This window comes from Marinobacterium lutimaris, from assembly GCF_900108065.1.
In the GTDB taxonomy this organism is placed as follows: domain Bacteria; phylum Pseudomonadota; class Gammaproteobacteria; order Pseudomonadales; family Balneatricaceae; genus Marinobacterium_D; species Marinobacterium_D lutimaris.
This window is the reverse complement of record NZ_FNVQ01000007.1, coordinates 57,672-112,381: the sequence shown is the minus strand read 5'-3', so window position 1 is coordinate 112,381 and position 54,710 is coordinate 57,672. Positions and strand designations below refer to the sequence as shown.

Genomic DNA, 54,710 nt, shown 5'->3' with positions numbered 1-54,710 from the left:
ATTACGACGGAGATGGCAGCGGCCAGCACGCTGTCGCCGCCCTCATCCAGGTTGAATACGAGCACGCCAAGCGTCTCGTTACCGGCACTCCACAGCAGCGCCGATACAGTGAGTTCGTTCACTGCGGTGAGAAACACCAGCAGACCTCCGGCAAACAGCGCCGGTGCGACCAAGGGCAGCACGATCTGCACCAGTCGGCGCAAAGGCCCGGCCCCGGCGAGCTGTGCCGCCTCTTCCAGCGAGCCATCGAGCTGCCCGGCGCTGGCCTGCACCGGCTTAAGCGCGATGCTCATAAAGCGGGCCAGATAGGCGACGAAGATGATCGCCAGCGAACCGTACAGGCTTACCTCGATCAGCGGCAGCGGCTGCGCAAACAGCAGGATGCAGGCGATCGCCAGCACCACACCCGGCAGCGCGTAGGGAATCTCGATCAGGCTGTTAAGGCTGGTGCGGGCCCGCACCGACATGCGCGACATCATCCAGCCCAGCGGCAGGCTCAGGCACATCAGGAACAGCGCAGCACCGCTGGCCAGCAGCAGGCTGTTGCCGAAGGCACGGGCGGTGGAGCCCTGACGCGTCAGCATCTCCACGTAGGCACTCAGGGTGAAGGTATCGCTATTCAGTGCGACGCCCAGCGCCGGCACCAGGGAGCTGATGATCAGGGCGATCAGCGGCGCCACCAGGATCAGCGCCAGCACCGTCCAGAGCAGCAGTTGCAACAGCAGACGATGACGGCTATCCAGCACAAAAGCCTGGGCGCGGCCGGTGTGGCCTAGCAGCTCGTACTGGGCACGGCGCACAAAACGCTGCTGCACCAGCACGCCGATCAGCGCCAGCACACCGATCAGCATGGAAAGCACCGCCACATCGCTGAGCATGCTCTGGCCGAAACCCGCCATATGCTGGTAGATCAGCGTTGGTAGCACGTAGTAGGAGGCGGGAATCCCCAGCATGGCGGGGATACCAAAGTTGCCCAGCGCCGAGACAAAGGCGATGGCCGCCGCCGCCGCCAGACCACTGCGGCAGAGCGGAAATATCACATCGAGCCAGACCCGGCGCTGAATGGCGCCGTTGATCCGTGCCGCCTCGATCAGCTCCGCCGGCATATTGATCAGGCTGGATCTCAGCGTCAGAAACACCAGCGGCGCATGCTGAATCCCCATCAGCAGGGCGATGCCCTCGGCGGAATAAAGCGGCTGGGGTGAACCCAGCGCCGGAGCGATTCCTAACGAATTCAGCAACGGGCTGCTCGGTCCGAACAGCTGCAACCAGCTCAGCGCCGTCACCTGCGGTGGAATCATCATCGGCAGCATGAAGCAGAACACCAGCCATTGACGACCGGAGACATTGGTCAGCGACAAGGCACAGGCGAACAGCGCGCCCAGCACCAGCGCAATCAGCGTGGCCAGGCCGGAGGTATAGAGACTGTGATAGGCCGCCTGCCAGGTGGCGCCATCACGCAGCACCCGCGCCAGTGGCGACTCACTGCCAAGCTCCAGCTGGCTCAGCGCTTCGACCATCAGGCGCAGGCTCGGCGTCAGGCTGAGCAGAACGATCAGGGAAAGGATCAGGGCGACCAGCCAGCGGGGCTGGTCACCGGAGAGTGCACGCAACATCGGATCAGCCGCCGAAGATTTCGCTGAAACGAGCCTTGTTGGCCTCGGCATTTTCAAGCGCATCGGCTGCATCGAACGGCATCAGTTTGATCTCGCTGCGGGCCGGGAAGCCTTCTGGTGGTTCCACCTGATCGCTGGCCGGCAGATAACCCTGGCTACGCACCAGTTGCTGGCCCTTTTCAGAGAGCACGAAGTCGACAAACTTCTGCGCCGCATCCAGGTTCTTGGCGTCTTTCATGATCGCCACCGGTTCGGTCACCATGCTGCCGCCCTCGGTGGGGAAGGCAAACTCGATCGGTGAGCCTTTGGCCGCCTCGCGGATGGCAAGGAAATCAACGATCACGCCGTAGGGCTTGTTGCCGGACGCAACGGCCTTAAGCACGCCGCCGTTACCTCCCTGAGCCTGGGTTTCGTTGTCAGCCAGTGACTGGTAGTAATCCCAGCCCAGATCCGGATTGGAAGTGAGCGTGGCCAGGTGAATCAGCGCTGCGCCGGAGTATAGGGGACTCGGCATTGCCACCTGCCCCTTGTATTCGGTACCGGCCAGATCGGCCCAGCTCTGCGGCGCTTCGGCCGCACGCTGGTGGCGCACTATCCCGGTGGTGATCAGCTTGGTGCCGTAGTAGTACCCCTGGGGCTCATAGAGGGATACATCGTAGTGTTCGCGCTGGCCACTGAGGTAAGGCTGAAGGTAGCCATCCTGCTTCAGCGATTCCATGGTGACGCTATCTGCGATCAACAGCAGGTCTGCGCGGGAGGCGCCGCTTTGCAGCTCGGCACGCAGGCGCGCCATCAGTTTGGTGGTGCCGTCGCGCACCCACTCCACCTCGATCTCCGGATAGGCTGCGTTAAACGCGTCTACCGTTGCCTGGGCGTCGGTGTTGGGCTGGCTGGTGTAGAGCACCAGTTTGTCATCGGCCTGGGCCAGCAGCGGCAGGGACAGTCCGGCGGTAATCGCAGCAATCAGCAGGTTTCTCTTCAGCATCTCTTCACCTCCTTAAACTCGATGGTGAAAAGGTAATGTCATGTTCTTACACGAAAATGACAGCCAACTTTCGTTTCAACGCTTATTGCTTTCGTTTTATCGCCATTGCCGCTTTCGCTGGTAAAAAGGACAGATTTAATGCACAAACGAAGACTGGCCATTACCGAACTGGTCAACACTCGCGGCCGCACCGAGCTGCAGCAGCTGGCGGATACTTTTGATGTCTCGGTGCAGACGATCCGCACCGATGTGCGCATCCTTGCGCAGCAGGGGCTGGTGTTGCGCAACCACGGCGAGGTGATGCCCTTTCCGCACCGGGAAAACATCAGCTACGACCAGCGCCGCATAAGGAATGCAGCGGGCAAACGCAAAATCGGCGAACTCTGCGCCACCTGGCTGAACGGTTTTCAGAGTGTTTTTCTCGGCACCGGCTCCACCCTTGCGGAACTGGCGGCGCAGTTGGGTCCACTGCGGGGATTGCAGGTGTACACCAATAACCTGCACGCCGCGCGACTGCTCTGCGAACACCAGGACTGCGCGCTGACGGTGGCCGGCGGCCGGGTCCGTTTGCGGGATCAGGATGTGATCGGCGGCGATGCGCTGCGCTTTTTCCAGCGCTATCACGCCGATATCGCCATCACCTCAGTGGGCGCTATGGACAGTAGCGGCAGGCTATTCGATTACAACGATGACGAGGTGATGGCGCGGGAAGCGATGCTGGAACAGAGCCGTTTCCATATTCTGCTGATCGACAGCAGCAAGTTCGACAACAGCGCCCCCTGTAGCGCCGGCCAGCTGGAACAGTATGACCTGGTGGTCACCGACGCGCCCCTGTCGAGCCGGCTCCAGGGCCAGTTGCTGGCCGGTGGTGGTGAACTGCTGCAGCAGAAGCCCTGAGTGGCTCGATCAGAAATCCTTCACCCGGCCTCGCATCGACTTGGTTTTACCGTGTTTGGTTTTCTTATCCATCCGCTTGCGTTGAGAGCTGCGCGTGGGTTTAGTGGGCCTACGCGCCTTCTGTACCTTGGTCACGCTCTGGATCAGTTCACGCAGCCGGTCCAGCGCATCCAGGCGGTTCTTTTCCTGGGTGCGGAACTGCTGCGCCTTGATCACCACCACGCCCTCCTGGCTGACGCGGTTATCGCTCAGGGCCAGCAGGCGCTCCTTGTAGAATTCGGGCAGCGACGAGGCGCGGATATCGAAACGCAGATGGATAGCGCTGGAGACCTTGTTGACGTTCTGACCGCCAGCGCCCTGGGCGCGGATGGCGGTCAGTTCTATCTCATCGTCCGGAATATGGACGCTACGTGAAACCTCCAGCATCAGAACCGTTTCTGGTAGCTGTGGCAGTATGGGGCTTTGCCGGTGCGCACGTAGTAGTCCTGGTGAAACTCTTCGGCGCGCCAGAAGGTCTGCATCGGCAGCACGCGGGTGACCACGTTCAGCCCCTTGTTCTCCAGCAGCGCGATCAGCTTGTCGCTGATACCGCGCTCCTCATCATCGTTAACGAAGATGGCAGAAGCGTACTGCGGCCCAATATCCGGCCCCTGGCCGTTATCCTGGGTAGGATCGTGGATCTCGAAGAACAGCTTGGCCAGGGTCTCGAAGTCGGTCTGGCCGGCGTCGTACAGCACTTCAACCGTTTCCAGATGGCCGGTCGTCTTGGTGCACACCAGCTCATAGCTGGGGTTTTCCACATGACCGCCCATGTAGCCGGAGACCACGGACACCACGCCCGGCACCTGCTGCAGCAGATGTTCAACGCCCCAAAAACAGCCCCCAGCGAAGTAGGCTTTCTTCAGCGTACCGCCCACTTTCTCGGCCAGCTCTTCGGCGCTGACAAAGTCCATGGAGATGGAGTTGACGCAGTGGCGCACGTTCTTGCGGGTCAGCATCTCGCCTTCGAACACATGGCCAAGGTGACCGTCGCAGTTGGCGCAGAGGATCTCGGTGCGGCGGCCATCGGCATCCACTTCACGACGGATGGCGCCCTCGATCTCATCATCGAAGCTGGGCCAGCCACAGTGGGAGGGAAACTTGTCTTCCGAGCGGTACAGCGGTGCTCCACACTGCTTGCAGGTGTACACGCCGGTTGCAAAGAAGTCGTCGTATTTTCCGGTGAAGGGACGCTCGGTGCCTTTGTGCAGAATCACGTACTGCTCTTGCGGCGTCAGTTGTTTGTAGCTCATGTTCACCCTCTGTCTCTGTCTCTTTCTTAATAAGAGCCTGAGCCTGTGCCTGCGGCCGGAACTGTCGGCGGCCGCTCGGTGTATCTAAATCAGGCTATCTCTAATCTATGGGTACGCACGGCAGCGAAAAAAAGATGTCTCTGCCAAGAAGGTTCTGCCGATCAGCGCTCTTTATTTGCTTCCAGACTACAGGGCCTGCGCCCGGTATCAAGTCTGCACGCTTCGCTACGCTCGGCCAGCTCGATGGTTTCCCTGATACTGGGCTCCTCATAGAACAGCTCCAGCTTGGCCGCTATTTCAGTGCCGACAAAGCGCTGCGGTCGGGATGGGGTAAAACCATCCTTTTGCTCACGTTCGGTAACCCAGTCGCGAGCCAAATCAAAGGCCTCGATAAAACGCGGCTCCCGCGGCAGCGCCTGACGGAAGTAGGCATCGCCGAAGTAGGTAAAGTCGCTTTGCGAGCCACAGCCGAAGGAGCTGCGATCTTCAGCGGCGGCGGTGATGACCAGGGTCTGCGGAGACTTCAGCGCCTCGACGAAACCTCCCGAATAGCAGCTGGACACCAGCAGTACCCGCCATTGGATACCAGCCCTGTCCAGCGCCTGGCGCAGCTGCTCAGGTGTCAGGTCGTTCAGTCCAAGATTACCCAATTGCAGTGAAAAGTAATGATCCGGGCTGCCGTGGGAAGTCATGAACAGGAACAGCAGGTCCTCATCCGGGTTCATCTTCGCCGCGATGCCGTCCAGAGCCGTCTGCAGGTTAGGCGCGTTGGCCAGCGGATAGCGCTCCGTAGTCGCCGGGTTATTGGCCAGTACCACGGAGTGCGAACCGGTGCCGAAGTCGCGGTCGAACTGCTCGCGAACATGCTCCACTTCCTTGAGGAAAACGTTCTCCTCACCGTAGCCACCCAGCGCCAGCAGATAGAGTTCGGTCTTGCCCGCTTCACCCGGCTCAAGCCGTGACAGGCCAGCAGCCAGTAGTTCCGGCTGGGCGTAGTAGATCTTTTCCACATCCAGCTCCGGCGCCGGTTCGCTGTACTCCTGTGGATAGTCGGTGTACCAGAGCGGAATCTGCGGGAACAGCCAGAAGCTGCCCAGCAAACCCAGCGGAAACAGCACCGCAGTCGACGCCACCCTCGGCCAGCGCAGGCCGGGATTAAGCTTCAGGGCCCGGCTCAACACCAGCCACTGCCAGCCGAAGAACGCGACCAGCCCGGCCCAGTAATAGGTGTAGGGCAGCTCAAGCCGCAGCAACAGTTCACTGGCCGGCTGTGTCAGCAGCAGGATAGGCAACTGCGCCGCTGCTACGGCCAACAGGGTGCGGCCGAATACTCGGACGCCGCCACCGGCCATGCGCGCGACCACCAGCAACAGCAGAATAACCAGCAGATTCACCGCCGCCAGATAGTTGGCGCCGTACGGGCTGAACACCCGCGGTGGATCAACCGTGAAGAAGGCAAGCGCCACCTGTAGAAGAGCTAGCAACGCAAAAAGCGCGATCAGCTGTCCCAGCGAATAATGAAAACGAAGACCGCGCAGAGGAAAGCCGAACGCCAGCCTGCAGCCCGCCTTCAGGTTGGTCATCAGATTAGCAACCGGATTTTCCGCTCCTTGCTGCACCCGCATGGTTTCGCTTCCTCTGAATAAAACCGGGATTAACGGCCACGTCGACACCCGAGAATAGATAGCCAACCATCAATAGAAGGCTTTCGATAGTCAACGCGGCACTTGATTCTGCCAGTGTACCGGAATGTAACCGAGGCCGTATTTCCACGCTGATATGTGAGGGTCAATCTCGGTACAAAAATTTCGCCTGTAGGCCTATTCCCTGGTCAGAAAAACTCTGGAATACTCCAACACATGACTAACACTTCCGCGCTCCGACGACAGGCTCACTCCACAAGGTTCACCTTGGGATTACGCCTGCCTGCCCGATAAGCGCTGATCACCTGAGTCACTCAGGCTGATTCTTTCGACAAAGGCCGCCGGTATCCCCGGCGGCCTTTGTCGTTTCTGGCGTTTAGCAACCAAACGCCCTGCGCTCTTGCTTTGAGCATTAACCAGATCCAACCACTCAATTTTATTAACGGATACCGTCGGCACGGACAGAGCAATGCCGTGTCGACGATACAGAGGAACTCCCATGACAAGCTCCAAGAACAGCGATTACAACGCCCTGATGCAGATAGCACCCAGGCCGGAAATCACCTTTACACGGGGTGCCGGCAGCTACCTGTTCGATGAGCAGGGCAACGCCTGGCTCGACTTCGTTCAGGGCTGGGCCGTGAATACCCTGGGCCACAGCCCTCAAGCCATAAGCGATGCGCTGATCGCGCAGAGCCAGACACTGCTCAATCCTGGCCCCGCGTTTTATAACGGCCCGGCGGTGAAGCTGGCCAACCGGCTGACGACACTCAGCGGAATGGACCAGGTGTTCTTTGCCAACAGCGGCGCCGAAGCCAACGAAGGCGCTATCAAATTGGCGCGGAAATGGGGCAGTAAATATAAGAACGGCGCCTGGAAGATCATCACCTTTGAAAACGGCTTTCATGGCCGGACCCTGGCCACCATGTCCGCCACTGGAAAACCAGCGTTCGAGCCGCTGTTCAACCCCAAGGTGCCCGGATTTACCAAGGTACCCTATGGCGACCTGGACGCGGTTGCTGCTGCTATCGACGCGGAGACCTGCGCCATCATGCTGGAGCCGATCCAGGGCGAAGCGGGAGTCGTTCCGGCCAGCACCGAGTTTCTGCAAGGCCTGCGAGCGCTGGCCGATCAACATAACCTGCTGCTGATGCTGGACGAGGTGCAAACCGGCATCGGCCGGACCGGCTCGCTGTTTAGGTACCAGGCGCTGGGGATCGAACCAGATGTACTGACCCTGGCCAAGGGCCTCGGCGGTGGCGTGCCGATCTCCGCCCTGCTGGCGAAACAGCACGCCAGCTGCTTCGATTACGGCGATCAGGGTGGCACCTTCAACGGCAACCCGCTGGTCTGCGCCGCAGCACTGGCGGTTATCGAGCAGGTGACTTCTGAGGGTTTTATGGATCAGGTTAACCTGAGTAGCCAGGCACTGAGCGAACTGCTCGCCGATCTTTCCAGCCAATACGGCATGGGCCAGGTCCGGGGTGCGGGACTGCTCCTCGCTCTGGATACCGGCAAGATCGACGCGCCCGCACTGGTAAAACACGCCTTCGATCTGGGGCTGCTGCTGAATGCCCCGAGACCCAACAGCCTGAGGTTTATGCCGGCGTTGAATGTCACCGGCGAAGAGATTATCGAGTTGGGCAAACTTCTGGAGGTGGCGATTCAACGCAGTCTCGCGACGGCCGCCTGATATCAGGAGGTGATGCAGTCAACGGACCGGCTGGCAAAGAGCTCAGCATACTCACCTTCGGGAGCACTGTCGGTGATGCATAGGTCGAACGCCTGCAGGGGAGCCAGTTTCACGGCTCCCCGCTTACGAAACTTCGACGAGTCGAGTAGCAGGATCTTGCGCGTCGATGCCTGCATCATCGCTTTTTTCACCTCAACCTTCTCAAGATCGAAGTCGAGTACGTTGCCCTCTCCATCCAGGCCGGATGCGCAGATAACGGCGCAGTCGGCACTGTAGGAACGGATATCCTGGCAGGTTTTGGCGCCGGTGAGTGAACCATCGGCACCACGAATAGTGCCGCCGGTCACCACCACGGAGTGCCGTGTTTCCAGCTTTGCGATGATCAGCGCGGCACTGAGGTTATGGGTGATGATCTGAGTCGCCGGTAAAGCGGCCAGAGCACCAGCCAGCTGGTCACAGGTGGTGCCGGTATCGAGAAAAAAACTATCCACATGACGAAGCTGATTCAGGGCAGCAGCGGCGATGGCTGCCTTGGCCCCGGTCATGACACTGTTTTTAAAACTGTGTCCCAGGCGCACGTCCGACTCCGCCTGGGTAACGCCGCCATGAAAACGCTGTAACAGGTTCTCTTCACAGAGTTTTTTGATGTCACGCCGAATCGTAGGTTGCGAGCAGCCCAGCGCCTGCGCCAGCACTTCGATGGAGGTGTAACCCTGGGATTGCACGATTTCGAGCAGTTTTTGCTGGCGAAGTTGAGACATGCCCCATCCCTAAAGTGTCATATTGATCATTTACGATCATCCTATCAGAGCGTTCTGCTCAGTTTGTTTCATTACAGCAAGAGTCACAGAAAATTCATGAACAGCCTATTTTCCATCGAACCCGCCTCCCGTCTTCTGCTGCGTAACGGCAGACCCACCCTGATCCGTGTGATCGACCCCAGCTCCGACCTGGTTAGTCGTCTGACTGAATGCAATACCGATGAAGCCCTGCTTGCGCTATTGGCAAAAGAGCGCGCAGGACTGCAGATCCCCGCAGTTGGCGTGATCGGTCCCAAACAGGCCACCGCGGAACAGCTTGAATTGGCCCGTCAGCTGGGCCAGCAGTTTGCCGAACTCGGCCTCGATGTGATCTGCGGCGGCCGCAACGGTGTGATGGAAGCGGTATGTCGCGGTGTGTATGAGCGCGGCGGGCGCTCCATCGGCCTGCTGCCCGGCGACGACTGGCTGGAAGCCAACGCCTACGTCACCCTGCCGGTGGTGACCAATATGGGACCGACACGTAACTCCCTGATTGCCCAGACTGCCTTTGCCCTGGTCGCTGTGGGCGGCAGCCACGGCACCCTGACCGAGATGGCCTACGGGCTACATTACGATAAACCGGTGTTCGCCCTGCATGACGCCCCCTTTGTCGACGGCGTGCAGTATCTCGACGCCATCGAGCCGGTACTCAGCGGCGTTATCGACACTCTGATCAGCCGCTGAGCCACAGGGGAAGTGCAGGCGTCATCGGCTCGTCACTTCCCCGTCATACCCCTGTCACGCTAAACGATCATGATCACATTCGATCAAAATGAATGTTTAGGATCATGAAAAAGATCACTTACCTTTACATCGTCTATCTGCTGCTCCCCATCGCGCTGCTGGCCGCCGGCTCGTTTGGCGAACGCTGGGTGAACACCCTGCTGCCCACCGGCAGCACGCTTGCCTGGTATGAGGAGCTGTGGAATTCGACCGCCTACCGTAATGCGCTGGTGATGAGCCTGCAGGTCTGTCTGGCGACATGCGTGCTTAACCTTGTCTGCATCACTCCCTGTGTCTATCTGCTGCAGATACGTCAAAGTGAGCTGCTCAACCGCATCACCCGGGTTGGCGCACTGCTGCCGATCGCGGTACCCGAGCTGGTGATCGGTTTTGGTTTCATCCTCGCGTTCAGCACCAGCACCCTGCCCTGGCTTGGCGCCTCCTGGCTACTGGTGATCGGCCACTGGGTACTGACCTTTCCCTACTTCTTTTTCAGTCTCAGTGCCGATATGGAGAAGTCACCGCTGACCTCACTCGACCGCGCCGCCCAATCCTTTGGTGCCAGCGGCCTGCAGCGATTTATCACGGTGTTTCTGCCGCTGGCGCGTCAGTCGATTCTGACCGGGTTGATTACCGTTGCCGCCATCTCGCTGGGTGAGTTCCAGCTCAGCAACCTGATTGCCGGCTTTATGAACCGCACCTATCCGACACTGCTGCTGCAGGCTTTTTACGGCGCCACGGGCCTGGCCTGTGCCGCAACCCTGGTGCTTTTGCTGCTGGCGATGCTGATGTCGCTGCTCTCCAGCTACCCCCACTGGTCCCGATCTGGAAACCGCGCTGCATGATTGAGTTCAACGCCATCAACTTCACCTACCCCGGCAGCGAAGCCGGTGTGCACGATGTGTCACTGAAGGTCGAGACCGGGGAACTGGTCGCCGTGCTCGGCAAAAGCGGCTGCGGAAAAACCACCCTGCTGAAACTGCTGGCCGGGTTCGAGCAACCCGACAGCGGAGAGATCTGGATCAACGACGTTAACCAGGCCGGACTCAGCTGCGCCCAGCGCCGCCTCGGTATCGTGTTCCAGGATTACGCGCTGTTTCCGCACTACTCGGTGCTGAAGAACGTGCTCTACCCGCTGAAGATCAACCGCATCGCCAATGCCGAGAAAAAAGCCCTGGCGATGATCGAGCTGGTTGGCCTTAACGGTATGGAACACCGGCTTCCGCATCAGCTCTCGGGAGGCCAACGCCAACGCGTCGCGCTGGCCCGCGCGCTGGTGTTTGAACCCGCGGCCCTGCTGCTGGATGAGCCCCTCTCAGCGCTGGATGCCTCGTTACGCCATGAAATGCGCTGCGAGATCGTCAAGGTACAGCGCGAACTGAATATGACCACCTTCCTGATTACCCACGATCAGGAGGAGGCGATGACCATGGCCAACCATGTGGCGGTGATGCAGAACGGTCGCATTCAGCAATGTGCAGCGCCCATCAAGCTTTACAACGAGCCCAACAGCATCGAGGTCGCAGGCTTCGTCGGCAAGGCGAATATCCTCAGCGCCAAAAGCGATGCGCAAGGTCGGGTGAACAGCTCCCTGGGAGAACTTCAAATCGCCTCAACACCAGCGGCGAATAGCGCTCTGAAGCTGATCGTGCGTCCCGAAAAGGTTTACCTGAACCCGCCGGAAAACAGCCCCAACCGTTTCGCCGTTGACGCCATACAGAGCGAGCAGTTTCTGGGCCACACCATGGAATACCGCGTGAGTATCAACGGAGCCACGCTGGATGTGAGCTCTGCGCACCTCAATGCACCACTGACCCATATCGCTATTCCCCCTGAATCGATCCATGTCCTCTATCCGGAGATCTGAAATGAAAGCCTTTAAAGCGAAACTCGCCGCTGCCCTGCTGGCGGCACTGCCCCTCTCCTCAAGCTTTGCCGCTACCCTGGAGGGCCCCGCGCTCTATTCCGGCGAGCAGGCGCAATACGACGCTGCGCTGAAGGAAGGGATGGTCGTATCCTTCGATACCGGACCTACCTGGGCCAACTGGGGCAACATGTTCAAGGCGTTCAAGCAGCGCTACACCGGTATGGAGATCGTGTACAACGATCTGGGGTCAGCAGCCACCGTGGTCGCACTGGACAAGTCCCGTCACCGTCCGCAGGCCGATACCGCTTACTACTTCGGTGCCTCGGCGATCGATGCCACCGAAAAGGATCTGCTGCAGAGCTTTACACCGACCAACTTCGACAAGATTCCGTCTGTCTTCAAAGAAGAGAGCGGCAAGTGGTTCACCATCCACACCCTTAACGTGGCATTTCTGGTGAACAAGAAACTTGTGAAAGAGGTGCCCACCTCCTGGGCCGACCTGATGAAGCCGGAATACCTCAACAGCATCGTCTACCAGGATCCGCGTACCACCGGTCAGGGTCAGGTCGTGGTGCTGGCGGCCAACCTGGCCGAAGGCGGCTCCATGGATGACATCAAACCGGGCAGCGAATACTTCGGCAAACTGCAGGCCGAAGGCAACGTGGCCCGCGTGGTCGGCACCACTCCCTATGCGCAGTTTGTGAAGGGCGAGATCCCGATCTGGATCGGTTATGAAAACGACGGCCTCAAGGCGATGGTGCAGGACGGTATGGGCGACGATGTCGCCGTTGTTATCCCACAAGAAGCATCCCTGGCAGCGCCCTACGCCATCTCCATGGTCAAGAACGGCCCCAACCCGGAAGCTGCCAAACTATGGCTTAACTTCATTCTCTCCAGCCAGGGACAGTCGATCTTTGCCGAGGGTTTCGTACGCCCGGTACTGACCGACCTGGAACTGCCGGATACGGTTAAGGACAAGCTGGTTAAAGCGCCGCAGATTCAGCCGCTGGATCTCAAGGCCGCTGCGGCGATCAAGTCTGAGCTTGACCGCGAATGGTCACAGCAGGTGCTGTCGCGCTGATATCTCTCGCACATGATTAGGATGCAATCCCGGTGAAACCCAACCGATGGATGCACTGGTTGCCGGGCTTGCCCGGCATCCTGGGCTACTTACTGTTCTTTATGCTGCCGGTGGCGCTGGTATTTTCCGAAGCGCTGGCGGAGCCGCTGGTCACCTTCAACCGGATGATCTCCGACCGTTATCTGCTGGCCAGCCTCTGGGGCAGCCTTGCCCTGTCGCTGGGGGCGGGGATCGCCTCACTGGCGGTGGCGCTCTGTATCGCCCACTTTCTCAGCCGCTGCAGCGACAATCTGCGCCAGTGGCTCAGCATGGCGATTGCCCTGCCGCTGGTATTCAGTGGCCTGATCGTCGCCTACGGATTTATTCTGACCTTTGGTCGCGCCGGCTTCGTGACTCAGCTGCTGGGTACGATTGGCATCCCTGAAGCGATATTCGGCAACCTGATTTTCACCCCCGTAGGTCTGGGGCTGGCCTACTGCTACTACCTGATCCCGCGTGCGGTATTTATTCTGCTGCCGGTGATGCTCAACTTCGACTGGAAACAGCTGCAGGTATCGGAAAGCTTCGGCGCCAGCCGTTTTCAGAGTTACCGATACATTTTTCTGCCGCAGCTCTATCCGGCGATGATCACCTCGCTGTGCGTGATGGTCTCGGTGGCCCTCGGCGCCTACGGCACCGCGCTGGCCCTGTCCGGCACCCAGCTGAACATTCTGCCGCTGACGCTCTACAGCAAAATCTCGGACGGTGGCACAGATTTCCCGGTGGTCGGCATGCTCTCCATCGTTCTGGTGGCGCTGTGCGTGCTGTTCACACTCTTTGCCGATTACCTGAACCGTCGGTTGACTGTGCGCTAGGATAAACTGCTGTTCGGCTGCCACGACTAATCGGCACGGAGTCGTGCCTCCTAAGGTCAAAGGCCCGACCTACCTGAAGTTCAGGCGGGTCGGGCACAGGGGCAGAGCAACCTTCCCCTGACTTGCGCTTATCCCGCCGAGTCCTGCTTGGCGGCCTTGTAGGGGTTTTCCGGCATCATGGACGGCGGCAAAGGCGCCCGGCGGGCCCCCTCTTTCGGTCCATAGTGCTTGGCGAGGTAATCGAGAATGGTGTTTTCCATCTCCGGCGGCAGCGGCCAGAGGCCCTGGGTTTCCTGCATCCAGCGGATCAGGTATTCCCAGCGGTTGCGGGAGCCAGCGTTCTGCGTCACCAGTGCACCTGAGTGACAAGCGGTGCAGGTGGATTTCACCGTTTCCCAACCCTCGGCGATGACCAGCCCGCTATCCGGGTCTGTTTCCGCCCAGGCTCCCAGAGGAACCACAAACGCCAGCGGCAACAGCAGCCGGCGCATTCGTCGCGCTAACATGGCCATACCTCCTCAGACTAGCTGCACCGCGATGCGGTGACAGGCGTTGTTGAGATAGCCTTTCGGGTTCCAGCCGGGAACGACCATCGGTTGCGAGTGACCTTCAGAGTCAGTGGCCTTGGCCCAGATCTCGTAATAGCCGATCTCGGGGAAGTCGATCACCGTGCTCCAGCGCTGCCAGGCCAGGCGGTTGGCCGGGGCTTTCAGCTCTGCCTCCATCCAGGTGGCGCCGAAATCGATGGAAACCTCCACCTTGCTCACCGCCAGATCGCCGGCCCAGGCGTGGCCGCGCACGACCAGCTTTTCATCCTTGGACTGGGTCAGCCCGGACTGGGGATAGGTGATCAACGACTTCACCGGCATCGACTCGATGGTGACGTAATCGGATTTGGGCACTTCGGTCCCCGGCGCCACCGGATACTTCGGCACGCTGTAGGAGGGCACCTCCATCTTCGGTCCATCATGTTTCTGATTACGGATCACGATCCGCTGCAGCCATTTACCAGAGACCGACCCCGGCCAGCCGCCGCAGACCACGCGCAGCGGGTAACCGTTCTGATAAGGGATATCCTCGCCATTCATCGCCCAGGCGATCAGCGATTCATCCTCCAGCGCTTTGTGCATCGGCACACCGCGTGAGATCGGAATGCGACTGGGATCACCACTGACATGGGTATCTGCGCCGTAATAACCGATGTAGACCGCATCGCTCTTGATACCACAGGCTTCCAGCACATCGCGTAGGCGCACGCCGGTAAAGGTCGGGCAGGCCACCGCACCGGTGGTCCACTGGTTACCGCTAGCGGAAGGAACATATTCGCTGCGACCGTTACCGCCACACTCGATCTGCAGCTGATAGGTGTAATGCTGGAATTTCTGTTTAAGCTCGGCGATGGTGAAGCTCATCGGATTGGCGCAGGATTCACCTTCGATACGCACTTCCCAGGTCGCGGGATCGATATTCTCGATAGCAGGAGGAATACCGTTGTTACGCACGAACATGCGGCTTCCGGGAGTGATATCGTCATCGAGGAGATGGGCCGGAGTTTCAGCGTTGACCGGTCGGTCGTTGAGCACCGTCAGGCCATCTTTGCCTTCCAGCATGAATGGCTCATGGTTGTCTGCCAGCGCCACCGGGATCAAACCGCCGGGCATTTTATCGGCAAAGGGAATGGCCGCCGCACCGATCGCAGCGCCCATGGCGGCGAGGCCGCTTTTCTTGAGAAAACCGCGTCGCGATTCCGGGTCGACGACCCGCCCCCAGACCAGGCGATCCGCCTTTTCGGGGTTCTCGGCATACAGCGCATGCAAGCCGCGCGCTTCTCTCTCTTTATTTGTGGACATCACGCACTCTCCTAAGGGCCCGGTTCAGGAGTTACGCGTGACAGGCAAGCGATCACGTTATTCCGTGTCGAATAACGGCGTCAGACCTTCACTGTTTACCGGGCATATTTTTATAGGTATCACCCTTCGGAGCCAGTCAGGGGAGCGATGTTTTAAATCGGGGCCTCCCGGGCAACCAGCCGAAACACTTTTGGTTTCATTGAACGTTGGTTTCATTGAACGTCGGTTTCATTCAACCTCGGCTTCAAGCCTAGCAGCCCACTTTAAATTCGTCTTTCCTTATATAAAAATATTCTAATAACATTCGGAATTATAAACGCGCTCCGAGCTTACGCTCGGATATAAGCCCATCCAGCCGCCTGCTGTCGCGCCAGATGCTGTACCGCCGCTGCAACCACACGCACGCCCTCGGGCTCCTGTAGTTGCTGCCCGTCCAGGCTGTTACGGCAGAGCACCAGCAGTGGCAAAATTTCCGCGTCGGTAATCAAAACAGCCACGGCCGCCGCCGGACCGTTGACGACGATCTCAACCTCGGCGTCATCCTCAAGTTTGAGCAGGTTACGAGCATTGTTCTGTGCACGCTTGAGCGCCTCGGGAGTGGGCGCGTGGATCATCAGTTTGATCGCCGCCATGGGTCAATCCTCAACAATCAGATGGCTCGGGAGATTTCATCCGCCAGGTTCTGCAGCTCTTCGGCGCCGCGTCCACGCGGCCGCGGCAGATCGATCCGACGGTCCATTGCAATTTTAGCAGGCGATCCGGCCAGCACGATGACACGGTCGGCCAGGTAAACCGCTTCTTCGATATCATGGGTTATGAACAGCACCGCCTTGCGGGTCTGCTCCCAGATCGCCAGCAGCTGATCCTGCAGGTGGCGACGGGTGATCGCATCCACTGCGCTGAACGGCTCATCCATCAGCAGCAGATGCGGATGAACCGCCAGGGCACGGGCGATACCGCCACGCTGCACCTGGCCACCGGAAAGCTGGTGCGGCCAGCGATCGGCCAGCTCATCCAGGCGCGCGAGCTTGAGCACTTCGTCGACGCGTTCGCGTTTCTGCTCAGCGGTCAGCTTCAGGCCCTTGAGGCCGTAAGCCACGTTTGCACGCAGCCGGCGCCAGGGCATCAGCCGGCCATCCTGGAAAACGATACCGCGGCGGCGGCGGGTATCGTCATGAGGAACGTTAAGGGAGATCGAGCCGCCGCTGGATTCGGCAAGGCCAGCGACGCAACGCAGCAGCGTAGACTTACCCACGCCGGAACCGCCCACCACGGCGATAAATTCACCCGGTTCAACCCGCAGGTCCAGCCCGCTGAAGACCGGGCTCTCGCTGTTGCCGTAGTGATAGCTGAGATTCTCGATATTCAGGATGGACGCCATGTGAGGACTCGCTTCTCGACCAGGGCAAAAAGAGTATCGCTGAGGGTATATACCAGCGAGATAACCAGCATGTAGACAACAACCGCCTCATAGGCGCCGACACCGGCAGCGGAGTTCATCTCCTGCCCCATGCCCGGCACACCAAGCAACTCGGCAGCAATCAGCGTCATCCACGCCTGGCCGATACCGGTGCGGATACCTGAGAAGATCCCCGGCGCCGCACCCGGCAGAGTCACCTGCAACGCCTGGCGCAGATAACCGTTCTGGCCAAAAGCGCGCGCCAGCTCATAGTATTTCGGGTCCACATGGCGTACGGCGGAATAGGTGGCAAAGTAGTTCACCCAGAACACACCGATGGCGATGACGAACGCAGCACCGGCGTGGCTGACCTTGAACCAGGCGATGGCGAATACCACCCAGGCCAGTGGCGGAATCGGACGCAGAATACGCGCCAGCCAGGCGTGCAGCGCATCCATCATGGATGAGGATGCGGCCACTGTACCGACCAGGAAACCGAACAGGGTGCCCAGCGCCAGCCCCCAGGCGTAATGCACCAGGCTCGACATTATTGCCGGCATCAGACGATCCGAGTTCCACTCATCCATCAGCGCCTGCGGCAGCAGAAAAGGATCGGGAATAGTACCGGAGGGCGCCCAGCCGGAGACCTGGGCAAATTTCCACAGCGCGACAAACGCCGCCACGCCAATTAAACCAAGCAGGGCCCGCCCCCAAGGGGAGCGAGCCAGAGGATGCACCTGTTGCGTCATTGCGCCCGTTTACTCCTGAACCAGCTCATCGTAGAAACGGGTATCGAACAGGGTGCTCAGGTCCACGTCTGCTTTCAGCGTACCCAGCTCTGCCTGGAAATCGCGCATGGTGCGGGTGCCATCGATAATCGCGTTGGGATCGGCCTGGAACTGATCGTGGGAGCGCTGCAGCGCCTTGAGCACGATATCCGCCGGCAGACGACCGCCGCCAACATACTTGCCCACTGCCTTGGCGGCTTCTTCCGGCTGGTCACGCAACAGGTTGGTCGCATCGATATGCGCTTTCACCAGCGCCTTGACCAGTTCCGGCTGCTCTTCGATCAAGCTTTCCCGCACCGCCAGGACAGCACCCGGCTGATGCGGGAACATCTCGGAGCCAGCGGCAACCACCTGGGCGTCATCCTTGCGATCAAGCACGATACTGACGATCGGCTCCAGAATCGCAGCGCCATCTACCGCGCCGGTCATCAATGACTGCTGCACCTGGGCCGCACCCTGATAGATGATGTCGATATTGTCGTTGATCTGCTGTTCACTCAGGCCCAGCTGATTACGCAACCAGTACTGCAGCACGGTTTCCGGCACCGAACCCTGGGGGAAGGTGGTGATCACCGCTTTGCGTCCCTTGTCCGCCTGGAAACGTGCAAAGGCTGTGGCCGCTTCGCCATCGGTAAAATAGGGAGCCAGCTCACCCAGAGAGATCAGGCTGATCTGCTCAACCACGTTGGAGGCCACTACCTTGATATCCGCGCCCTTGGCGCGAGCCACCATGGCCGGACCGATGCCCATGTAAGCCACATCAAGCTGACCGGCCAGCAACGCCTGAACAATGGCGGGGCCGTTCTGGAACTTGATCAGGTCGGGATCGCTGACGCCCGCCTGGTCCAGGGTATCCCCTTCCAGCACAACGAAGGACTGGGATACCGGGATAATCGGCATGTAACCGACCTCCAGGGATTTGTCCGCCGCAAAGGCAAGACCGCTCCAGCCCATTAACAGGACGGAGACGAGAGCAAATAGACGACGCATGATTGAAACTCCGGATGAAGTGTAAATCTGAGGAGACAATGCTATATAAACAAAAACAAAGTAAAAAGGTCAGATTAAGATCTTTTGGCAATATCAATAGTTACGAATGTAATCCCTGCCGTTTCCTTTCCCTTCAGTGTTATTTCCGCCGCAGCAGACGTTGCGAACCTTTTCCGGGATAATTCACCGCGCCGCTGTACTTTCAAAGCAGCACCCACACACTCGCCACCCAGGACACTCGCACCATGGAACTGGATCTCAGCCTGATCCTGCTACTATTGCTCACCGGCCTTGGCGCCGGCACCATCGACGCCATCGCCGGCGGCGGCGGCCTGATCACCCTGCCGGTACTTCTCGCCAGCGGCCTCAGCCCGGTGCAGGCACTCGCCACCAACAAGCTGCAGGGCAGCTTCGGCACCCTGGCCGCAACACTCTACTTTGTCCGCAAACGTCTGGTGAATCTGCGTGAGATGCGCACGATGATCATCTGCACCTTTATTGGCTCGGCACTGGGCACGGTGATGGTGCAGCTGATCGACAGCAGTATTCTCGCAGCGATCATGCCGGCACTGCTGATACTGATTGCGCTCTACTTCGCGTTTTCACCAAAGATCGGTGATCAGGACCGTGACCGGCGCATCAGCGTGCTGCTGTTCAGCACCGCGATTACTTTCGCGATCGGTTTTTACGATGGCTTTTTCGGCCCGGGCACCGGCACCTTTTTCACCCTCGCCTTTGTCTCCCTGGCAGGCTTTGGCCTGGCCCGCGCCACGGCGCACACCAAGGTACTCAACTTCACCTCCAACCTCGCCTCGCTGCTGTTTTTCCTGTTCAGCGGACACATCGTCTGGATTGCCGGTTTCGCCATGGCCGCCGGTCAGCTGATCGGTGGCCAGCTCGGCGCACGGCTGGTGGTCAGCCGCGGAACGAGCCTGGTACGGCCACTGATTGTCATCATCACTCTGCTCATGTCGGCTAAACTGCTGCTGGACCGGTTCGGGCTCTCAACCAGCGAGCTGGTCGCAAGGTTTTTCGGCGGCTAAGCGCCGATAACTCAGCCGGAACAATTCCCTTGAGCGACGTTCCCACTCATTGTGTTCGCGCGTTTAAGGCGTTTTATCAAGGCATTCCATCAAGGAGAGAGTGATGAGCAAAAAGATTCTGATGATCACCGGCGACTTCACCGAAGATTACGAAACCATGGTGCCCTTCCAGACCCTGCTTGCGGTAGGCCACCAGGTGGACGCGGTGTGTCCGGATAAGAAGGCCGGTGACAGCGTGGCCACTGCGATCCATGACTTTGAAGGTGATCAGACCTACAGCGAAAAGCCGGGGCATCGCTTCGCGCTGAATGCCAGTTTCGACGAGATCGACCCCGCCGCCTATGACGCACTGGTGATCCCCGGCGGTCGCGCACCGGAATATCTGCGTCTGAACGGGAGAGTGATCGAGATGGTGCGCCACTTCTTCGACACCAACAAACCGGTGGCTGCGATCTGTCATGGCGCCCAGTTGCTGGCCGCCGCCGATGTGCTGAAAGGCCGTCGCTGCTCGGCCTATCCGGCCTGTTCACCGGAGGTACGTCTGGCCGGTGGCGAGTTCGCTGAGATCGAAGTCGATCAGGCCACCACCGATGGCAACCTGGTCACCGCGCCGGCCTGGCCCGCGCATCCGGCCTGGCTTTCTCAGTTTATGGCCCTGCTCAACAGCTAGGCTTAGCGACTAAGCCGCGTTAAACCATCCCTGCCGGGCCGGCCCAGCCGTCGGCCCGTCTCTCAAAGCTGCTATCTCCCAGCTAATCTTTCCCAGCTACTCTTTACCGTTTAATTCAGGCCAGGGCTTTTTGCTCATCAGCTTCTGGAGTCACCAGACATACATCGGCTTGCCTTCGCTGAGCCTGAGCCAGCCCTTGATAATCCGATAGATTACCCAGACCGTATTGATAGCAAGAATCGCGTAACCCACCAGGATAATCACCGACAGAAAGCCGGTAATAAACCAGAAAAGACTGAACCAGAAGGTGCGTATCTGCCAGCGGAAGTGCGACTCATAGAAGGTTCCGCGTACGTCGGGCTGCTTCACGTAATTGATGATCACCGCGACCAGGAAGGTAATACCGATCAGGAAAGAGGCAGCCTGCAGAGCATAAACAAGCGTGGTGATGTTCTTGAGATTCCGGTCTTCGTCTTCGGGTATCAGGGTATAGCTCATGGACCTGCCTTGAAAAAACGTCGTGAACAAAGAGAGGATTTAAGCAGTCAGTATGACAAGGAAGCGTTGCTGCTCCAAGCAGTGGTACCTCGCCGCCCTACCTTCGCCGTCGCTGCTGTCGACTAGCCACCGAGCAAGCGCTGGCCGCTGAAACTGTCAGACCAAGGAGATACAGATGTTGAAACGCTTATCCGCCATTTTTCTACTCGCCGCAGTGGTCGCCGGCTGCTCCAACGATGGCTGGCAAACCGCCAGCCGCGAATCAGCGGGCATCGCCCCGGCTCCGGCAGATACGCCCGAGGCAGTGGTGCAGGTTTATGCCGCCGACGCCTGGGGCTGGCGCGGTATATTTGCGGTTCACACCTGGATCGCCATCAAGCCCAGCAACGCCGACAGCTACACCGTTCACGAAGTGGTCGGATGGCGTGAGCGCCGCGGGCTCCCCGTGCTGAGATCGGTGCAGGATCAACCGGACCGCTACTGGTTCGGCGCCCGTCCAGAGGTCATTTATGACCTGCGCGGCGCGAAAGCGGATGAGCTGATTCCCAAGATCCAGTCGGCGGTGGAAAACTACCCGTGGAAAGATGAGTATCGCGTATTCCCCGGCCCCAACAGCAACACCTTCCCGGCCTGGGTAGGCTTGCAGGTTCCGGAAATGGAACTGGATATGCCGTTCAGGGCTATAGGCTCCGGCTGGGCTGACTGAACTACTGGTAGATGTGAGGCTGCTGGTCTAGAGTGGCGGCCTTGCACTCGACCGCGCTCGAGTGACGCCAGCTAACCAACGAGAGCAGTAATGAAAATCTGGGTAGATGCGGACGCCTGTCCGGTGGTGATCAAAGAGATTATTTTCCGCGCCGCCGAACGCGCCGGTATAGAAACCACACTGGTAGCCAATCAGTACATTCGCACGCCGCCATCGAAACTTATCAAGGCGATTCAGGTCAGCCAGGGGTTCGACATCGCCGATAATGAGATCGTGCGTCGCGTCGAGTCCGGCGATCTGGTGATTACCAGCGATATCCCGCTGGCCGCCGAGGTGATCGAGAAAGGCGCTCTGGCGCTAAGCCCCCGCGGCGAACTGCTCACCGCCAACAACGTAAAAGCGCGACTGAACATGCGCGACTTTTACGAGACACTGAGATCCAGCGGCATCCAGACCGCGGGCCCCGCGGCTCTTAGCCAGACGGACCGCCGCGAGTTCGCCCGACACCTGGATACGCTGATCGCACGCGCCAAACGTCAGGTCCCGGCAAAGCCGCCCGAATCGGATAAAGGCGCTTAATGCGGTAACGAGGGTTTATCGTTAAGCGCGGCCATCATCCGATCAATATCTTCCGCCGTGGTATCGCGGTATTCGTTCCAGTCCAGATAATACTCGGCGAGCTGCGGGTACCATTCCGGTTCTTGCTCCGGCGCCTCTGCCCGCTGACGCTCGTGCAGCTCGATATGCAGCGGCGAGATCTCCAGCACACGATTTTCCTCCTGCCAGAGAATATCCTGCAGATCATAGAGCGCATTCATAATCAGAAAATGTTTGCGATACAACGGTAGCAATCCCGGCCCCGCACCTTGTTGTTCCTCGAACAGCCGTTGCCGATCCAGCGCTTTCATCAACCTGTATTCGCTGATGCCATCCGGGTGAGCGCGCAACACAGCAAGAACCTGAGGCAATACCGGATTAACCATATGCAAACCTGCCTAGTTCAACTAACAGTTAAATTATAGACAGGCTTCAGTGACCCGGTAGCGGGTCGATGACAGGGATATCGAAGTGTACAGCCAGACTGTCCACCACGGCGTTCAGGGACTGCCCCTCCAGCGCATCGAAGAGTGCGGCACTCGCCGAGTTGGGCGGATACTCCAGATGCAGACCGTAGCGTCCCTCCTCTTGGCCGAGCGTGTAAAGGTAAGCACGCAGCTGTGGATCTTCGGGATGCCGCAGAAACACCGCACAGCGATCACAGCTGGTCTGCTCATCGACGGCAAATGCGGTTTCTCCCAAACGACTCTGCAACAGCAGTAACAGATGCCGGATGCTCTGATCCTTATCCATGGCCCAGATATTCATGCGCTGCTCCTCGGTAAATGCCCCTGATCTCTATCATACGCCGCATCAGCTCTACCGGAAGCCTGCTGCGTTTTAACACAGGGTTTAAAAAGCGCATAAAAAAACAGGGCCCGCACATGGCGAGCCCTGTTTCACGAGGAGCAGTTTCAACGATATCCGGTTTACGCAGGCTGGGCTTAACAGCTTTCTTACGAGAGCTTTCTTAGAAGAACTTTCTAAGGAGAGCTTTCTCACGAGCTGCCTTGGGAGCGGCGGGCTTAAAAGCCTGCCGCCAAGGCGCTGCGGAAACCGATCCGCGTCGTCGAATTCAGATTACTTGTGCTTAGGTTCTTCGTTCATCAAGTGGCGAACTTTGATAAACGCCCAGACCATAACACCGGCCATCGCAACAACACCGATGACACTGGGTACAAGAACTTCGAGGCTGTAGGCATCAACACCAAACATAGCGGTCACCTTTTCTTCTCATTTAACGTTAGCGATAGATTAACGCTGAACCTTTTGAAGAATATTGACTCAGCTCAAGCAAGGCTTCGACCCGTTTACTGCTTGAAAAAAAGCCAGGTTTATCCCATTACTGAAATTGAACAGATGCAATAATCTGGCAGGTAATGCGGGGCCTGACATTTTGTATAAATGAGTTTCGTATTAATAACCTGCAAGCAGACTTGTCATACAAGGAGAAGAAAATGCCCACCAAAATGAAAATCTGGTCAGCTGAACAGCTCAAACAGATGAACGAGGAGCGCTTCCTGGTCGAGATGCTGGACATGTTCAGCTACACCCCCGAGCTCAGCGAAAGCGACGAGTCTGTCAAAGAGATGCGTGAACACCTGACCCGCGTGGAAGACGCGCTGCGTGCCCGTCTCGCCGTCGCCAAAGAACAGTAATCCCTCCAACCACCACTGTTGAGATCCGGGCAGGTAATGCCTGTCCGGACAGACTCCCTTATAGCCCGCCCCAGCGCATATCCAGGCGCATTCCGAGCCGCTTCACAATCCTCACTTCTCTATCGTTTTCAATCATTTGAGCGCTTCATCCTCTATCCCGCTTTTCACTTTCGTATCTGACTTTTTGTGTTAGGGCCTGGTTGATCTCATCGCGCCCTGAGACCGGGCGCCAGCTCCGACGTTCAGTATTCAGACCAGCAGCTCATACCTGCCCTTCGAAACTTCATATGATGGTTATTGATTGATCAAAATCATCTTTTAAGCTCTAAACGTTCTAAAAACCGACTCCTGACTCACAAAAACATCTAACAAGGATTCGCCGAAAATCGTTTATTTTTCAGCCACTTAGAAAAGCATTACCTCACCCTGAACGGCGACCGCAAAAAACTTTAAAAACCCATTACAAACAACAACTTAAAACCATTAAAAATGCGCTTTAAATTTGCGACTAGTCGCTATCGGCTATAAACTAATCAATATGCTAATAACGATGAATCAATAAAGGATTAAAACAATGCAGGAACGAGAGATTAAGCTTCTTTTCAAGGCGGGGGTATTTGAGTCGTGCCAGGCGATTCCAATTTCGATGTCTCGCGGCTGGACTTTGAAGTTTTTAATGCGTGATGGCGAAGTGGTGGTATTGAATCTTCAGCGTTCTAAAGGTGAGCGTGAATTTAAAAGTCTGGATGGCGCCGCAGCGGTGGCACGTCGTATAGGGTTCGAATGGCTGAATGTGCAGATCGGTGATCTGAAATGGCGGGAGAAAGTGTCCTGAGCCGCTCCGTGATGGAGGGCCCAGGGGGAATGAAAGGCGTTTAAGGAAGCAAGCAGATTAGCTGGACGCGGCTAACGCGTTGAGTTCTCAGCTTCAGTTGCTGACGCTCAGATCCGCCAGTTCCTGTTCGGTTGCGGCGCGCACATCAACCACCGCCACATTGAACGCCAGATCCATGCCGGCATAGGGATGATTCAGATCCAGCTCAACTTCGCGGGTATCCAGGTTGAGAACGCGGGCCAGTGCAGGCTTCCCTGATTCATCGTTGACCTGCACCAGCGCGCCCTTGCGCAGGCTTTTAACGCCAGCGAAGGCTTCGCGCTCAACCGTTTCGATCAGGCTTTCATCCCGCGGGCCATAAGCCTGTTCCGCGCTCAGTTCGATGCTGAAGCTTTCACCCGCTTCACGCCCTTCGAGGGCAGCTTCCAGACCGGGTACGATCTGGCCATGGCCGTGCAGATAGCTCAGCACCGGATCCTCGTCCGTTGGAGCCGCCAGCGGCTCACCCACCGGCGCCAGTGAGTAACGAAAGAAAACGGCGGAATCTTGGGTAATTTTCATCTGACTTTCCGGTAATAGGTTTGCTTGGGCGGCGGCTTTACTCAACCGGCTCAGGGCTGGAGACGATCCACCTGCCACTTGCCGTCGTCCAGGGAAAAGACGAAGCGGTCGTGAAGACGGTTCTCACGCCCCTGCCAGAACTCGAAGCGCTCCGGCACCAGACGGTAGCCGCCCCAGGTTTCAGGACAGCGGATATTACCATCCTCATGGGCAGCGCTCATCTCGCTGACCGCTTTTTCCAGCGTCGCCCGGCTGTCCACCGGTGAACTCTGGTGGGACACGGCAGCACTCAGGCGGCTGCCGATGGGACGCGCATTGAAGTAGCGCTCACCAAAGGCGTATTCCAGTTTTTCGACCGGCCCGCGGATCCGCACCTGACGCTCCAGCCCGTACCAGTAGAACATGATCTCGGCGTAAGGGTTCTGCTCCAGGTGCTGCCCCTTTTCGCTGCGAAAATCAGTAAACCAACAGAAGCCGTGGTTGTCGAAGTGCTTGAGCAGCACGATGCGGGCGCCCGGACGTCCTTCGCTGTCAGCGGTAGCCAGCGTCATCGAAGTGGCATCATCCGGGTGGGCGATCAACGCCTTGTCGAACCAGCTCTGAAACTGTTCAAACGGATCGTCACGCAGGTCGGCCTTGTGCAGGCCTTCGGCAACGTATTCCCGTCTCAGGGCACTGATGTCACTATTCTGGTTTGCCATTACGCTCTCCTGTGGGAAACTTCGAAGGCGGTACTATAAACGATAAGCCTGCTGATTTTCTGCGTCGGATCATGCCCGACGCGGTTTGCCTGTAACCGGGAGATTAATGAGTACCCTGGCCCCAGACACACGTATCGCATGCCATGAGTGCGACCTGCTGCTATCCCGACCGGAGATCAGCGGCGATCAGGTCGTCTACTGCCCGCGCTGTGGCTCCCGGCTGATATCGAGCCACCCCAACAGTGTGGAGCGTTCCCTGGCCCTGGCGATCGCCGGCCTGATACTGCTGCTGCCGGCCAACCTGTTCCCGGTGTTAAGTCTTGAAGTACTGGGACGCCACCAGCAGCAGACGATTTTCTCCAGTGCCATGGCGTTGTACGAAGACAGCCTGCCGCTGGTTTCCCTCTGTATTCTGCTGTTCGCCATCCTCGTGCCCTGCACCAAGTTTCTGCTTCAGGCTTACCTGTCTCTGGCCCTGCACCTGCGTCGGCGCTGGCCGGGTTTGCCACTGGCGATGCGCGCCCTTCACCACCTCGACGAGTGGAGCATGCTGGAGGTCTACCTGATCAGCGTGCTGGTTTCCGTCGTCAAACTGGTGGACATGGCGGAGGTGCATCCGGGACTCGGGCTCTACTCCCTGGGTGCGCTGATACTGATCACCGCACTGAGTTCATCGCAGATGGATGAAGACCTGTTCTGGCACCAGATCGATGATCTGAGCAGCCCCGCAGAAGACGCACCCAGCGAAGGAGCCCGGCATGAATAACTGGCGCCACAGCGCCTTGGCCCAAGGCCTGATCCGCTGCCACGACTGCGGCGCACTCTGGCCATTACAGCAGGAACATACCCACTGTCCGCGCTGTCAGGCGATGCTGCATGCACGCACTCCAGACTCACTGAAACGCACCTGGGCGCTGTTGCTGACCGCCACACTGTTGCTGCTGCCCGCGAACCTCTTGCCGATCATGCGGGTCACAACCCTGGGCCAAGGTGAACCCTCGACCATCTTTGGCGGCGTGATGCAGCTGGCCCATCACGGACTCTGGGGCATCGCCTTTGTGGTGCTGGCCGCCAGTATTCTGATTCCGGTGGGCAAGATCATTGCGCTATGCACCCTGCTGTTAACCATACAGCGCGGCTGGACCACCAATATGCAGCAGAAGATGGTGATGTTCCGAGTCGTTCACTGGATCGGCCGCTGGTCGATGCTGGATATTTTTGTCGTCGGTATACTGGTCGCCCTGGTTCAGTTCGGCAACCTGGCCTATATCGATGGCCAGGCCGGCGCCATCGCCTTTGCCGGCGTCGTCATTTTCACCATGCTGGCCGCTGGCACCCTGGATACCCGACTGATCTGGGACCGTCACCTGCAGGAGAACGCGAGTGGATCCGAAGTCTGATACGAGCTCCGAAAACCCATCCCCCGGGGAAATCCGCCCCCGGGTGCGGCGTCACCGCGGCCCCTCCGCGGTCTGGATTCTGCCGCTGCTGGCGGCGATGATCGCCGGTTGGCTGGTGCTCAAAAGCTACAACGATGCCGGCGTCATGGTTGACGTAGTGTTCAGCTCCGCCGAGGGTCTGGAGGAGAACAAGACCCAGGTGATCTACCGTGGTCTTCCCAGCGGTACCGTGCGCAGCCTGAGGCTCAATGACGATCTGCAAAGCGTTACCGCACGGATAGAGATCGCCACCCACGCCGAGTCGCTGCTGCACGAAAAAACCCAGTTCTGGCTGGTGAAGCCGCAGATATCCCTTTCCGGCGTACGTGGACTTGAGACTCTGGTCTCCGGCCACTACATCGGCATCCGCCCCGGCGATGGGCCAGAGACACGTCAGTTCGTTGCTGCCGACGAACCTCCGCCGGCAATCCGCGACCAGGATGGCCTTTACATCACCCTGTTTGCCGACTCGGTCAACGCGGTACGGCGCGGCTCCCCGGTCTATTACCGCGACGTCAACGTGGGCGAGGTGATCGATTATCGCCTCAGCGCCAATGATGACCAGATCCTGGTGGACCTTTATGTGGAGCAACAATACGCCCACCTGGTGAAAAAACACTCCCGCTTCTGGAACGCCAGCAGCCTCGAGGTTAAGGGCAAGTTTCCCGATATCGATTTCCGTCTTGGCTCCTTGGCCACCATCATCGCCGGCGGCGTCCATTTCTACACGCCTGACCCGCAGGAAAACCCGGCCGCCGAGGATGGCGACCAGTTTCGCCTGTTCGCCGACTACGAGGCCGCCGAGGACGGCGTTCCTGTGCAGCTGACCTTCCCCGCCGACACCCAGCTGAGCCCCGGCACAGAGGTGCGCACCGGTGGCGTCCGTATCGGCCGCGTACGCAATATCAAGCTCAGTGATGACTTCCAGGCGCTGCACGCACAGCTGCTGATCGACCCGCGCGCCCGACCCTTGCTGCGCGCCGGCAGCCGCTTCTGGCTGGTGGAACCCAGCCTCAGCTCCGGCGAACTGAATCTGCAGAAACTGCTGGGCGGTCAGTATATCGAGCTGGCCCCAGGCCCTGGCAGCGAGACTTTCAGGTTCACGGCACTGGCCGAAGCCCCGGCCAGGCTGCCGGTCCAGCAGGGAATGGAACTGGAACTGATCAGCGATGAACTGGGCTCGATCAATCGCGGCTCACCGCTGCTTTACCGGCAATTGCCGGTGGGTGAAGTCAACGGCTACGAGCTGACCGCCGATGGCAGCCAGGTGCTTATTCACGCCGTGATCAAGGAGAAATACCGCCAGCTTATCGGCAGCCACACCCGCTTCTGGAACAGCAGTGGTATTCGTTTCGCCGCTGATCTGGATGGTGTATCGCTGGAAACCGGCAGCGCCCAGACACTGATTCGAGGCGGCATCAGCCTGTTCAATCCGGGCAACAACCCCGGCAACCAGGTCGTAGCACCGCGGCGTTTTAACCTGTACACGGATCGCGAGAGCGCAACCGAGAGCGGCGACCTCGATAGCGGCAGCGCCGGGTTGAAGCTGACGCTGGAGGCGCCGCAGTTAGGCGCCGTGGCCGTGGGTTCACCGGTGCTGTATCGCGGGCTGGAGGTCGGCGAGGTCAGCCACTATCGCCTTGGCGATGCCGGTCGCTCGGTGCTGATCGATCTGACCATCGCCCCTGAGCACAGCCAGTTACTGAACGGCAGCAGCCGCTTCTGGATCTCCGGCGGTATCGAAGCTCGCGCCAGCCTGCAGGAGGGAGTCCAGGTCAACACCGGTTCCCTGAAACAGCTGGTGAAGGGCGGCATCGCCTTTGATACCCCCGAGGATGGAGACGCCCTTGCAGCGGCGCAGCACTTCCGCCTCTACCCTGACCGGCAGGCCGCACAGGAACAGGCACTGCAGATCCAGATCAGTTTTTCCCCGGGCGCAGAACTGCCACCGGGTGCAGCAATCAACTATCGCGGTCAGCAGGTTGGCCGGATCGACAGTATCCGCGTGGTCAGCGCCAATGGCGCCCGCATCGCAAAGGCAAGCCTGTTCCATGAAGCCGCCTTCCTGGCCCGGGAGGGCACCCGGTTCTGGATCAACGAACCACAGATCCGTCTCAGCGGCATCCTTAACCCCACCAATGTTCTGTTTGGTAACCAGGTGGAAGCGCTGCCCGGTGACGGAACCGACACAAGAGCTATCGCCCATGACTTTATCGCCCTGCGCGAGCCGCCCGCCTACCAACCGCAGCCTGGGCTGACAGTGGAGCTTCACGCCCGCGAGCTGGGCTCAATCGGGCTAGGTAGCCCGGTACTCTATCGACAGGTGCCGGTGGGCGAAGTAACCGGGTACGAGATCAATCTTCGGGGCGATGGCGTGAAGGTTTATGCGCATATTCGTCCCAGCCATGCGACACTGGTGCGCAGTTCCAGCCGCTTCTTCAACGAGAGCGGCGTCAAGAGTCACGCCGGCCTCTTCAGCGGCCTGGATATCAAGCTTGCCAGCCTGGAGACGCTGGTGGGCGGCGGCGTCAGTTTCACCACTGATGACCTGAGTGCGCCTGCGGTAAAGGAATTGACCGTGTTCAGGTTGGATGATGAGGCTCCGCCGATGAGCCAAGAGACACAGGGAGTGAGTCAATGAGTCGAGTGCTCGGCCTGGTTTTGATGATACTGGTGCTGCAGGGTTGCGCCAGCGGCGGCAAAGCACGCCCCTTCGAGATAAAGAACCTGGCCAAGTCCGACATCGATATGGTGGCCGACTCCCATATCCGCGCGCTCAATGATCTGGTACGCGAACTCACCATCAAGCTCTATAAGCGCAATCCAAGAGAACTGAAAAAGGGCCCGCCCGGCATCACCGTCAGCCGGCGCCTGCAGTTGCTGCTGGATTCGCCGCGTCTGATCAACCACCCTGAACTGAACGGCCGCTACGGCACCGATGCGATTCCACTGGCGTTTGAACCGGACTTTCGCGGAGACAGGGTGTTTGCGCTGATGGTGGGAATCAGCGGCATGCTGCATGCTTCTTACAGCTACCGCGACGAGTTCTTCATGCTTAACGATATCGATCAGCAGAAACTGTTCAACTCCGCCCGTAACCTGGAGGCGATCGCCTGGCGCCTGAACAACCGACGCCAGCCTGACGGTAACCTGTTTCTGCTCTCCAACGGCATCGCCGACAACGGCGTGCCCAACTACAGCTTCGAGCGGATTTTCGGCAAGCTGATCGCCTACCAGGACATGATGGCGCAGATTGTCTCCGACAAGACCAACCGCGCCATCAACTCGGTGGTGGTAGGGTTTGCTTCTACCACGCTGCTGCCAATATAAGGCTCGGTCGAAGCCGCTTCGCTAAGGCGCGGCGCCCCGCTGCGATCAACCACCGGGGTATTTAACCACCACCGCACCAGACCCAACCGGCGCGAGGTTATTATGCCCTTTGGGTGCGCGCCTCTTACAACGGCGTCGACCTGCGCACACGAGAACAGGAAAGCGCAAAAGCGCACCTAAAGGCTGAACTCCACACCGCTCTGCCGTGATGTCAGCAGTGGCCGTCCCTTATTGATCAGAATATCGCTGATCTTGTGGTTTTCGTTGAGATAGAGGCAGATATCCACCCGGTCGGGCAGTTCCTCCAGCATGGCGCGGGTGAGACGCTCGTAATGGGCGATAAAACGTCGGATCTCCGAGGGGTTCATGATGCGCAGATGCGAGGTGGGCTGCAGCGTGTCATAGATATAGCGCACTCTCTCCGCCAGTTTTTCCTCCTGCTGGGCGCGCCACTGATACACCGCCTGCATGCTGGGCACCTTGAGCATCAGCAACAGATCCAGATACTCGAACAACCGCTGGTAGGGTCCGGCCAGTTGCGCATTCACATAACGACGCCAAACACCGTCCGGATCCTCATCCGCTTCCAGCGAGTTCACCGCCTGCGCCAGCTCCTCTTCGGTTTGCGGCTCCGCTCCGACACACCAGCCTTCAAACACGATCACATCCACCGGTCCCAGCCACTCCTGCCAGACGGTGGGCGGACAGCGGTCATCGATGGACTTGTCGAACACCGGGATCTTGGTCAGCGTATCGGGACCGGCATGAAGCAGTGATTCCAGCAGTTCTATCCCCAGCGCCACATCATGGGTACCGGGCACGCCGCGGGTTTCCATCAGCGGGTGTACCTCACGCCCCAGCTCCTCCCGCTCGGCGCGGGTGCGATAGAGATCATCGATGGAGAAGCCGATCACACGCAGACCGAAGCCCTCCTCCAGGATCACCTCCAGCAGGTTGAACAGGGTGGATTTTCCCGCCCCCTGGGCACCGTTGATACCCACTACCAGCGGCTTGCTTTGACCACGCTGGCGTTCCACCAGCCAGGCCGCCAGCGGCACATAGATCTGCTCGAACTGCTCCTTCAGACCGATATCCACCTGCAGGGACTCAAGCGTGGGCGCGAACGCCTTTTCCACTGCCTGTACGGCACGGCGGCGCTCTTCGACACTGAGCATCAGCTGCTCTCTTGGCCAGCGGGTAAGCAGACTCATAGTTTCTCTTTACAGCTCCTCTTTATCCGTAAATACCTGGGATTGGGTGGCGCGCAGCCAATCAACCAGCAGTGTGATCTGATCTTTGCTCATCAGGGCCGGCGCATGGCCTATCCCATCCAGGCTGTGTACCTGCAGATCCGGCCGCCGGCTCTGCATCTGCTGCACTGTTTCCAGCCTGAGCACATCGGATTCTCGCCCGTGCAGCAGTAGCTGTGGACAATCTACCCGCTCCCAGAGCGACCAGATATCCACATCCGCCCGGGAGTTCTCTGCGGCGTTAACGGCAATGGCCGGGTCATAGTGCAACCCCAGCCGACCATCGTCGCACTGGCGCTGGCCGTGGGTCACCAGATGTTGCCACTGGCGGTCACTGAGGCCACTGAAAGCGGTGTAGAGATCACGCAGCCAACTCTCCATGGCGCTTTCGTCATCGAAGCGGTGATCCCCCAGGTAGCCGGCGATTCGCTGCAGCGCCGCTTGGGGGATGAACGGGCCGATATCATTCAGGACCAGGCGGCGGATCGGCGTATTCGGCTGCGCCGCCAGACAGATGCCGATCAGCCCACCGAGGGAGGTGCCGATCCAGTCCACGCGGGCAGCATCGACCCGGGCGATCAGCGCGACCATATCCTGAACATACTGCACCAGGGAGTAATCCTTCGGGTTGGCAAGCCAGTCACTCTCGCCCCGGCCCGGCAGGTCCGGGCAGATGACGCGATAATTGCGACTCAGTGCCAGCGCCAGCTCGTCAAAATCCCGACTGTTGCGCGCCATACCATGAACGCAGATCAGCACCCGTTCGTTACTGGCGCTACCCCACTCCTGGTAATGCAGGCGATGAAACCCGCCGCTATCCAAAGAGAGTATGTTTCCCCGTCGCATCGCTATCCTCCCGCCGCCTTTTTATTTTTATCCCGAAAGCTGTGCAGATCCGGCGCTGTCTCCTGTGCCGGGCAGATCTCTACTATAACCCGCCGAGACTGAGCTCGCCTTACGCTCTATAGAAGCAACATCCGATTGAAACTTATCCAAGTATTATCTGCCACATAGAGTGGAAGTGTGGCTGGATCACAACAGACCGCCCGTCTGTTGTGATTCCGTCGATGTAAACCATACTCAAAGATACTCTGAGCGTCTGTCTCGGAACCCCTGAGTTTTGGGCAGGCACCAGTGGAAACAGACACAAAGGAGGGTGTATGACGCGCACAGAACATGACAGCCTGGGCCAGGTCGAAGTACCTGAGGAAGCGCTTTACGGCGCCCAGACCCAGCGAGCCGTAAACAACTTCCAGATCAGTGACCGCCGCATGCCGGCGCCGTTTCTTGTCGCCCTGGCGCAGATCAAGGCGGCCTGTGCCCAGACCAACGCGGAGCTGGGCCTGCTCGAAGAAGAGCACAGTAAAGCGATCATCGCCGCCTGCGACCGGATCGTCGCCGGCGAGTTTCATGAGCAGTTTCCGGTTGATGTTTTCCAGACTGGTTCCGGCACCAGCAGCAACATGAACATGAACGAGGTGCTCTCCCACCTGATCGAGAAAGACGCAGGGCTCAAGCTGCACCCCAACGATCATATCAATATGAGCCAGAGCTCCAACGACGTGATCCCCACGGCGCTGCACCTGAGTGCCCTGAGCGAGCTGCAGCTCAAGCTGATCCCTGCGCTGCGCCACTTGAAAAATGCGATCCGCCGCAAGAGTTCCGACCTTAAGGACCTGGTCAAAACCGGCCGTACCCATCTGATGGACGCGATGCCGGTCACGATGGGACAGGAACTGAGCGGCTGGCAGCAGCAGATCAAGGCGTCGGTAGAAAGGCTGGAACAGACCGCACCGCGCCTGGCGGAGCTGGCCCAGGGCGGTACCGCCGTCGGCACCGGCATCAACTCACCGGCCACCTTCCCGCGCCTGTTCTGCCGCAACCTCAGCGCCCGCACCGGGATGACGCTGTCGCCGGCACCAAACCGCTTTACCGCACTGTCGAGCCAGGACACGGCGCTGGAGCTCTCCGCTAACCTGCGCACCTGCGCCACTTCCATGATCAAGATCGCCGATGACCTGCGCTGGATGAACTCCGGCCCGCTGGCGGGGCTTGGCGAGATCGAGCTGGAAGCCCTGCAGCCAGGCTCATCGATCATGCCCGGCAAGGTGAACCCGGTGATTCCGGAAGCGGTGCTGATGACCTGTATGCAGGTGTGCGGCAACGACACCACCGTGGCGCTCAGCGCCCAGCGCAGCAATTTCCAGCTTAACGTGATGCTGCCGGTGATCGCCTACAACCTGCTGGACAGCATCGCGCTGCTGAGCAATGCGGCCGAGAGTCTGGCAGACAAGGCGATCCGCAGCTTCAAGGTGCGGGAGGATGTGATCAACGCGGCTCTGTCGCGAAACCCGATTCTGGTCACCGCGCTGAACCGCGTCATCGGCTATGAGAAGGCCGCTGCGCTGGCGAAACAGGCCTACGCCGAGGGTCGTCCGATCATCGACGTGGTGGAGCAGGAAACCGACCTGAGCCGAGAGGAACTGGAGCAGATGCTGGACCCGGCTCAGCTCACCGGACCCTCAGCCTGAGGTCAGGCTGACTAAGCGCGGGCGGCCAGCAACCGCTCGCCAAGCTCCACAAAACCCGCCCCCATCGGCTGGCTGAGCACTTCAGCTGGCCGATGTTTCATATAGGGCAACGCCCTGGCGATATTGGCCACGCCAAAGGTGCAGCTGAGACCCTCGAACATGGTTTCGTCATTGGCGGAATCACCCACAAACGCCACCTGCTCCTGCAGCTGCGCACCGCTAAGGCCATACAAGTCGTAGAGCAGTTTCACCGCCATGGCGTATTTGCTGAAACTGCCGCGCCAGGCGTTGATATGGATAGAGCTGGCTCGAGCGTTGATACCTCGCTGATGCAGCCGCTCGATAATCTCAGCCACCTGGGCCTGATCCAGCCTGGCATCCTGACCAATATCGATCGCCACATCGGCCAGTCGGTAAGGCTGATCCGCCGCCAGTGAAAGCCCGGGATAAGCCGGCAGGATCAACGACTCGATCAGCGCTTTGACCTCCGCCTGATCGCTGCGCATCTGCGCTTCCTGCGTCCAGTCACAGCGTTCGAAACCCTTGTCGCTGCGACGCATATGGAACGCGCCGTTCTCACCAATTACCGCACTCACCGGCCAGGCCCGCGCCATATGGTCACACCAGCCGGCGCAGGCGCCGGTGATCGGAATCACATGGATACCCGCCTCTTCCAGCCGATAGATCATCGCCAGGGTATCGGGCAGGATAAGGCCATCGCTGGTCAGCGTATCGTCCACATCGGTGAGCAGAAAACGGATCCGGTTCAGTTGTTCGGCATCGAATTGACTCATCGGTTAGCGCTCTCTGTTTCGTTCTTTCCATTCACGCCGAGGGCTTCTACCACCTGAACGCCTGCCCTTGCCAGCACAGCTGCCCCGTCTTCGGGCAGGGCGTCTGTCACCATCAGATCCAGTGCATTGAAATCATCGACTACTACCATCGCCCGGCGCCGCCATTTGCTCCGGTCCACCAGCAGAATCCGCTGGCGGGCACAGGCCAGGATGGTGCGGCTGACCTCTGCCTCGCGAGGGTCGAAATCGAGCATACCCGCTTCGCTATCCAGCCCACCGGCGCCAACGACGCCAAAATCGACCCGGTGAGCGCGGATAAAATCCACCGCCGCGCCACCCACCAGATCCCGGTCGCTATGGCGCAACTGGCCTCCGCTGAGCGATACGCCGATCTGTGGATAATCGCAAAGCAGCTCGGCCACATCCAGGTTATTGGTGAGCACGCGCAGATCGCGACGCTCAGTCAGCGCCTCGGCCAGCAGCGCCACACTGGTGCCTATGCCGAGAAACACCGAGGCGCCATCGGGAATAAGCTCGGCGCAGGCCCTAGCCATGGCGCGTTTGGCGCTCACATTGGTAGCCTGGCGGGAACGGAAGGAGATATTGCGGCCGCTGGCGGGAAGCGCTATGCCACCATGGATACGCCGCGTCAGTCCCGCCTCGGAGAGCTGGTTGATATCCTTGCGGATGGTCTGGGTTGAGACATCGAAGCGCTGCGCCAGCTCATCCACGCCGAGCTCTTCGCTCTCCCTGAGCGTATCGACGATCCGTTGCTGGCGTTCACTGAGCTTCATCCAGCTCCCTGTCATACTCTGAGCCAAACTGCTGGGGAATATCGGTGATAACGGAATCCACACCCAGCTGCAGCAGACGCTGCGCCTCCTCAATATCGTTAACGGTCCAGGTCAGCACGCGACAGCCAACCGCTTTTGCCTGGGCGATGGTCTGTTCATTGAGCGCACGCCAGTGGCTGTGGAGGCTGAACGCCTGCAACGACTCGAGCTTATCGCTCCAATTCCCTTCCAACTCAGAGAGCAGCAGACCGCGCGCAAGCTCGGGCAGTTGGCGCTGGCACTCTTGTAACAGCGCTTCGCTGAAGCTGGAGATCACCAGCCGCGCGGGATCAAAAGCGCAGAGCTCCGGCGCGATCGCCGCAACCACTCTGGCCGGATCCAGCCCCTGATCCTTGATCTCCAGGTTGAATCCCAGCTTCAGCTCGGTCAGCAGCGCCAGCATCTCTCGAAGGGTCGGCACCGGCTCGACGCCCCAGCCTTCGAACCGTGCCGCCACATTCACACCGGCCAGATCGGCCAGCTGCATTTCACAGAGGGTGCCCGTCGCATTGGAGAGGCGTTCCAGCGTCGGGTCATGGTGGATCACCGGCGTATCGTCCGCCAGCAGGCTGACATCCATCTCCACCCATTTAACGCCCTGACGAGCCGCTTCTCGGACCGCGCCCAGTGTATTTTCCGGCGCCAGCGAGGCGATGGCGCGATGGCCGATGATTTTTGGCAGCTGCGGTTTAACCCCTGGCCTTAAGTCGCGCTCTGACTCGGTTTTCAACACGGTTCGATCCTCTGTCCACTCTGTTTATCAAAAAGGTGCAGTTGCGAAGGATCCAGCGACAGAGCGATGCGCTCCTCGTCGGCGGCCACATACTCGCCTCGCAGCCTTAGTGTAAATTGATTATCGGTGCCCGCCAGCCGACCATGCAGCAGCGTATCGGCGCCCAGCGGCTCCGCCAGCTGCACATCCACCTCCAGCGGCACGCCCTCGACGGGCTGGCCGGGGATGATCCGGTGCAGATGCTCGGGACGGATGCCAACCTGCACGCGCTCGTTAAACTCAGTACAGGCATTAGCGTACTCCGGCAGCTGAATCTGGCGCTCACCGATGCTAAGTTGGCCTCGCGCCAGGCTGCCATCGAGGAAGTTCATCGCCGGCGAACCGATAAAGCCCGCTACAAAAGGTGTCGCGGGACGGTTATAGATCTCCATCGGCGTGCCGATCTGCTCGGCGACGCCGTTGCGCATCACCACCAGGCGATCCGCCAGCGTCATCGCCTCCACCTGATCGTGGGTCACATAGACCGCCGTGGTACCCAGCTCACGCTGCAGCCGCTTAATCTCGATCCGCATCTGCACACGCAGCTTGGCATCCAGGTTTGAGAGCGGCTCATCAAACAGAAACACCTGGGGGTTACGCACGATGGCCCGCCCCATGGCCACGCGCTGGCGCTGCCCGCCGGAGAGCTGGCGCGGCTTGCGTGTCAGCAGCTGTTCCAGTTGCAGGGTCTCGGCAGCGGCTTCGACGCAGCGTTTGATCTCGGCTTTGTCGAAGCCGCGGTTTTTCAGGCCATAGGCCATGTTGTCGTAGACACTCATATGCGGATAGAGCGCATAGTTCTGAAACACCATGGCGATATCGCGCTTCGCCGGTTCCAGTTCGTTGACGCGCTGATCGCCGATTTTCAGCTCGCCGGCGCTGATCCGCTCTAGCCCCGCCAGCATCCGCAGCAGCGAGGATTTACCGCAGCCCGAAGGCCCGACAATCACGATAAACTCGCCATCGGCGATATCCATCGACAGCCCTTGAACCGCCACCTGGCCGTTGTCGTAGGTTTTGTTCAGTTGATCCAGTGTCAGTGTAGCCATGGCCGTTCTCTTACTTTTCGGTTTCTATCAGTCCCTTGACGAACAGGCGCTGCATCATCAGCACCACGCCCACCGGCGGCAGCAGCGCCAGCAAAGTGGTTGGCATCACCTCGTTCCAGGCCACCTCGCCGTCCCCCACCGCCAGCATCCGCTGGATCCCCATCACCACGGTGTAGTAGTCCTCGCTGGTGGTGATCAGCAGCGGCCAGAGATACTGGTTCCAGCCGTAGATAAACATGATCACGAACAGTGCCGCGAGGTTGGTGCGCGACAGCGGCAGCAGGATATCGATCAGGAAACGGATAGGGCCGGCACCATCCACCCGCGCCGCCTCCGCCAGCTCCGGCGGTACCGTCATAAAGAACTGACGCAACAGGAAGGTGGCGGTGGCGCTGGCGATCAGCGGCAGCGTCAGCCCTGTGTAGCTGTTCAGCATTCCCAGATCCGCCACCACCTGAAAGGTGGGGATGATGCGTACCTCCACCGGCAGCATCAGCGTCATGAAGATCAGCCAGAAGCAGAACATCCGCAACGGAAAGCGGAAAAAAACGATGGCATAGGCCGCCAGTACGGAAATGGCGATCTTGCCCAAAGCGATCCCCAGCGCCATCACCAGGCTGTTGAACAGCATCAGCGCCACCGATACGCCAACCGATGAGTCACTGCCTGTGCCCAGCACACGGCCAAAGTTTTCCAGCAGCTGATCACCGGGCCAGAGCGGCACGGTACCAGTCACCAGTGCCTGCGCCGGATAGGTAGACGCCACAAAAGCGATCCAGATTGGAAAGGCCACCAGCAGCACGCCCAGCGCCAGCACCCCGTGGCTAATCAGGTTCAGCCAGAATCGATTCTCAACCATCAGCTCTCAACCTTAGCTCTCCATCTCAGCTCTCAACCTCAGCTCTCCATTTCAGTACTGCACCCTGCGCTCGACATAGCGGAACTGCACCACGGTGAGTGCACCCACCAGCAGCATCAGCACCACCGACTGTGCCGCGGAGCCCCCCAGATCCAGACCGACAAAACCGTCGTCATAGACGTTGTACACCAGGGTACGCGTGGCATCGCCGGGCCCGCCCTGGGTGACCGCGTGAATCACGCCGAAGGTTTCAAAAAACGCGTACACCACGTTGATCACAAGCAAGAAGAAGGTAGTCGGCGACAGCAACGGAAAAGTGATGGTGATAAAGCGCCGCAGCGGACCTGCGCCATCGATGGCCGCCGCCTCATGCAGTGAGCGCGGGATCGCCTGCAATCCGGCAAGAAAAAACAGAAAGTTGTAACTGATCTGCTTCCAGGCGGAGGCGATAATCACCAGCAGCATCGCCTGATCGCCATTGAGAAAGTGGTTCCACTCGTAACCCAGCTGATCCAGCAGATACGCCAGCACACCCACGGTGGGATGGAACATGAATAGCCAGAGCACACCGGCGATCGCGGGTGCCACGGCATAGGGCCAGATCAACAGCGTCTTGTAGACCTGGGCGCCGCGCACCACCTGGTCTGCCATCACCGCCAGGGTCAACGACAGCCCCATGGAGAGCGCCGTCACGCCGGCACTGAAGATGACGGTGGTCCAGAGGGTTTTGTAGTAGCCCGGATCGGTGAACAGCAGCTGGTAGTTTTCCAGGCCGACAAACTCGGTGGAGAGCCCAAAGGCATCTTCCATCAGGAACGACTGCCACACCGCCTGGGCGGCGGGCCAGATAAAAAACACCAGCGTGATCAGCAACTGCGGCAGCACCAGCAGCCAGGGCAGCCAATGGCTATCGAAAGCCGGCACGCGTTCAGAACTTATATTGGACATAACGAAATGACCGGCACCTCGGACAAGCCGAGGCACCGGTGCTCCCTGTTACGAATCAGCGATTGGCGCGTTCAAACTTGCGCAGCAGGTCGTTACCGCGCTCCACCGCTTCATCCAGAGCGTCCTTGGCGGAGGCATCGCCGGCCCAGACCTTCTCCAGCTCTTCGTTGATCACGTCACGGATCTGTACAAAGTTACCCAGACGCAGCCCCTTGGAGTTGGCCGTCGGCTCACCGCTGGTCATCTGGGTGATCGCCACATCGGTGCCAGGGTTTGCCGCATAGAAGCCCTGCTCACGGGTCAGTTCGGCGGCGGCATGAGTGATCGGCAGATAACCAGTGAACTGGTGCCAGTCCGCCTGCACTTCCGGTGAAGAGAGGTAAGTAAAGAATTGGGCCACGCCCTTGTAGTCTTCACTGTCATGCCCCTGCAGAGTCCAGAGCGTAGCGCCACCGATGATGGTGTTTTTCGGGCTATCGATCATCGACTGCCAGTACGGCAGCTGAGCTACGCCAAACTCGAAATCCTGCACGCTGCTTTTCACGCCGGAATAGGACGCAGAAGAACCCATATACATGGCGCATTCGCCGCTGTAGAACTTCGGCAGGCTGTCGGAGCGACGACCGCCGTAGCCGAAGATGCCGCTCTTCTGCCAGTCGGCCAGCTGGGCGATATGCTGCACATGCTTGTCGCTGTTGAACTCCAGCACCGTATCCAGACCGGAGAAACCGTTGTTGTTGGAGGCAAAGGGAATATCCTGGCGGGCGCTGAAGTTCTCCAGCTGCACCCAGGACTGCCAGCCGGTGGTGAAGCCGCACTTGTAACCGGCATCCAGCAGTTTCTGACCGACCTGGCCCATATCTTCCCAGGTTTTTGGCGGCTCGGCGCCGGCTTTCTCTAACGCATCGGCGTTGTAGTAGAGCACCGGTGTGGAGCTGTTGAACGGCATCGACAGCATCTTGCCGTCGTCGCTGGTGTAGTAGCCGGTGATGGCGCTGAGGTAGTTATCCGGATCGAAGGCTTCGCCGGCGTCTTCCATCAGTTTCCAGGTCGGGTAGACGGCGCCTTCGGCGGCCATCATCGACGCGGTACCGACCTCGAACACCTGCACGATATGCGGCTGTTGCTTGGCACGAAACGCGGCTACGGCAGCGGTCATGGTCTCGGTGTAGTTGCCTTTGAACACCGGTTTGACCTCGTAGTCATCCTGGCTGGCGTTAAACCCGGCGGCGATCTCGTTGATCTTTTCCCCCAGGGTGCCGCCCATGGCGTGCCACCACTCGATCTGGGTTGCGGCCTGGGCATTGAATGCCATTACCGACGCCAGTGCTACACCCAAACTGCTGCGTACCATTTTTCGAGCCATTGCGGTTTGCTCCCTTATCAATCCTTCGAACCAGGCAAAACCTGGCAAGCCTGAGATGCCATGAACAGATTTCTGGCCATCAAGTTTCAAATGAACCCAAATTAGAGCAGCAGAATGCTTCATATCGCTGATAGTGCGATGTCAGTTCTGTTTCATTTAAATGAACAACTCGGTGCGAGAAACCGGGCCAGCGCAGCCGCTGGGCGATTGGCCGATTACTCGCCATCCGGTATACTTTGCGACCCTAAATGCCGCCAAAACCGCATACTTGGCGTGGTTATAGTTCAGTCTGAAGGACAGCCCGATGAGCCGCATGAACCCCGATATGGATCGCCTACAGCCCTACCCGTTTGAAAAACTGGCAGAGCTCAAGCGCGGCGTGACGCCGCCTGCTGATCTGGAACATATCTCTCTGGGGATCGGTGAACCCAAGCATCCGGCACCGCCGTTCGTGCTCGACGTGCTGAAAAACAACCTGGATCGCGTCTCCAACTACCCCAGCACCAAGGGGATGCCGGAGCTGCGCCAGGCGATCGCCGAATGGTGTGAGCGCCGCTTCAAACTGCAGCAAGGCTCCATGGATGCCGAGCGCCACGTACTGCCGGTCAACGGCACCCGCGAAGCGATCTTCGCCTTCACCCAGGCACTGGTGAAACGCTCACCGGACGCACTGGTGCTGACGCCTGATCCCTTCTACCAGATCTATGAAGGCGCGGCTTACCTCTCCGGCGCCGAGCCCTACTACCTGCCGACGCTGCCGGAAACCGGCTTCGTACCGGATTACGATGCGATCCCTGCCGATGTATGGAAGCGCTGCCAGCTTCTGTTCGTCTGCTCACCGAGCAACCCGACCGGCTCAGCTCATACCATCGAGCAGTTCAAGAAGCTGATCGCGCTGTCCGACGAATACGACTTCGTCGTTGCCTCCGACGAGTGCTACTCCGAGATCTACTTCGACGAAGCCAACCCGCCGGCAGGTCTGCTGCAAGCCTGCGCCGAGCTGGGTCGTCACGACTACCGCAACTGCGTGGTGTTCCACAGCCTGTCGAAGCGCTCCAACCTGCCGGGTCTGCGCTCCGGCTTTATCGCCGGCGATGCCGAGCTGATGGAGCCGTTCCTGCTGTTCCGCACCTACCACGGCAGCTCCATGCCGATTCAGCATCAGCTGGCCTCCATCGCCGCCTGGAACGATGAAGACCACGTGCTGGAAAACCGCAGCCAGTACCGCCACAAGTTCGACGCCGCCATCAAGGTGCTGTCGCCGGTGCTGGATGTGAAGAAGCCGGATGCCAGCTTCTACCTGTGGGTGCCGACTCCGATCGCCGATGACGCCTTCACCCGCGGTCTGTATGAGCAGCAGAACCTGACCGTACTGCCCGGCAGCTACCTGTCGCGCCCAATGGCGGACGGCCGCCTGCCCGGCGCCGGCTTTGTGCGCATGGCGCTGGTAGCCACCGTTTCCGAGGTGGTTGAAGCCTCTGAGCGCATCCGTCGCTACGTAGAATCGCTGTAAAGGATTTTTGCCATGACCACCGTTTACGGAATCAGCAACTGCGACACCGTGCGCAAAACCCGCAAATGGCTGGAAGCCAACGGCATAGCGTTCAGCTTCCACGATTTCCGCAAGGATGGACTGGATGCCGCCAGCATCGACCGCTGGTGTGATGCCCTCGGTATCGACACCGTGCTGAACAAGCGCGGCACCACCTGGCGTCAGCTGCCGGAAGCGGAACGAAATGTGGATGAAGCCGGGCTGCGCGCCCTGCTCGTTGAGCGTCCTACACTGATCAAGCGTCCGGTCCTTGAGCATGCCGACACCATTCGTGTCGGCTTCAAGGAAGCGGACTATGCCGCACTGTTTGGCGTCTAACGCGCCGTATAAATAAAACGATTTCAACGCATTACGAGGACATACAAGATGCCAAACTTCGCATTCGGCCTGGGGGTCGGTACTAAATCCAGCACTGGTGAGTGGCTTGAGGTTTACTACAGCGCACCGCTGCTGAACGCCAGCGCCGAGCTGATCGACGCAGTTTCCGGTGTTGTTGCCTACGAAGGCGGTAACGCGGCAATCGAACTGAAAGACGCTGACCTGAAAAAGCTGGAAGCTGCTTTCCTGTCTGTTGGCGCCAAAGACCAGGCTCTGGTTACCGAAGTGCTCGAAGGCACCAAGCAGCCGCTGGTTCTGTGCATCCTGGCCAGCGACGAAGGCCCTACCAGCACCGCTGAGGTTTACCTGAAGCTAGCTCTGCTCTCCAACCGTCTGGTCAAGCCGCACGGCCTGAGCCTGGCCGGCATGTTCGGCCTGCTGCCGAACGTGGCCTGGACCAATGAAGGCGCCGTAGCGCTGGAAGACCTGCCGCGTCGCCAGCTGGAAGCCCGTGCCCAGGGTCGCGTTCTCGACGTTCAGTCTGTGGACAAGTTCCCGAAAATGGCCAACTACGCGGTACCGGCCGGTATCCGTGTCGGCGACACCTCCCGCATCCGCCTGGGCGCGCACGTGGGTGAAGGCACCACCGTCATGCACGAAGGCTTCATCAACTTCAACGCCGGTACTCTGGGCGTAAGCATGGTTGAAGGCCGCATCTCTGCAGGCGTTGTCGTGGGTAACGGTTCCGACGTGGGCGGCGGCGCCTCCACCATGGGCACCCTGTCCGGCGGTAACAACGTGGTCATCTCTGTGGGCGAGAACTGCCTGCTGGGCGCTAACTCCGGTCTCGGTATCCCGCTGGGCGATCGCTGCACCGTGGAAGCTGGCCTGTACGTCACCGGCGGCTCCAAGGTCACCCTGCTGGACGACCAGAACAACGACGTGGAAGTGGTCAAGGCTGCAGACCTGGCCGGCAAGCCGGACCTGCTGTTCCGCCGCAACTCCCAGAACGGTCGCATCGAGGTGAAAACCAACAAGAGCGCGATTGAACTGAACGAAGAACTGCACAAACATAACTAAGAACAGCGACGGGCTGCCGCTTATTGCGGTGGCTCGTCGTCGTTTTCAGGAGCCTAAAGAATGTCCCTCCGCTCAGAAACCCTCGAACTCACCTGCGACCTGATCAGCCGTCCTTCGGTCACTCCCGAAGATGCTGGCTGCCAGGAGCTGCTGATCGGCCGTCTTGAAAAACTTGGTTTCAAGATTGAGCGACTGCCGTTCGAGGAGGTCACCAACTTCTGGGCGCGTCGCGGCACCGAAGGGCCCCTGTTCTGCTTTGCAGGTCATACCGATGTGGTCCCCTCCGGCCCCGCCGAGCAGTGGACCCATCCCCCATTCGAGCCCACGGAGGTGGAGGGTTACCTCTACGGCCGTGGCGCTGCGGACATGAAGGGCAGCATCGCCGCCTTTATGACCGCGCTGGAGCGCTTCATCGCCAACCATCCCGAGCATGAAGGCTCCATCTCCCTGTTGATCACCTCCGACGAGGAAGGCCCGTTCGTGAACGGCACTACTCGCGTGATCGACCACCTGGAAGCGCGTAACGAGAAGATCGACTGGTGTATCGTCGGCGAGCCGTCCAGCACCGACAAGGTCGGTGACGTGATCAAGAACGGTCGTCGCGGCTCCCTGAGCGGCACCCTGAAGGTACGCGGTATTCAGGGCCACGTGGCCTACCCGCACCTGGTCCGCAACCCGATCCACGAAGCCGCACCGGCCCTGGCCGAGCTGTCTTCCACCACCTGGGACCAAGGCAACGATTTCTTCCCGCCGACCAGCTTCCAGATCTCCAACATCCACGCCGGCACCGGCGCCACCAACGTGGTACCGGGCGAGGTCGAAGTGGCGTTTAACTTCCGCTTCTCTACCGAGACCACCGCCGATGAGCTCAAGCAGCGCGTCTGCGATATTCTGACCCGCCACGGCCTGGACTGGGATATCGACTGGATTCTCTCCGGCAATCCCTTCCTGACCTCCGCAGGTTCCCTGGTAGATGCCAGCCGCGAAGCGATCCGTGCCGTCACCGGCAATGAGACCGAGCTGTCCACCTCCGGCGGCACCTCCGATGGCCGCTTTATCGCGCCCACCGGCGCCCAGGTGGTTGAACTGGGTCCGGTTAACGCCACGATCCATAAGATCGATGAACGCGTGCGTATTGCGGACCTGGATACCCTTTCGGCCGTTTACGAAAACATCCTGGCCCGTCTGCTGGTGAAGAGCTGAGCCAATGATTTCACTTGGCTGCCCGGTGTGCCAGGCTCCCCTGGCCACCGCTGAAGATGGGCGACAGCTGCGCTGCGAAGCCGGCCACAGTTTCGATCGCGCCCGTCAGGGTTACTGGAACCTGCTGCTGCCGCAGCGCAAGAAGTCCAAGGATCCCGGCGACAACAGTGAGATGATCCAGGCACGGCGCCGCTTTCTCGATGCCGGTTTCTACTGGCTGATCGCCGAGCGCCTGACGCAGATACTGCTGGAAGAGCTCAAAAACACCCCGCAGCCTGAACTGCTGGATCTGGGCTGCGGCGAGGGTTACTACACCACCCAGATCGAAGAAGCGTTCTCCACTGCCGGCCTCAACGCCGCTATCGCCGGGCTCGATATCTCCCGCCATGCCATCAAGGCCGCCTGCAGACGCAGCGAGAATATCGACTGGCTGGTAGGTACGGGCGCCGATCTGCCGATCCTGCCCGGCTCTCTGGACGCCATGACCCTGATGTTCAGCCGCGTTATGCCGGAACCGATGGCCAGGGCACTGAAGCCCGGCGGCCTTCTACTGGTGATTTGGCCGGGGCCGGAGCATCTGATTGAACTGCGCGAGCTGATCTACGATGAAGTCCGCAAGCGTGAGTTCAACCCCGAGGCCGACCTGGTGCCGCTGTTTGAGCCGGTACGTACCGAAAGCCTGGAGTTCCAGTTTGAAGTGGACGGTGGCGAAGCACTCTCTGATCTACTGCTGATGACGCCTCACGGGCACCGTATCCGCCAGGAAACCCGCGACCGCATCCTGGCTCACACCAGCCTGGAGTGCAGCGCCGATATACGTTTCGGCCTTTACCGGCGCGCCTGATCGAACCCAGGCGACCATAAACCGCCTGGCTGATCACTTTTCCTGCATTGATCGCGGCCCGGCTTAGACGCTATAAAGGGCGTCTGGAGGTTTTCGATGCGCATTCGAGAGTGGCTGCATAAACGCGCCAACAGCCCGAGGGAAAATTTCTCCCTGCTGCTGGCTGGGTTTGGCGTTTTCGCGCTCGGCTTCGCTCTGGTCGCCGCCGGACAGTACCTGATGCCCGCTGGCCTCGATGCTGAGCTGGCGGCACTGGCCGGCTTGATCCTGATAGGGGTCGGCATCATACTCGCTGCGGCAGGCTATCTCAGCCTCAGCATTCTCCGTATCTTCAGTTTTCTGGACAGTAAAGATGAGTGACGAGCGCCACCCCGATATCGAGGTCTACATCAAGAACCGGCCGCTGGAGGTTATTCTCGACTGGCTTGGCGAGCGCTGTGAGCGGGTGCAGACCATTAACAGCGTCGGTGGAACCCATGCCCTGGAGATCGTCATCGACAGCAACACCGTACCGGTGATGATCCACGAAAAAGCGGTTGGCAAGGCCTGGATCAGCGTCTGGTTCCGCTCAGAAGACACCCCCTGGGTGCGCGACCTGGATTGCGCCCACGAGATCGCCAAAGCCCTGGATACCCAGGTGCGCTGTATCGCCTCCGGCTGGTCCGAAGGTGACGATCCCGATGAGTGGTGGCGCGTGGAAAACGGCGATGCCGAAAAGATTCAATGGCAGACCAGCTGACCTCCTCCAATGACTAAACCCATAGCGTTAAAACCGTTGCACGCCCTGCTGCTGGACGGCCAGGGCGGCGCCCGCGATATGGATGCCGCCGAAATCAACGCCTGGCGGCCGGATCAGGGACTGGCCTGGCTGCATCTGGACTACACAGAACCCGAGCAAAGCGAATGGCTGCGTAACCAGTCTGGCCTTAGCGAGCTGGTCTGCGAAGCACTACTCACCGAGAACACCCGCCCCCGCGCGACCCTGACCGGTGACGGCCTGCTGATCGCTCTGCGTGGCGTGAACCTTAACCCCGGCGCCGATCCCGAGGATATGGTGTCCGTGCGGCTCTATGTCACGCCCGACAGAATCATCTCCACCCGCAAACGCCGACTGCTCTCGGTCACCAGTCTTGCGGAAGACTGTCGTAAGGGCGAAGGACCAGCCAACGTCGCCGACTTCCTGGTGCAGCTCAGTGGCAACCTGGTGGAGCGCATGGGCGAGGTAGTGGAAGAGATCGAAGAGGAGCTCTCGTCCCTGGAGCTGCAACTGCTGGACGAAGGCCATAGCGCCGCCATCCGCCAGGCACTCTCCAACCTGCGCCGCCAGACCATCACCCTGAGGCGCTACTTCGGCCCTCAGCGCGATGCTTTTAGCCAGTTGCAGAACGACCGCGCCAGCTGGCTCTCCAACGATCACCGTCTGGAACTGCGCGAGATCAGCGACCGCCTGCTGCGCCATATCGAGGATCTCGATATGATCCGCGAACGCGCCGCCATGGCCCAGGATGAGCTGGTCAGTCAGCAGTCCGATCAGCTCAACCAGCGCATGTATCTGCTCTCACTGATCGCCGCCGTATTCCTGCCCTTGGGCTTTTTAACCGGCCTTCTCGGCATCAACGTGGGCGGAATTCCCGGCTCGGACAATCCCTACGCCTTCGGAGTTTTCATGTTGATTCTGACTCTGCTGGTGGCCCTTCAGGTCTGGTATTTCCGCCGTCAACGCTGGTTCTGACAAGTGCCAAAAAGAGGGGTTTTCTGCAAAAAAAGAACCCCCTCTTTACCAAGACAATAGCGACCTTTTCACAACATTAAGCCTCACATAAGCAACATATATCGCCCGTTAACCTGTGCGAAATATCAGCTTTAATCTGGGCTATTTCCTCTCTTAGAAGGCGCTTGCAGCGGGCCTTTCCGACACCGTTCAGGCATCATTCACGACCGCCAAAACGATGATTTTTTCCGCGCCTAATACTTGCGCGATCATCAAAACCACGCCCATCATGATATGAACACAGCGTGAAGCTTCATCTGAACTTCCCCGCTACAAAAACCGCCCGTCGCTGCCGGGCATCAGTAAACACGAACGGACTATGCAATGAGTGAATCCACACCGCCGATAGGTATGAAGCTGCGCCATGCGCGCAAGGTCAAAGGGATGCGGCTGCGCGATCTGGCAGCTGAGGTTGAGTGTTCGGAAAGCTTTTTGTCAAAGCTGGAAAACGACAAGGTTCAACCCTCGCTGCAGCTACTTCATCGTATCGTCGCGGTACTGGAAACCTCCATCAGCAACCTCTTCAGCGATACCGATGACAGCGTTGTCTCTCGGGCAGGAACTCGCCAGCTTCTGCACACAAGCAACATCCGCCGCGGTGAAGGAGTGACACTGGAGACGCTGATTTCGCCCTCTCAGGGGCACTTACTTTTTGGCGCCATTCACATCGTACGTGCTGGCGGTGGCAGCTCAGGTCCAATATCCCATGAGGGTGAAGAGGTCGGCTATGTGCTCGAGGGCGAGCTTGAGTTGAACGTAGACGGCACCGAATATCACCTCTATCCCGGCGACTCGTTTTTCTTTCAGTCCCGCCTCCCCCACGGGTATCGTAACCCTACCGACAAGGATACCCGGGTACTCTGGGTGAACACTCCCTCCACTTTCTGATCAAAATACATCCAAAAAGAAAACCACTTTCCCATTGGTCAAGTCACTTGACTAAGCAAAGTGCTTTGGTCAGTATGAATGCGCTGGCCATGTCGCACCTTTAGATCGCAATAAGCGGCCGGGCACTAAAGCCCAGGTTACGACAGCACAAATAATCAAAACAAAAGGATGGCAAGCAGACACCCCTCAGCCTTTAGGTTTCGTGCGACTTGTTTTGAATCGAGCGTTGAATCAAGCCAAATAGGGGGCTTACTTGATGGGAATCTTACGTAAAACCACAGCACCACTGCTCACTCTCGCAATTACCGCTGCACTGGGTACCGGCGTAGCAAACGCCAAAGACACTGTGAAAGTCGCCTTTATCGGCCCACTGACCGGCGGTGTTTCCGCGGTAGGCGTCGGCGGACGCAACTCTGCCGAACTCGCTGTTCAACTGCGCAATGCCGACCCGAACGCCAAGTACGAGTACGAACTCGTTACGCAAGATTCTGAATGTAAGCCGAATGTGGGCGTGCAAATCGCCACCAAGATCGCTGCCGACCGCTCCATCATCGGCCTGGTCGGCCACTACTGCTCTGCGGTTGCCATGGGCGCCGTGGATATCTACCACCGCTTTAACCTGCCGATGTCAGTCTGGGGCGCAGTTCTTCCCGAGATCACCTACGCAAACGACTACAAAGAGATCCATCGTGTAAACGGCACGATGATCAACCAGAACGAAGTCGCCGCGAAGTTCATGACCGACCAGGGTTACAAAACCTGGGTCATCATTCACGACACCACCGACTACGGCAAAGGCCACAACAAGTACTTCAGCGAATACCTGACCGCCAACGGTGGTGAGATTCTGGCGGACTTCGGTGTACCGGCCGACCAGCAGGACTTCACCGCCGAGCTGACCAAGGCCAAGCAGCTCAACCCGGATGTTATCTACTTCGGCGGCCTGACACCGCTGGGCGTACGTATCCGCGCACAGATGGACAAGCTTGGTATCGAGTCCCAGTTCCAGGGTGTATCCGGCATCAAGTCTGACTCCTTTATCGACGGTACCGGCGAACTGGCCGAGGGCGTCGTCAGCTTCCTTGAAGGCGCACCACTTGAGAAACTTCCTGGTGGCCAATACTTCTCGGAAAAATACAAGGCAGCCGGCTTTACCGAATCCGAAGAAGCCTACGGTCCATTCGCGTTTTCAGCCATGAACCTGATTCTGGATGGTATCGAAGAGGTTGGACCTAACCGTAAAGCCCTGACCGAATACCTCGGTAATATCCAGGACCATGACTCTGTGGTTGGCAAAATCTCCTTTGACGATCACGGCCAGAATACCGTGGCGGCCATCACTCCCTACGTAATCCAGGACGGTAAATGGGTTGTCTGGGAAGACAGTGAATACGCTGACGGAACCCGCAAACTTTCGGGTCTCTGATCAACGCTCCTGCGTGACTTTTTAGCCCGGCCCCTAAACGGGACGGGCTAAAAAGGCCTCTCCGCGCGCTTTAAAAACTTCTCTTCATAATTAAAAGAGGCAGGTAACCATGGATATGGGCCTTCTCGGTCAGTTTATTGTCAACGGCATGATGCTGGGCATGATGTATGCGCTGGTAGCCGTTGGATTCACCCTGTTTTTCGGGGTGCTGGATGTCATCAAGTTCTCCCACGGCGATGTCTTGATGGTCGGCACCTTCGCAGGTTTTTCAACCTACCTTGGACTCGGCGCCATCGGCATCGATAACGCCTTTGTACAGTTGATCGGTGTTCTCGTTGTCGCTATCGGCTCGATGGCAATCCTCGGCGCCATCATCGCCCGTTATCTGGTACTTCCACTGAAATCAGCGCCACCGCTGAATACCCTGCTCGTCACCCTGATGCTAGGTACCGTGCTGCGTGAAGCGATCCGCCTGTTTTATCCGGACGGCTCCAACCCGAAGCGCTTTCCGTCGCTGCTGCCGACCGACTCCTGGACCATCGGCTCCTTCAACCTGCGCGCCGACAGCGTGATCCTTCTGGTCGGCGGCCTGCTGGTGATCGTCGGGGTTCACGTATTGATCAACCGTACCCGTCTGGGGATGGCTATCCGCGCCGTGGCGCAGGATGAAGAAACAGCCAAGTGCATGGGGATCAACTTCAAGATGATCGTCCTGCTCACCTTCGGACTCGGCTCCGCTGTGGCTGCTTTCGCCGGTGTCATGAACGGGCTCTACTACAACGAAATCAACTTCGGCATGGGCCTGCTGCTGGGCGTGATCGGCTTTAGCGCCGCGATTATCGGCGGCCTCGGCAATATCTATGGAGCCATTCTCGGCGGCTTTATCTTTGCCGCTCTGCAGACGCTCGGAGCGGTCGCTCTGCCCTTTGCCAGCGCTTACAAAGACGTGTTCGCCTTTGCCGTTGTTATCGCACTTATCGCCTGGCGTCCCACCGGTTTGATCGCCGAAAAAACCAGCGAAAGGGTTTAATTCACATGACGCAATCATTGAAAGACAAGCTGATTATTCTTTTGCTGGCTGCCCTGGGCGCCGCCTTTCTGGTGACCTTTATCGCCATAGAAGAGCAGGCAGAGATCTTTGCCCTGCTGGTGTTTGCCGGCGTGCTTATCATCGCCAGCGCCAAACTCGGCCTGACCGATAAAATCTCCCAAAGCCTTTCCCGCAATGAGCGATTGCTGAACCTGTCAGTCATCGCGGCGATGCTGGTGGTCATTTTCTGGTTCCATGAGGATCACTTTCCTCTGTTGATGATCGCCACCGTACTGCTTTATGTCGTTGCCTGCTGCGGCCTGAACATGCAGTTCGGCTATACCGGCGTGGTGAACTTTGCAGGAGCCGCCTTCTTCGGCGTCGGCTGCTACACCGCAGCGGTTCTCGGCGGCACTGGCACCCCACTGCTGCTGGTTATCGCGCTGGGTGGCGTGATGGCTGCGATTATCGGCTCGATTCTGATTATCCCGGTGCTGCGTACCCGCGGGCATTACGCCGCCGTGGTCACCATCGCCTTTGGCCTGCTGTTTCGAACCTTTCTCGAGGTTAACGACACCCTCGGCGGACCTCAGGGGCTTCCGGTTTCCGGCATGAACCTGTTCGGCTGGGACTTCAACAGCAACATCCAGATCACCGAGAATATCGAGTTCTCGTTCTACATGAACTACGTCATCCTGGCGCTGATCATGGTAATCCTGACCTTCATCCTGATGCGCCGGATCGAGCGCTCCTGGATCGGTCTCAACTTCGATGCGGTACGCCTCGATGAAACCGCCGCCGCCTGCTACGGCATCAACATCAAGCGCTGGAAGATCCTGTCGTTCACGCTGGGCAACTTCCTGGCCGGTACCGCCGGTGCGCTGTTCGCGATGATGCTGGGCTTTATTGCACCGTCCAACTTCGCCTTTTCCGACTCGCTGATCCTTGTCTCCATCGTTCTGCTCGGCGGCATGGGAAGCATCTGGGGCACCATCCTCGCGGCGGGACTCGTGGTTCTGCTGCCGGAGAAACTTCAGGTAATCCAGGAATACCGCTTCCTGCTCTACGCGGTGGTGATGATCCTGATCCTGCTATTCCGCCCGCAGGGCGTACTGCCGCGCAACCTGCGCTCTTACATTCCAGGCTGGAGGGGTTGATATGGAACAGCAACAGGAAACCGTATTGGCCTTTAAGGGACTGACCCGACGTTTCGGCGGCGTGGTCGCGCTCAACGAGTTCGACATGGAGCTGACCAACGGCCAGATCGTGGGACTTATCGGGCCGAACGGCTCGGGAAAGACCACCTCGTTCAACGTGCTGACCGGCATCTACGAAGCCAACGGCGGCAGCATCGAGTTTCTCGGTCAGGACATCACCAGCTGGCCGGCACAGAAGGTTTATGAAGCCGGGGTTGCACGCACCTTCCAGCGTTCACGCCTCTGCCTTGAGCTGTCGATTTTCGACAACATCATGATCGGCGCCCACAAACGCCTGAACCATGGCTTTATGTTCAACGTGTTCAAGCGCAAGGCGCTACAGCAACAGATCAAGGAGAACTACGAGGAAGCGCGCAAGCTGCTGACGATCTTTGATCCGGAACTGGCCGACAAGATGTTTGAGCCGGTCGGCTCGCTGCGCATGATCGACCGTCGTCGTATCGAGATCTGCCGCGCCCTGATCAGCCATCCCCGACTACTGCTGCTCGACGAACCCTCCGCAGGGATGACCCACGAGGAAACCCGCGAGCTGATGGATGACATCCTTGAGGTGCGCGAGATGATCGACGGCCTGTCGATCATTCTGGTCGAACACGAGATGGGCATGATCGAGCGCGTCACCGACAAGTGCATCGTGCTGAACTTCGGCCAGAAAATCTGTGAAGGTGCTTACCGCGAAGTCGCCTCCAACAAACTCGTACAAGAAGCCTACCTGGGGGGAGAATAAGCATGGCGACGGCAAGCGCACTTGAACTGAAAAACATCTATGCAGCTTATGATTCCGCCGACGTGCTTGAGGACGTATCCCTCTCGGTTCCGGCCGGCAAGATCACCTGCCTGCTGGGCTCGAACGGCGCCGGCAAATCCACCATTATCCGTTCCATTCTGGGCCTGACTCCGCCCCGCTCCGGCGACATTCTGGTCGATGGCGAGAGCCTGATCGGCCTGCCCACCCATAAGGTGATCTCCGCTGGCATCGCCTGCATCCCGGAAGGCCGCAAGGTGTTCCCGAAGATGACGGTGGTGGAAAACCTGCGTCTGGGCGCGTTTCAGGAGAGCTCCGAGTCGGTGATCCGCGACCGTATCGATCAGGTGTTTGAGATTTTCCCACGCCTGAAAGAGCGCAAAGGCCAGCTGGCGGGCACCATGTCCGGCGGTGAACAGGCGATGGTTTCTATCGGCCGTGGCCTGATGGCTGCCCCCAAGGTTCTGCTGATCGATGAGCCTTCTCTGGGCCTGTCGCCGCTGTTCGTTAAGGAGAACTTCAACATCATCCGCCGCATCAACGAACAGGGCATCACCGTCTTTCTGGTCGAGCAGAACGTTCACCAGACCCTGGCGATTGCGCACTATGGTTATGTGCTGTCGCAGGGTCACGTGGTTGCTCAGGGCACCGCGAAAGAGCTTTCCGAAAATGCAGAAGTCCACGAAGCCTATTTCGGTTAAGCCCGACTACCAACAACAGGATATGCAATATGTCTAATACCAAGATTGATGCCGTCGAGCTGACCCGCACACTGGTCCGCTTCGAGACAGTCAACCCGATCAACCCGGAACAGGGCTGCGTGGAATATGTAGGAAACCTGCTGGCGGAGCACGGCTTCGAGATCTCGTACCACGAGTTCGCGCCCGGTCGCCCCAGCCTGGTCGCCCGTATCGGCGGCTCTGACAAGAAGCTGCCACTCTGTTTTACCGGACACCTGGACACCGTACCCCTGGGTCACAAGGAATGGTCCGTATCCCCCTTTAATGCCGATATTATCGACGGCAAGCTTTATGGCCGCGGCACCAGCGATATGAAATCCGGCGTGGCTGCCTTCGTCGCCGCCGTGATCGAGCTGGCCGACGAGCTGGCCCAGGGCCCCGGTGTGGTCCTGGTTGTCACCGCAGGTGAAGAAACCGGTTGTGAGGGCGCCGCCCATATGGCGAACCTGGATGGCGTACTGGGTAAGGCGGGCGCCATTGTTGTCGCCGAGCCCACCTCCAACTATCCCTTTGTCGGTCATAAAGGCGCCCTGTGGATAAATGCCCAGACCGATGGTGTGACCGCTCACGGTTCCATGCCGGAGCTGGGCGTCAACGCGATCTACAAGGCCTCCAAGGCAGTCAACAAGCTGGAGACATTCGACTTCAAAGCGACCCCGCACCCGGTGATGGGCCCGCCGACACTGAATGTCGGCACTATCGAGGGCGGCATCAACGTTAACTCCGTCCCTAACCGGGCCAAGATCGGCGTGGATATCCGCACCATTCCGGGACAGAAAAACGAGGCGGTACTGGGCGATCTGACCTCTTACCTTGGCGAAGAGGTCAGCCTCTCCCCCATGGTCAATCTTGAGGGTGTCTGGACCGCACCCGAGAACCCCTGGATTCAGTCTGTTTTCTCGCTGATGGAGAAGGTGCTGGAGCAACCGATCGAGCACAAGACCGCCACCTACTTTACCGACGCCTCGGTGCTGACGC

General features: G+C 59.1%; 60 protein-coding genes (2 of these 60 cut by a window edge). 33 read left to right on the top strand and 27 right to left on the bottom strand.

Annotated features, from left to right (window positions below):
* Both C4S72_RS23145 and C4S72_RS23140 read right to left on the bottom strand, forming a co-directional pair.
* Positions 1 to 1,616, bottom strand: the 5' portion of a protein-coding gene (locus C4S72_RS23145; RefSeq protein WP_104005573.1) for an ABC transporter permease. 85 nt of this gene lie to the left of the window's left edge; only the first 1,616 of its 1,701 coding nucleotides appear in the window; the start codon lies at positions 1,614 to 1,616; its stop codon lies off the left edge, out of view.
* Between the two features lie 4 nt (positions 1,617 to 1,620).
* Positions 1,621 to 2,601, bottom strand: coding sequence for an ABC transporter substrate-binding protein (locus C4S72_RS23140; RefSeq protein WP_104005572.1), 981 nt, complete (start codon positions 2,599 to 2,601; stop codon positions 1,621 to 1,623).
* 138 nt (positions 2,602 to 2,739) lie between these two features.
* On the opposite strand from C4S72_RS23140, the gene C4S72_RS23135 reads away from it, so the two are divergent.
* Entirely contained in the window at positions 2,740 to 3,498 is a 759-nt protein-coding gene (locus C4S72_RS23135; RefSeq protein ID WP_104005571.1) for a DeoR/GlpR family DNA-binding transcription regulator, read from the top strand.
* A 9-nt stretch (positions 3,499 to 3,507) separates the two neighbouring features.
* Here C4S72_RS23135 and arfB read toward each other — a convergent pair whose 3' ends face one another.
* From arfB to C4S72_RS23120, 3 genes are all read right to left on the bottom strand, one after another.
* Complete coding sequence (arfB, locus tag C4S72_RS23130; protein ID WP_104005570.1) at positions 3,508 to 3,924, bottom strand: alternative ribosome rescue aminoacyl-tRNA hydrolase ArfB; 417 nt, start codon at positions 3,922 to 3,924, stop codon at positions 3,508 to 3,510.
* On the bottom strand, positions 3,924 to 4,790 hold the full coding sequence (locus C4S72_RS23125; RefSeq protein WP_104005569.1) for a bifunctional methionine sulfoxide reductase B/A protein: 867 nt from the start codon (positions 4,788 to 4,790) through the stop codon (positions 3,924 to 3,926). Before C4S72_RS23125 ends, arfB begins: the two co-directional genes overlap by 1 nt.
* 161 nt (positions 4,791 to 4,951) lie before the next feature.
* Positions 4,952 to 6,415 carry a C13 family peptidase gene (locus C4S72_RS23120; RefSeq protein ID WP_104005568.1) on the bottom strand — a complete coding sequence of 488 codons (1,464 nt, stop codon included), beginning with the start codon at positions 6,413 to 6,415 and terminating at the stop codon, positions 4,952 to 4,954.
* A 517-nt stretch (positions 6,416 to 6,932) separates the two neighbouring features.
* Here C4S72_RS23120 and C4S72_RS23110 point away from each other — a divergent pair.
* Entirely contained in the window at positions 6,933 to 8,126 is a 1,194-nt protein-coding gene (locus C4S72_RS23110) for an acetylornithine transaminase (protein WP_104005566.1), read from the top strand.
* Positions 8,127 to 8,128: 2 nt separating this feature from the next.
* On the opposite strand, the gene C4S72_RS23105 is transcribed toward C4S72_RS23110, so the two are convergent.
* Entirely contained in the window at positions 8,129 to 8,887 is a 759-nt protein-coding gene (locus C4S72_RS23105) for a DeoR/GlpR family DNA-binding transcription regulator (RefSeq protein ID WP_104005565.1), read from the bottom strand.
* A 96-nt stretch (positions 8,888 to 8,983) separates the two neighbouring features.
* Here C4S72_RS23105 and C4S72_RS23100 point away from each other — a divergent pair, with 96 nt between their 5' ends.
* The 5 genes from C4S72_RS23100 (at position 8,984) to C4S72_RS23080 (ending at position 13,451) form a co-directional block, all read left to right on the top strand.
* Positions 8,984 to 9,610: a TIGR00725 family protein gene (locus tag C4S72_RS23100; RefSeq protein ID WP_104005564.1), complete on the top strand. Its 627-nt coding sequence runs from the start codon at positions 8,984 to 8,986 to the stop codon at positions 9,608 to 9,610.
* Between the two features lie 104 nt (positions 9,611 to 9,714).
* Positions 9,715 to 10,494, top strand: coding sequence for an ABC transporter permease (locus C4S72_RS23095; RefSeq protein WP_104005563.1), 780 nt, complete (start codon positions 9,715 to 9,717; stop codon positions 10,492 to 10,494).
* Complete coding sequence (locus C4S72_RS23090) at positions 10,491 to 11,516, top strand: ABC transporter ATP-binding protein (RefSeq protein WP_104005562.1); 1,026 nt, start codon at positions 10,491 to 10,493, stop codon at positions 11,514 to 11,516. The genes C4S72_RS23095 and C4S72_RS23090 overlap by 4 nt, the downstream gene beginning before the upstream one ends.
* 1 nt (position 11,517) lies before the next feature.
* On the top strand, positions 11,518 to 12,597 hold the full coding sequence (locus tag C4S72_RS23085) for an extracellular solute-binding protein (protein WP_104005561.1): 1,080 nt from the start codon (positions 11,518 to 11,520) through the stop codon (positions 12,595 to 12,597).
* A gap of 32 nt (positions 12,598 to 12,629) precedes the next feature.
* Entirely contained in the window at positions 12,630 to 13,451 is an 822-nt protein-coding gene (locus C4S72_RS23080; RefSeq protein ID WP_146071931.1) for an ABC transporter permease, read from the top strand.
* A 128-nt stretch (positions 13,452 to 13,579) separates the two neighbouring features.
* Here C4S72_RS23080 and C4S72_RS23075 read toward each other — a convergent pair whose 3' ends face one another.
* The 6 genes from C4S72_RS23075 to C4S72_RS23050 form a co-directional block, all read right to left on the bottom strand.
* The gene (locus C4S72_RS23075; RefSeq protein WP_200826886.1) at positions 13,580 to 13,957 is read right to left on the bottom strand and encodes a hypothetical protein; all 378 of its coding nucleotides are present in this window, start codon (positions 13,955 to 13,957) and stop codon (positions 13,580 to 13,582) included.
* A 12-nt stretch (positions 13,958 to 13,969) separates the two neighbouring features.
* On the bottom strand, positions 13,970 to 15,301 hold the full coding sequence (locus C4S72_RS23070) for a sulfite oxidase (RefSeq protein ID WP_104005558.1): 1,332 nt from the start codon (positions 15,299 to 15,301) through the stop codon (positions 13,970 to 13,972).
* Between the two features lie 329 nt (positions 15,302 to 15,630).
* A complete protein-coding gene (locus C4S72_RS23065; protein WP_104005557.1) occupies positions 15,631 to 15,933 on the bottom strand; it encodes a DsrE family protein in 303 nt (100 codons plus the stop codon).
* A 17-nt stretch (positions 15,934 to 15,950) separates the two neighbouring features.
* Positions 15,951 to 16,682: an ABC transporter ATP-binding protein gene (locus tag C4S72_RS23060; protein ID WP_104005556.1), complete on the bottom strand. Its 732-nt coding sequence runs from the start codon at positions 16,680 to 16,682 to the stop codon at positions 15,951 to 15,953.
* Positions 16,667 to 17,449 carry an ABC transporter permease gene (locus C4S72_RS23055; protein ID WP_104005555.1) on the bottom strand — a complete coding sequence of 261 codons (783 nt, stop codon included), beginning with the start codon at positions 17,447 to 17,449 and terminating at the stop codon, positions 16,667 to 16,669. Before C4S72_RS23055 ends, C4S72_RS23060 begins: the two co-directional genes overlap by 16 nt.
* A gap of 9 nt (positions 17,450 to 17,458) precedes the next feature.
* Positions 17,459 to 18,478, bottom strand: coding sequence for an ABC transporter substrate-binding protein (locus C4S72_RS23050; protein ID WP_200826885.1), 1,020 nt, complete (start codon positions 18,476 to 18,478; stop codon positions 17,459 to 17,461).
* Between the two features lie 245 nt (positions 18,479 to 18,723).
* On the opposite strand from C4S72_RS23050, the gene C4S72_RS23045 reads away from it, so the two are divergent.
* Together C4S72_RS23045 and C4S72_RS23040 are read left to right on the top strand one after the other, a co-directional pair.
* Positions 18,724 to 19,521: a TSUP family transporter gene (locus C4S72_RS23045; RefSeq protein WP_104005554.1), complete on the top strand. Its 798-nt coding sequence runs from the start codon at positions 18,724 to 18,726 to the stop codon at positions 19,519 to 19,521.
* Positions 19,522 to 19,621: 100 nt separating this feature from the next.
* Complete coding sequence (locus C4S72_RS23040) at positions 19,622 to 20,191, top strand: DJ-1/PfpI family protein (RefSeq protein ID WP_104005553.1); 570 nt, start codon at positions 19,622 to 19,624, stop codon at positions 20,189 to 20,191.
* A 150-nt stretch (positions 20,192 to 20,341) separates the two neighbouring features.
* Here the strand turns inward: C4S72_RS23040 and C4S72_RS23035 are convergent, their stop codons facing one another.
* Positions 20,342 to 20,689, bottom strand: coding sequence for a DUF4870 family protein (locus tag C4S72_RS23035; RefSeq protein ID WP_104005552.1), 348 nt, complete (start codon positions 20,687 to 20,689; stop codon positions 20,342 to 20,344).
* A 175-nt stretch (positions 20,690 to 20,864) separates the two neighbouring features.
* Between C4S72_RS23035 and C4S72_RS23030 the strand changes: the two genes are divergently transcribed.
* Both C4S72_RS23030 and C4S72_RS23025 read left to right on the top strand, forming a co-directional pair.
* Complete coding sequence (locus C4S72_RS23030) at positions 20,865 to 21,395, top strand: DUF3750 domain-containing protein (protein ID WP_104005551.1); 531 nt, start codon at positions 20,865 to 20,867, stop codon at positions 21,393 to 21,395.
* Between the two features lie 90 nt (positions 21,396 to 21,485).
* The gene (locus C4S72_RS23025) at positions 21,486 to 21,974 is read left to right on the top strand and encodes a YaiI/YqxD family protein (RefSeq protein ID WP_104005550.1); all 489 of its coding nucleotides are present in this window, start codon (positions 21,486 to 21,488) and stop codon (positions 21,972 to 21,974) included.
* Here the strand turns inward: C4S72_RS23025 and C4S72_RS23020 are convergent.
* The 3 genes from C4S72_RS23020 to C4S72_RS25825 all read right to left on the bottom strand — a co-directional run bounded on the left by C4S72_RS23020 (position 21,971) and on the right by C4S72_RS25825 (position 23,216).
* The gene (locus tag C4S72_RS23020; RefSeq protein WP_104005549.1) at positions 21,971 to 22,378 is read right to left on the bottom strand and encodes a DNA-J related domain-containing protein; all 408 of its coding nucleotides are present in this window, start codon (positions 22,376 to 22,378) and stop codon (positions 21,971 to 21,973) included. The genes C4S72_RS23025 and C4S72_RS23020 overlap by 4 nt on opposite strands.
* A gap of 46 nt (positions 22,379 to 22,424) precedes the next feature.
* Entirely contained in the window at positions 22,425 to 22,760 is a 336-nt protein-coding gene (locus C4S72_RS23015) for a hypothetical protein (protein WP_104005548.1), read from the bottom strand.
* 312 nt (positions 22,761 to 23,072) lie between these two features.
* Positions 23,073 to 23,216, bottom strand: coding sequence for a hypothetical protein (locus C4S72_RS25825; protein ID WP_160115578.1), 144 nt, complete (start codon positions 23,214 to 23,216; stop codon positions 23,073 to 23,075).
* 233 nt (positions 23,217 to 23,449) lie between these two features.
* On the opposite strand from C4S72_RS25825, the gene C4S72_RS23010 reads away from it, so the two are divergent.
* Both C4S72_RS23010 and C4S72_RS23005 read left to right on the top strand, forming a co-directional pair.
* Positions 23,450 to 23,650 carry a hypothetical protein gene (locus C4S72_RS23010; RefSeq protein WP_104005547.1) on the top strand — a complete coding sequence of 67 codons (201 nt, stop codon included), beginning with the start codon at positions 23,450 to 23,452 and terminating at the stop codon, positions 23,648 to 23,650.
* A gap of 574 nt (positions 23,651 to 24,224) precedes the next feature.
* On the top strand, positions 24,225 to 24,485 hold the full coding sequence (locus tag C4S72_RS23005) for a hypothetical protein (RefSeq protein WP_104005546.1): 261 nt from the start codon (positions 24,225 to 24,227) through the stop codon (positions 24,483 to 24,485).
* Positions 24,486 to 24,578: 93 nt separating this feature from the next.
* On the opposite strand, the gene C4S72_RS23000 is transcribed toward C4S72_RS23005, so the two are convergent.
* Together C4S72_RS23000 and pdxH are read right to left on the bottom strand one after the other, a co-directional pair.
* On the bottom strand, positions 24,579 to 25,046 hold the full coding sequence (locus C4S72_RS23000; RefSeq protein ID WP_104005545.1) for an FKBP-type peptidyl-prolyl cis-trans isomerase: 468 nt from the start codon (positions 25,044 to 25,046) through the stop codon (positions 24,579 to 24,581).
* A gap of 50 nt (positions 25,047 to 25,096) precedes the next feature.
* Positions 25,097 to 25,747 carry a pyridoxamine 5'-phosphate oxidase gene (gene pdxH, locus C4S72_RS22995; protein ID WP_104005544.1) on the bottom strand — a complete coding sequence of 217 codons (651 nt, stop codon included), beginning with the start codon at positions 25,745 to 25,747 and terminating at the stop codon, positions 25,097 to 25,099.
* A 106-nt stretch (positions 25,748 to 25,853) separates the two neighbouring features.
* On the opposite strand from pdxH, the gene C4S72_RS22990 reads away from it, so the two are divergent.
* The 4 genes from C4S72_RS22990 to C4S72_RS22975 are packed head-to-tail and all read left to right on the top strand — an operon-like array spanning position 25,854 to position 30,516.
* Positions 25,854 to 26,513, top strand: coding sequence for a paraquat-inducible protein A (locus C4S72_RS22990; protein ID WP_104005543.1), 660 nt, complete (start codon positions 25,854 to 25,856; stop codon positions 26,511 to 26,513).
* Positions 26,506 to 27,147 carry a paraquat-inducible protein A gene (locus C4S72_RS22985; protein WP_104005542.1) on the top strand — a complete coding sequence of 214 codons (642 nt, stop codon included), beginning with the start codon at positions 26,506 to 26,508 and terminating at the stop codon, positions 27,145 to 27,147. The genes C4S72_RS22990 and C4S72_RS22985 overlap by 8 nt, the downstream gene beginning before the upstream one ends.
* Complete coding sequence (locus tag C4S72_RS22980; RefSeq protein ID WP_104005541.1) at positions 27,131 to 29,827, top strand: PqiB family protein; 2,697 nt, start codon at positions 27,131 to 27,133, stop codon at positions 29,825 to 29,827. Before C4S72_RS22985 ends, C4S72_RS22980 begins: the two co-directional genes overlap by 17 nt.
* Complete coding sequence (locus tag C4S72_RS22975; protein WP_104005540.1) at positions 29,824 to 30,516, top strand: hypothetical protein; 693 nt, start codon at positions 29,824 to 29,826, stop codon at positions 30,514 to 30,516. Before C4S72_RS22980 ends, C4S72_RS22975 begins: the two co-directional genes overlap by 4 nt.
* A gap of 176 nt (positions 30,517 to 30,692) precedes the next feature.
* On the opposite strand, the gene C4S72_RS22970 is transcribed toward C4S72_RS22975, so the two are convergent.
* Together C4S72_RS22970 and C4S72_RS22965 are read right to left on the bottom strand one after the other, a co-directional pair.
* Entirely contained in the window at positions 30,693 to 31,727 is a 1,035-nt protein-coding gene (locus C4S72_RS22970; protein WP_104005539.1) for a hypothetical protein, read from the bottom strand.
* A gap of 9 nt (positions 31,728 to 31,736) precedes the next feature.
* Positions 31,737 to 32,612: an alpha/beta fold hydrolase gene (locus C4S72_RS22965; RefSeq protein WP_104005538.1), complete on the bottom strand. Its 876-nt coding sequence runs from the start codon at positions 32,610 to 32,612 to the stop codon at positions 31,737 to 31,739.
* Between the two features lie 314 nt (positions 32,613 to 32,926).
* On the opposite strand from C4S72_RS22965, the gene C4S72_RS22960 reads away from it, so the two are divergent.
* Positions 32,927 to 34,297, top strand: coding sequence for a class II fumarate hydratase (locus C4S72_RS22960; protein WP_104005537.1), 1,371 nt, complete (start codon positions 32,927 to 32,929; stop codon positions 34,295 to 34,297).
* A gap of 11 nt (positions 34,298 to 34,308) precedes the next feature.
* Here C4S72_RS22960 and C4S72_RS22955 read toward each other — a convergent pair whose 3' ends face one another.
* The 7 genes from C4S72_RS22955 to ugpB form a co-directional block, all read right to left on the bottom strand.
* Positions 34,309 to 35,091, bottom strand: a complete 783-nt coding sequence (locus tag C4S72_RS22955; RefSeq protein WP_104005536.1) for an HAD-IIB family hydrolase — start codon at positions 35,089 to 35,091, stop codon at positions 34,309 to 34,311.
* Positions 35,088 to 35,885, bottom strand: coding sequence for a DeoR/GlpR family DNA-binding transcription regulator (locus tag C4S72_RS22950; RefSeq protein WP_104005535.1), 798 nt, complete (start codon positions 35,883 to 35,885; stop codon positions 35,088 to 35,090). Before C4S72_RS22950 ends, C4S72_RS22955 begins: the two co-directional genes overlap by 4 nt.
* Positions 35,872 to 36,657: a glycerophosphodiester phosphodiesterase family protein gene (locus C4S72_RS22945; protein WP_104005534.1), complete on the bottom strand. Its 786-nt coding sequence runs from the start codon at positions 36,655 to 36,657 to the stop codon at positions 35,872 to 35,874. The genes C4S72_RS22950 and C4S72_RS22945 overlap by 14 nt, the downstream gene beginning before the upstream one ends.
* On the bottom strand, positions 36,651 to 37,745 hold the full coding sequence (locus C4S72_RS22940; RefSeq protein ID WP_104005533.1) for a sn-glycerol-3-phosphate import ATP-binding protein UgpC: 1,095 nt from the start codon (positions 37,743 to 37,745) through the stop codon (positions 36,651 to 36,653). Before C4S72_RS22940 ends, C4S72_RS22945 begins: the two co-directional genes overlap by 7 nt.
* Positions 37,746 to 37,755: 10 nt before the next feature.
* Positions 37,756 to 38,604, bottom strand: coding sequence for a sn-glycerol-3-phosphate ABC transporter permease UgpE (ugpE, locus tag C4S72_RS22935; protein ID WP_104005532.1), 849 nt, complete (start codon positions 38,602 to 38,604; stop codon positions 37,756 to 37,758).
* A 51-nt stretch (positions 38,605 to 38,655) separates the two neighbouring features.
* Positions 38,656 to 39,543: a sn-glycerol-3-phosphate ABC transporter permease UgpA gene (gene ugpA / locus C4S72_RS22930; RefSeq protein WP_200826888.1), complete on the bottom strand. Its 888-nt coding sequence runs from the start codon at positions 39,541 to 39,543 to the stop codon at positions 38,656 to 38,658.
* Between the two features lie 64 nt (positions 39,544 to 39,607).
* Positions 39,608 to 40,918: a sn-glycerol-3-phosphate ABC transporter substrate-binding protein UgpB gene (ugpB, locus tag C4S72_RS22925; RefSeq protein ID WP_200826884.1), complete on the bottom strand. Its 1,311-nt coding sequence runs from the start codon at positions 40,916 to 40,918 to the stop codon at positions 39,608 to 39,610.
* A 313-nt stretch (positions 40,919 to 41,231) separates the two neighbouring features.
* On the opposite strand from ugpB, the gene dapC reads away from it, so the two are divergent.
* From dapC to C4S72_RS22850, 15 genes are all read left to right on the top strand, one after another.
* On the top strand, positions 41,232 to 42,431 hold the full coding sequence (dapC, locus tag C4S72_RS22920) for a succinyldiaminopimelate transaminase (protein WP_104005686.1): 1,200 nt from the start codon (positions 41,232 to 41,234) through the stop codon (positions 42,429 to 42,431).
* Between the two features lie 12 nt (positions 42,432 to 42,443).
* The gene (locus C4S72_RS22915; protein WP_104005530.1) at positions 42,444 to 42,788 is read left to right on the top strand and encodes an ArsC family reductase; all 345 of its coding nucleotides are present in this window, start codon (positions 42,444 to 42,446) and stop codon (positions 42,786 to 42,788) included.
* Between the two features lie 48 nt (positions 42,789 to 42,836).
* Entirely contained in the window at positions 42,837 to 43,868 is a 1,032-nt protein-coding gene (dapD, locus tag C4S72_RS22910) for a 2,3,4,5-tetrahydropyridine-2,6-dicarboxylate N-succinyltransferase (RefSeq protein ID WP_104005529.1), read from the top strand.
* A 60-nt stretch (positions 43,869 to 43,928) separates the two neighbouring features.
* Positions 43,929 to 45,071: a succinyl-diaminopimelate desuccinylase gene (gene dapE / locus C4S72_RS22905; RefSeq protein ID WP_104005528.1), complete on the top strand. Its 1,143-nt coding sequence runs from the start codon at positions 43,929 to 43,931 to the stop codon at positions 45,069 to 45,071.
* Between the two features lie 4 nt (positions 45,072 to 45,075).
* Positions 45,076 to 45,915, top strand: coding sequence for a putative RNA methyltransferase (locus tag C4S72_RS22900; RefSeq protein WP_235009242.1), 840 nt, complete (start codon positions 45,076 to 45,078; stop codon positions 45,913 to 45,915).
* 96 nt (positions 45,916 to 46,011) lie between these two features.
* Entirely contained in the window at positions 46,012 to 46,275 is a 264-nt protein-coding gene (locus C4S72_RS22895; RefSeq protein WP_104005527.1) for a hypothetical protein, read from the top strand.
* Positions 46,268 to 46,654, top strand: a complete 387-nt coding sequence (locus C4S72_RS22890; RefSeq protein ID WP_104005526.1) for a hypothetical protein — start codon at positions 46,268 to 46,270, stop codon at positions 46,652 to 46,654. The genes C4S72_RS22895 and C4S72_RS22890 overlap by 8 nt, the downstream gene beginning before the upstream one ends.
* A 9-nt stretch (positions 46,655 to 46,663) precedes the next feature.
* The gene (gene zntB, locus C4S72_RS22885) at positions 46,664 to 47,647 is read left to right on the top strand and encodes a zinc transporter ZntB (RefSeq protein WP_104005525.1); all 984 of its coding nucleotides are present in this window, start codon (positions 46,664 to 46,666) and stop codon (positions 47,645 to 47,647) included.
* 363 nt (positions 47,648 to 48,010) lie between these two features.
* On the top strand, positions 48,011 to 48,574 hold the full coding sequence (locus C4S72_RS22880) for a cupin domain-containing protein (RefSeq protein WP_200826883.1): 564 nt from the start codon (positions 48,011 to 48,013) through the stop codon (positions 48,572 to 48,574).
* Between the two features lie 256 nt (positions 48,575 to 48,830).
* Positions 48,831 to 50,000 carry a branched-chain amino acid ABC transporter substrate-binding protein gene (locus tag C4S72_RS22875; RefSeq protein ID WP_104005524.1) on the top strand — a complete coding sequence of 390 codons (1,170 nt, stop codon included), beginning with the start codon at positions 48,831 to 48,833 and terminating at the stop codon, positions 49,998 to 50,000.
* Positions 50,001 to 50,109: 109 nt separating this feature from the next.
* The gene (locus tag C4S72_RS22870; RefSeq protein ID WP_200826882.1) at positions 50,110 to 51,030 is read left to right on the top strand and encodes a branched-chain amino acid ABC transporter permease; all 921 of its coding nucleotides are present in this window, start codon (positions 50,110 to 50,112) and stop codon (positions 51,028 to 51,030) included.
* A 5-nt stretch (positions 51,031 to 51,035) separates the two neighbouring features.
* Positions 51,036 to 52,187 carry a branched-chain amino acid ABC transporter permease gene (locus C4S72_RS22865; RefSeq protein WP_104005523.1) on the top strand — a complete coding sequence of 384 codons (1,152 nt, stop codon included), beginning with the start codon at positions 51,036 to 51,038 and terminating at the stop codon, positions 52,185 to 52,187.
* A gap of 1 nt (position 52,188) precedes the next feature.
* Positions 52,189 to 52,974, top strand: a complete 786-nt coding sequence (locus C4S72_RS22860; RefSeq protein ID WP_104005522.1) for an ABC transporter ATP-binding protein — start codon at positions 52,189 to 52,191, stop codon at positions 52,972 to 52,974.
* 2 nt (positions 52,975 to 52,976) lie between these two features.
* On the top strand, positions 52,977 to 53,693 hold the full coding sequence (locus tag C4S72_RS22855; protein ID WP_104005521.1) for an ABC transporter ATP-binding protein: 717 nt from the start codon (positions 52,977 to 52,979) through the stop codon (positions 53,691 to 53,693).
* Positions 53,694 to 53,722: 29 nt separating this feature from the next.
* A protein-coding gene (locus tag C4S72_RS22850) for a M20 family metallopeptidase (RefSeq protein ID WP_104005520.1) crosses the window boundary here: on the top strand, positions 53,723 to 54,710 show its 5' portion. Its footprint extends 146 nt past the window's final position; 988 of the gene's 1,134 nt are visible here — the first part of the coding sequence; it begins with the start codon at positions 53,723 to 53,725; its stop codon lies beyond the right edge, outside the window.

What these genes read in the sequence shown, in the direction of transcription:
- C4S72_RS23140 (WP_104005572.1), bottom strand. Translation starts at nt 2,601, where the DNA reads ATGCTGAAGAGAAACCTGCTGATTGCTGCGATTACCGCCGGACTGTCC.
- C4S72_RS23135 (WP_104005571.1), top strand. Translation starts at nt 2,740, where the DNA reads ATGCACAAACGAAGACTGGCCATTACCGAACTGGTCAACACTCGCGGC.
- arfB (WP_104005570.1), bottom strand. Translation starts at nt 3,924, where the DNA reads ATGCTGGAGGTTTCACGTAGCGTCCATATTCCGGACGATGAGATAGAA.
- C4S72_RS23125 (WP_104005569.1), bottom strand. Translation starts at nt 4,790, where the DNA reads ATGAGCTACAAACAACTGACGCCGCAAGAGCAGTACGTGATTCTGCAC.
- C4S72_RS23120 (WP_104005568.1), bottom strand. Translation starts at nt 6,415, where the DNA reads ATGCGGGTGCAGCAAGGAGCGGAAAATCCGGTTGCTAATCTGATGACC.
- C4S72_RS23110 (WP_104005566.1), top strand. Translation starts at nt 6,933, where the DNA reads ATGACAAGCTCCAAGAACAGCGATTACAACGCCCTGATGCAGATAGCA.
- C4S72_RS23105 (WP_104005565.1), bottom strand. Translation starts at nt 8,887, where the DNA reads ATGTCTCAACTTCGCCAGCAAAAACTGCTCGAAATCGTGCAATCCCAG.
- C4S72_RS23100 (WP_104005564.1), top strand. Translation starts at nt 8,984, where the DNA reads ATGAACAGCCTATTTTCCATCGAACCCGCCTCCCGTCTTCTGCTGCGT.
- C4S72_RS23095 (WP_104005563.1), top strand. Translation starts at nt 9,715, where the DNA reads ATGAAAAAGATCACTTACCTTTACATCGTCTATCTGCTGCTCCCCATC.
- C4S72_RS23090 (WP_104005562.1), top strand. Translation starts at nt 10,491, where the DNA reads ATGATTGAGTTCAACGCCATCAACTTCACCTACCCCGGCAGCGAAGCC.
- C4S72_RS23085 (WP_104005561.1), top strand. Translation starts at nt 11,518, where the DNA reads ATGAAAGCCTTTAAAGCGAAACTCGCCGCTGCCCTGCTGGCGGCACTG.
- C4S72_RS23075 (WP_200826886.1), bottom strand. Translation starts at nt 13,957, where the DNA reads ATGTTAGCGCGACGAATGCGCCGGCTGCTGTTGCCGCTGGCGTTTGTG.
- C4S72_RS23070 (WP_104005558.1), bottom strand. Translation starts at nt 15,301, where the DNA reads ATGTCCACAAATAAAGAGAGAGAAGCGCGCGGCTTGCATGCGCTGTAT.
- C4S72_RS23065 (WP_104005557.1), bottom strand. Translation starts at nt 15,933, where the DNA reads ATGGCGGCGATCAAACTGATGATCCACGCGCCCACTCCCGAGGCGCTC.
- C4S72_RS23060 (WP_104005556.1), bottom strand. Translation starts at nt 16,682, where the DNA reads ATGGCGTCCATCCTGAATATCGAGAATCTCAGCTATCACTACGGCAAC.
- C4S72_RS23055 (WP_104005555.1), bottom strand. Translation starts at nt 17,449, where the DNA reads ATGACGCAACAGGTGCATCCTCTGGCTCGCTCCCCTTGGGGGCGGGCC.
- C4S72_RS23050 (WP_200826885.1), bottom strand. Translation starts at nt 18,478, where the DNA reads ATGCGTCGTCTATTTGCTCTCGTCTCCGTCCTGTTAATGGGCTGGAGC.
- C4S72_RS23045 (WP_104005554.1), top strand. Translation starts at nt 18,724, where the DNA reads ATGGAACTGGATCTCAGCCTGATCCTGCTACTATTGCTCACCGGCCTT.
- C4S72_RS23035 (WP_104005552.1), bottom strand. Translation starts at nt 20,689, where the DNA reads ATGAGCTATACCCTGATACCCGAAGACGAAGACCGGAATCTCAAGAAC.
- C4S72_RS23030 (WP_104005551.1), top strand. Translation starts at nt 20,865, where the DNA reads ATGTTGAAACGCTTATCCGCCATTTTTCTACTCGCCGCAGTGGTCGCC.
- C4S72_RS23025 (WP_104005550.1), top strand. Translation starts at nt 21,486, where the DNA reads ATGAAAATCTGGGTAGATGCGGACGCCTGTCCGGTGGTGATCAAAGAG.
- C4S72_RS23020 (WP_104005549.1), bottom strand. Translation starts at nt 22,378, where the DNA reads ATGGTTAATCCGGTATTGCCTCAGGTTCTTGCTGTGTTGCGCGCTCAC.
- C4S72_RS23015 (WP_104005548.1), bottom strand. Translation starts at nt 22,760, where the DNA reads ATGAATATCTGGGCCATGGATAAGGATCAGAGCATCCGGCATCTGTTA.
- C4S72_RS23010 (WP_104005547.1), top strand. Translation starts at nt 23,450, where the DNA reads ATGCCCACCAAAATGAAAATCTGGTCAGCTGAACAGCTCAAACAGATG.
- C4S72_RS23005 (WP_104005546.1), top strand. Translation starts at nt 24,225, where the DNA reads ATGCAGGAACGAGAGATTAAGCTTCTTTTCAAGGCGGGGGTATTTGAG.
- C4S72_RS23000 (WP_104005545.1), bottom strand. Translation starts at nt 25,046, where the DNA reads ATGAAAATTACCCAAGATTCCGCCGTTTTCTTTCGTTACTCACTGGCG.
- pdxH (WP_104005544.1), bottom strand. Translation starts at nt 25,747, where the DNA reads ATGGCAAACCAGAATAGTGACATCAGTGCCCTGAGACGGGAATACGTT.
- C4S72_RS22990 (WP_104005543.1), top strand. Translation starts at nt 25,854, where the DNA reads ATGAGTACCCTGGCCCCAGACACACGTATCGCATGCCATGAGTGCGAC.
- C4S72_RS22985 (WP_104005542.1), top strand. Translation starts at nt 26,506, where the DNA reads ATGAATAACTGGCGCCACAGCGCCTTGGCCCAAGGCCTGATCCGCTGC.
- C4S72_RS22975 (WP_104005540.1), top strand. Translation starts at nt 29,824, where the DNA reads ATGAGTCGAGTGCTCGGCCTGGTTTTGATGATACTGGTGCTGCAGGGT.
- C4S72_RS22970 (WP_104005539.1), bottom strand. Translation starts at nt 31,727, where the DNA reads ATGAGTCTGCTTACCCGCTGGCCAAGAGAGCAGCTGATGCTCAGTGTC.
- C4S72_RS22965 (WP_104005538.1), bottom strand. Translation starts at nt 32,612, where the DNA reads ATGCGACGGGGAAACATACTCTCTTTGGATAGCGGCGGGTTTCATCGC.
- C4S72_RS22960 (WP_104005537.1), top strand. Translation starts at nt 32,927, where the DNA reads ATGACGCGCACAGAACATGACAGCCTGGGCCAGGTCGAAGTACCTGAG.
- C4S72_RS22955 (WP_104005536.1), bottom strand. Translation starts at nt 35,091, where the DNA reads ATGAGTCAATTCGATGCCGAACAACTGAACCGGATCCGTTTTCTGCTC.
- C4S72_RS22950 (WP_104005535.1), bottom strand. Translation starts at nt 35,885, where the DNA reads ATGAAGCTCAGTGAACGCCAGCAACGGATCGTCGATACGCTCAGGGAG.
- C4S72_RS22940 (WP_104005533.1), bottom strand. Translation starts at nt 37,745, where the DNA reads ATGGCTACACTGACACTGGATCAACTGAACAAAACCTACGACAACGGC.
- ugpE (WP_104005532.1), bottom strand. Translation starts at nt 38,604, where the DNA reads ATGGTTGAGAATCGATTCTGGCTGAACCTGATTAGCCACGGGGTGCTG.
- ugpB (WP_200826884.1), bottom strand. Translation starts at nt 40,918, where the DNA reads ATGGCTCGAAAAATGGTACGCAGCAGTTTGGGTGTAGCACTGGCGTCG.
- dapC (WP_104005686.1), top strand. Translation starts at nt 41,232, where the DNA reads ATGAACCCCGATATGGATCGCCTACAGCCCTACCCGTTTGAAAAACTG.
- C4S72_RS22915 (WP_104005530.1), top strand. Translation starts at nt 42,444, where the DNA reads ATGACCACCGTTTACGGAATCAGCAACTGCGACACCGTGCGCAAAACC.
- dapD (WP_104005529.1), top strand. Translation starts at nt 42,837, where the DNA reads ATGCCAAACTTCGCATTCGGCCTGGGGGTCGGTACTAAATCCAGCACT.
- dapE (WP_104005528.1), top strand. Translation starts at nt 43,929, where the DNA reads ATGTCCCTCCGCTCAGAAACCCTCGAACTCACCTGCGACCTGATCAGC.
- C4S72_RS22900 (WP_235009242.1), top strand. Translation starts at nt 45,076, where the DNA reads ATGATTTCACTTGGCTGCCCGGTGTGCCAGGCTCCCCTGGCCACCGCT.
- C4S72_RS22895 (WP_104005527.1), top strand. Translation starts at nt 46,012, where the DNA reads ATGCGCATTCGAGAGTGGCTGCATAAACGCGCCAACAGCCCGAGGGAA.
- C4S72_RS22890 (WP_104005526.1), top strand. Translation starts at nt 46,268, where the DNA reads ATGAGTGACGAGCGCCACCCCGATATCGAGGTCTACATCAAGAACCGG.
- zntB (WP_104005525.1), top strand. Translation starts at nt 46,664, where the DNA reads ATGACTAAACCCATAGCGTTAAAACCGTTGCACGCCCTGCTGCTGGAC.
- C4S72_RS22880 (WP_200826883.1), top strand. Translation starts at nt 48,011, where the DNA reads ATGAGTGAATCCACACCGCCGATAGGTATGAAGCTGCGCCATGCGCGC.
- C4S72_RS22875 (WP_104005524.1), top strand. Translation starts at nt 48,831, where the DNA reads ATGGGAATCTTACGTAAAACCACAGCACCACTGCTCACTCTCGCAATT.
- C4S72_RS22870 (WP_200826882.1), top strand. Translation starts at nt 50,110, where the DNA reads ATGGATATGGGCCTTCTCGGTCAGTTTATTGTCAACGGCATGATGCTG.
- C4S72_RS22865 (WP_104005523.1), top strand. Translation starts at nt 51,036, where the DNA reads ATGACGCAATCATTGAAAGACAAGCTGATTATTCTTTTGCTGGCTGCC.
- C4S72_RS22860 (WP_104005522.1), top strand. Translation starts at nt 52,189, where the DNA reads ATGGAACAGCAACAGGAAACCGTATTGGCCTTTAAGGGACTGACCCGA.
- C4S72_RS22855 (WP_104005521.1), top strand. Translation starts at nt 52,977, where the DNA reads ATGGCGACGGCAAGCGCACTTGAACTGAAAAACATCTATGCAGCTTAT.